The sequence below is a fragment of the Micromonospora sp. NPDC005710 genome (genome assembly GCF_040630995.1).
GTDB lineage: Bacteria > Actinomycetota > Actinomycetes > Mycobacteriales > Micromonosporaceae > Micromonospora.
The window spans coordinates 112,254-168,100 of the sequence record NZ_JBEXYP010000006.1 but is presented as its reverse complement, the minus strand read 5'-3'; the positions used below and the strand labels follow the sequence as shown (position 1 = coordinate 168,100).

The 55,847-nt window shown below is 70.3% G+C and carries 56 protein-coding genes and 1 tRNA gene (1 of these 57 only partly in view); 39 read left to right on the top strand and 18 right to left on the bottom strand.

The window, feature by feature from the left end:
* The 3 genes from ABZ406_RS10750 to ABZ406_RS10740 all read left to right on the top strand — a co-directional run.
* Positions 1-1,732, top strand: partial view of a multicopper oxidase family protein gene (locus ABZ406_RS10750; RefSeq protein WP_357758613.1) — the 3' portion only. It extends 344 nt beyond the left edge of the window; the window shows 1,732 of its 2,076 coding nt (coding positions 345-2,076); the start codon falls outside the window, past its left edge; its stop codon occupies positions 1,730-1,732.
* Between the two features lie 88 nt (positions 1,733-1,820).
* A complete protein-coding gene (locus ABZ406_RS10745) occupies positions 1,821-2,942 on the top strand; it encodes a ScyD/ScyE family protein (protein ID WP_357758611.1) in 1,122 nt (373 codons plus the stop codon).
* Positions 2,943-3,070: 128 nt separating this feature from the next.
* The gene (locus ABZ406_RS10740; RefSeq protein WP_357758608.1) at positions 3,071-3,769 is read left to right on the top strand and encodes a response regulator transcription factor; all 699 of its coding nucleotides are present in this window, start codon (positions 3,071-3,073) and stop codon (positions 3,767-3,769) included.
* Positions 3,770-3,900: 131 nt separating this feature from the next.
* Here ABZ406_RS10740 and metK read toward each other — a convergent pair whose 3' ends face one another.
* Positions 3,901-5,088, bottom strand: a complete 1,188-nt coding sequence (gene metK, locus ABZ406_RS10735; protein ID WP_357758605.1) for a methionine adenosyltransferase — start codon at positions 5,086-5,088, stop codon at positions 3,901-3,903.
* A gap of 211 nt (positions 5,089-5,299) precedes the next feature.
* On the opposite strand from metK, the gene ABZ406_RS10730 reads away from it, so the two are divergent.
* The 18 genes from ABZ406_RS10730 to ABZ406_RS10645 all read left to right on the top strand — a co-directional run bounded on the left by ABZ406_RS10730 (position 5,300) and on the right by ABZ406_RS10645 (position 23,541).
* Positions 5,300-6,109: an AfsR/SARP family transcriptional regulator gene (locus ABZ406_RS10730; protein ID WP_357758602.1), complete on the top strand. Its 810-nt coding sequence runs from the start codon at positions 5,300-5,302 to the stop codon at positions 6,107-6,109.
* An 81-nt stretch (positions 6,110-6,190) separates the two neighbouring features.
* A complete protein-coding gene (locus ABZ406_RS10725; protein WP_357758599.1) occupies positions 6,191-7,453 on the top strand; it encodes a beta-ketoacyl-[acyl-carrier-protein] synthase family protein in 1,263 nt (420 codons plus the stop codon).
* The gene (locus ABZ406_RS10720; protein ID WP_357758596.1) at positions 7,450-8,670 is read left to right on the top strand and encodes a ketosynthase chain-length factor; all 1,221 of its coding nucleotides are present in this window, start codon (positions 7,450-7,452) and stop codon (positions 8,668-8,670) included. Before ABZ406_RS10725 ends, ABZ406_RS10720 begins: the two co-directional genes overlap by 4 nt.
* Complete coding sequence (locus ABZ406_RS10715; RefSeq protein WP_357758592.1) at positions 8,667-9,725, top strand: methyltransferase; 1,059 nt, start codon at positions 8,667-8,669, stop codon at positions 9,723-9,725. The genes ABZ406_RS10720 and ABZ406_RS10715 overlap by 4 nt, the downstream gene beginning before the upstream one ends.
* Positions 9,726-9,740: 15 nt before the next feature.
* A complete protein-coding gene (locus ABZ406_RS10710) occupies positions 9,741-10,067 on the top strand; it encodes an antibiotic biosynthesis monooxygenase family protein (RefSeq protein WP_130406888.1) in 327 nt (108 codons plus the stop codon).
* The gene (locus tag ABZ406_RS10705) at positions 10,060-11,682 is read left to right on the top strand and encodes an FAD-dependent oxidoreductase (RefSeq protein ID WP_357758589.1); all 1,623 of its coding nucleotides are present in this window, start codon (positions 10,060-10,062) and stop codon (positions 11,680-11,682) included. The genes ABZ406_RS10710 and ABZ406_RS10705 overlap by 8 nt, the downstream gene beginning before the upstream one ends.
* A 4-nt stretch (positions 11,683-11,686) precedes the next feature.
* The gene (locus ABZ406_RS10700; protein ID WP_357758586.1) at positions 11,687-12,028 is read left to right on the top strand and encodes a TcmI family type II polyketide cyclase; all 342 of its coding nucleotides are present in this window, start codon (positions 11,687-11,689) and stop codon (positions 12,026-12,028) included.
* Positions 12,025-13,032 carry a methyltransferase gene (locus ABZ406_RS10695; RefSeq protein ID WP_357758584.1) on the top strand — a complete coding sequence of 336 codons (1,008 nt, stop codon included), beginning with the start codon at positions 12,025-12,027 and terminating at the stop codon, positions 13,030-13,032. Before ABZ406_RS10700 ends, ABZ406_RS10695 begins: the two co-directional genes overlap by 4 nt.
* Positions 13,033-13,034: 2 nt before the next feature.
* Positions 13,035-13,496 (top strand): cupin domain-containing protein, encoded by a 462-nt coding sequence (locus tag ABZ406_RS10690; protein WP_357758581.1) that lies wholly within the window; start codon positions 13,035-13,037, stop codon positions 13,494-13,496.
* Entirely contained in the window at positions 13,493-13,750 is a 258-nt protein-coding gene (locus ABZ406_RS10685) for a phosphopantetheine-binding protein (RefSeq protein WP_357758579.1), read from the top strand. The genes ABZ406_RS10690 and ABZ406_RS10685 overlap by 4 nt, the downstream gene beginning before the upstream one ends.
* Before the next feature lie 3 nt (positions 13,751-13,753).
* Complete coding sequence (locus ABZ406_RS10680) at positions 13,754-14,224, top strand: SRPBCC family protein (RefSeq protein ID WP_357758576.1); 471 nt, start codon at positions 13,754-13,756, stop codon at positions 14,222-14,224.
* A complete protein-coding gene (locus ABZ406_RS10675; RefSeq protein ID WP_357758573.1) occupies positions 14,221-15,882 on the top strand; it encodes an acetyl-CoA carboxylase carboxyltransferase subunit alpha in 1,662 nt (553 codons plus the stop codon). Before ABZ406_RS10680 ends, ABZ406_RS10675 begins: the two co-directional genes overlap by 4 nt.
* Positions 15,869-16,309 (top strand): biotin/lipoyl-containing protein, encoded by a 441-nt coding sequence (locus tag ABZ406_RS10670; protein WP_357758570.1) that lies wholly within the window; start codon positions 15,869-15,871, stop codon positions 16,307-16,309. Before ABZ406_RS10675 ends, ABZ406_RS10670 begins: the two co-directional genes overlap by 14 nt.
* A gap of 2 nt (positions 16,310-16,311) precedes the next feature.
* Positions 16,312-17,697: an acetyl-CoA carboxylase biotin carboxylase subunit gene (locus ABZ406_RS10665; protein ID WP_357758567.1), complete on the top strand. Its 1,386-nt coding sequence runs from the start codon at positions 16,312-16,314 to the stop codon at positions 17,695-17,697.
* A gap of 82 nt (positions 17,698-17,779) precedes the next feature.
* Entirely contained in the window at positions 17,780-19,315 is a 1,536-nt protein-coding gene (locus ABZ406_RS10660) for a peroxidase family protein (protein WP_357758565.1), read from the top strand.
* Positions 19,316-19,420: 105 nt separating this feature from the next.
* A complete protein-coding gene (gene ahcY / locus ABZ406_RS10655; protein ID WP_357758562.1) occupies positions 19,421-20,866 on the top strand; it encodes an adenosylhomocysteinase in 1,446 nt (481 codons plus the stop codon).
* Between the two features lie 15 nt (positions 20,867-20,881).
* Positions 20,882-21,859 (top strand): carbohydrate kinase family protein, encoded by a 978-nt coding sequence (locus ABZ406_RS10650; protein ID WP_357758559.1) that lies wholly within the window; start codon positions 20,882-20,884, stop codon positions 21,857-21,859.
* A 278-nt stretch (positions 21,860-22,137) separates the two neighbouring features.
* Entirely contained in the window at positions 22,138-23,541 is a 1,404-nt protein-coding gene (locus tag ABZ406_RS10645) for a glycoside hydrolase family 6 protein (protein ID WP_357758556.1), read from the top strand.
* Positions 23,542-23,630: 89 nt separating this feature from the next.
* Here ABZ406_RS10645 and ABZ406_RS10640 read toward each other — a convergent pair whose 3' ends face one another.
* Entirely contained in the window at positions 23,631-24,872 is a 1,242-nt protein-coding gene (locus ABZ406_RS10640) for an MFS transporter (protein ID WP_357758553.1), read from the bottom strand.
* 208 nt (positions 24,873-25,080) lie between these two features.
* Between ABZ406_RS10640 and ABZ406_RS10635 the strand changes: the two genes are divergently transcribed.
* The 4 genes from ABZ406_RS10635 to ABZ406_RS10620 all read left to right on the top strand — a co-directional run bounded on the left by ABZ406_RS10635 (position 25,081) and on the right by ABZ406_RS10620 (position 27,709).
* Positions 25,081-25,731 carry a CGNR zinc finger domain-containing protein gene (locus ABZ406_RS10635; protein ID WP_357758551.1) on the top strand — a complete coding sequence of 217 codons (651 nt, stop codon included), beginning with the start codon at positions 25,081-25,083 and terminating at the stop codon, positions 25,729-25,731.
* A gap of 304 nt (positions 25,732-26,035) precedes the next feature.
* Entirely contained in the window at positions 26,036-26,572 is a 537-nt protein-coding gene (locus tag ABZ406_RS10630; protein ID WP_357758548.1) for a hypothetical protein, read from the top strand.
* A gap of 121 nt (positions 26,573-26,693) precedes the next feature.
* Positions 26,694-27,212, top strand: coding sequence for a SigE family RNA polymerase sigma factor (locus ABZ406_RS10625; RefSeq protein WP_357758545.1), 519 nt, complete (start codon positions 26,694-26,696; stop codon positions 27,210-27,212).
* Positions 27,212-27,709, top strand: coding sequence for a hypothetical protein (locus tag ABZ406_RS10620; protein WP_357758542.1), 498 nt, complete (start codon positions 27,212-27,214; stop codon positions 27,707-27,709). The genes ABZ406_RS10625 and ABZ406_RS10620 overlap by 1 nt, the downstream gene beginning before the upstream one ends.
* 65 nt (positions 27,710-27,774) lie before the next feature.
* Here ABZ406_RS10620 and ABZ406_RS10615 read toward each other — a convergent pair whose 3' ends face one another.
* Positions 27,775-28,314 carry an RNA 2'-phosphotransferase gene (locus ABZ406_RS10615; protein ID WP_357758539.1) on the bottom strand — a complete coding sequence of 180 codons (540 nt, stop codon included), beginning with the start codon at positions 28,312-28,314 and terminating at the stop codon, positions 27,775-27,777.
* Positions 28,315-28,554: 240 nt separating this feature from the next.
* Here ABZ406_RS10615 and ABZ406_RS10610 point away from each other — a divergent pair, with 240 nt between their 5' ends.
* On the top strand, positions 28,555-28,701 hold the full coding sequence (locus ABZ406_RS10610; RefSeq protein WP_357758537.1) for a hypothetical protein: 147 nt from the start codon (positions 28,555-28,557) through the stop codon (positions 28,699-28,701).
* 253 nt (positions 28,702-28,954) lie between these two features.
* Here ABZ406_RS10610 and ABZ406_RS10605 read toward each other — a convergent pair whose 3' ends face one another.
* Complete coding sequence (locus tag ABZ406_RS10605) at positions 28,955-29,602, bottom strand: nucleotidyl transferase AbiEii/AbiGii toxin family protein (protein ID WP_357758535.1); 648 nt, start codon at positions 29,600-29,602, stop codon at positions 28,955-28,957.
* 2 nt (positions 29,603-29,604) lie between these two features.
* A complete protein-coding gene (locus ABZ406_RS10600) occupies positions 29,605-30,171 on the bottom strand; it encodes a hypothetical protein (RefSeq protein WP_357758532.1) in 567 nt (188 codons plus the stop codon).
* Between the two features lie 571 nt (positions 30,172-30,742).
* Here ABZ406_RS10600 and ABZ406_RS10595 point away from each other — a divergent pair.
* Positions 30,743-30,818, top strand: a tRNA-Arg gene (locus tag ABZ406_RS10595).
* Positions 30,819-30,832: 14 nt separating this feature from the next.
* On the opposite strand, the gene ABZ406_RS10590 is transcribed toward ABZ406_RS10595, so the two are convergent.
* The 3 genes from ABZ406_RS10590 to ABZ406_RS10580 form a co-directional block, all read right to left on the bottom strand.
* Entirely contained in the window at positions 30,833-32,149 is a 1,317-nt protein-coding gene (locus tag ABZ406_RS10590) for a M23 family metallopeptidase (protein ID WP_357758529.1), read from the bottom strand.
* 84 nt (positions 32,150-32,233) lie between these two features.
* Positions 32,234-32,833: an ATP-dependent Clp protease proteolytic subunit gene (locus tag ABZ406_RS10585; protein WP_357758526.1), complete on the bottom strand. Its 600-nt coding sequence runs from the start codon at positions 32,831-32,833 to the stop codon at positions 32,234-32,236.
* Positions 32,834-32,969: 136 nt separating this feature from the next.
* Positions 32,970-33,467, bottom strand: coding sequence for a helix-turn-helix transcriptional regulator (locus ABZ406_RS10580; RefSeq protein WP_357758523.1), 498 nt, complete (start codon positions 33,465-33,467; stop codon positions 32,970-32,972).
* A 177-nt stretch (positions 33,468-33,644) separates the two neighbouring features.
* Between ABZ406_RS10580 and ABZ406_RS10575 the strand changes: the two genes are divergently transcribed.
* A complete protein-coding gene (locus ABZ406_RS10575) occupies positions 33,645-34,658 on the top strand; it encodes a potassium channel family protein (RefSeq protein ID WP_357758520.1) in 1,014 nt (337 codons plus the stop codon).
* 73 nt (positions 34,659-34,731) lie between these two features.
* Here the strand turns inward: ABZ406_RS10575 and ABZ406_RS10570 are convergent, their stop codons facing one another.
* Positions 34,732-35,211 carry a MarR family winged helix-turn-helix transcriptional regulator gene (locus tag ABZ406_RS10570; protein WP_357758518.1) on the bottom strand — a complete coding sequence of 160 codons (480 nt, stop codon included), beginning with the start codon at positions 35,209-35,211 and terminating at the stop codon, positions 34,732-34,734.
* A gap of 82 nt (positions 35,212-35,293) precedes the next feature.
* Between ABZ406_RS10570 and ABZ406_RS10565 the strand changes: the two genes are divergently transcribed.
* On the top strand, positions 35,294-35,938 hold the full coding sequence (locus tag ABZ406_RS10565) for an NAD(P)H-dependent oxidoreductase (RefSeq protein ID WP_357758515.1): 645 nt from the start codon (positions 35,294-35,296) through the stop codon (positions 35,936-35,938).
* A gap of 67 nt (positions 35,939-36,005) precedes the next feature.
* Here ABZ406_RS10565 and ABZ406_RS10560 read toward each other — a convergent pair whose 3' ends face one another.
* The 3 genes from ABZ406_RS10560 to ABZ406_RS10550 form a co-directional block, all read right to left on the bottom strand.
* Positions 36,006-37,040 carry a 2-oxoacid:ferredoxin oxidoreductase subunit beta gene (locus ABZ406_RS10560; RefSeq protein ID WP_357758512.1) on the bottom strand — a complete coding sequence of 345 codons (1,035 nt, stop codon included), beginning with the start codon at positions 37,038-37,040 and terminating at the stop codon, positions 36,006-36,008.
* Positions 37,033-38,880 carry a 2-oxoacid:acceptor oxidoreductase subunit alpha gene (locus tag ABZ406_RS10555; RefSeq protein ID WP_357758510.1) on the bottom strand — a complete coding sequence of 616 codons (1,848 nt, stop codon included), beginning with the start codon at positions 38,878-38,880 and terminating at the stop codon, positions 37,033-37,035. Before ABZ406_RS10555 ends, ABZ406_RS10560 begins: the two co-directional genes overlap by 8 nt.
* Before the next feature lie 280 nt (positions 38,881-39,160).
* Positions 39,161-40,645 carry a hypothetical protein gene (locus tag ABZ406_RS10550; RefSeq protein WP_357758507.1) on the bottom strand — a complete coding sequence of 495 codons (1,485 nt, stop codon included), beginning with the start codon at positions 40,643-40,645 and terminating at the stop codon, positions 39,161-39,163.
* A gap of 129 nt (positions 40,646-40,774) precedes the next feature.
* Here ABZ406_RS10550 and ndhC point away from each other — a divergent pair, with 129 nt between their 5' ends.
* Entirely contained in the window at positions 40,775-41,152 is a 378-nt protein-coding gene (gene ndhC / locus ABZ406_RS10545; RefSeq protein WP_091394827.1) for an NADH-quinone oxidoreductase subunit A, read from the top strand.
* Between the two features lie 67 nt (positions 41,153-41,219).
* On the opposite strand, the gene folP is transcribed toward ndhC, so the two are convergent.
* Positions 41,220-42,089, bottom strand: a complete 870-nt coding sequence (folP, locus tag ABZ406_RS10540; RefSeq protein WP_357758503.1) for a dihydropteroate synthase — start codon at positions 42,087-42,089, stop codon at positions 41,220-41,222.
* 156 nt (positions 42,090-42,245) lie between these two features.
* On the opposite strand from folP, the gene ABZ406_RS10535 reads away from it, so the two are divergent.
* The 7 genes from ABZ406_RS10535 (at position 42,246) to ABZ406_RS10505 (ending at position 48,602) form a co-directional block, all read left to right on the top strand.
* Positions 42,246-42,881 carry a DivIVA domain-containing protein gene (locus ABZ406_RS10535; protein ID WP_357758500.1) on the top strand — a complete coding sequence of 212 codons (636 nt, stop codon included), beginning with the start codon at positions 42,246-42,248 and terminating at the stop codon, positions 42,879-42,881.
* A complete protein-coding gene (locus tag ABZ406_RS10530; RefSeq protein ID WP_357758498.1) occupies positions 42,878-43,375 on the top strand; it encodes an SRPBCC family protein in 498 nt (165 codons plus the stop codon). The genes ABZ406_RS10535 and ABZ406_RS10530 overlap by 4 nt, the downstream gene beginning before the upstream one ends.
* A 52-nt stretch (positions 43,376-43,427) precedes the next feature.
* Positions 43,428-44,009: a DNA-3-methyladenine glycosylase I gene (locus ABZ406_RS10525; RefSeq protein WP_357758495.1), complete on the top strand. Its 582-nt coding sequence runs from the start codon at positions 43,428-43,430 to the stop codon at positions 44,007-44,009.
* Between the two features lie 13 nt (positions 44,010-44,022).
* Positions 44,023-44,646, top strand: a complete 624-nt coding sequence (locus tag ABZ406_RS10520) for a hypothetical protein (protein ID WP_357758492.1) — start codon at positions 44,023-44,025, stop codon at positions 44,644-44,646.
* Between the two features lie 184 nt (positions 44,647-44,830).
* On the top strand, positions 44,831-45,895 hold the full coding sequence (locus tag ABZ406_RS10515) for a pectinesterase family protein (RefSeq protein WP_357758490.1): 1,065 nt from the start codon (positions 44,831-44,833) through the stop codon (positions 45,893-45,895).
* Positions 45,892-47,337, top strand: a complete 1,446-nt coding sequence (locus ABZ406_RS10510) for a cellulose binding domain-containing protein (protein WP_357758487.1) — start codon at positions 45,892-45,894, stop codon at positions 47,335-47,337. The genes ABZ406_RS10515 and ABZ406_RS10510 overlap by 4 nt, the downstream gene beginning before the upstream one ends.
* A gap of 35 nt (positions 47,338-47,372) precedes the next feature.
* Complete coding sequence (locus tag ABZ406_RS10505; protein ID WP_357758484.1) at positions 47,373-48,602, top strand: cellulose binding domain-containing protein; 1,230 nt, start codon at positions 47,373-47,375, stop codon at positions 48,600-48,602.
* Between the two features lie 118 nt (positions 48,603-48,720).
* On the opposite strand, the gene ABZ406_RS10500 is transcribed toward ABZ406_RS10505, so the two are convergent.
* From ABZ406_RS10500 to ABZ406_RS10485, 4 genes are read right to left on the bottom strand one after another with little or no spacing between them, the layout of a single operon-like run.
* Positions 48,721-49,962: a DUF1501 domain-containing protein gene (locus ABZ406_RS10500; protein ID WP_357758481.1), complete on the bottom strand. Its 1,242-nt coding sequence runs from the start codon at positions 49,960-49,962 to the stop codon at positions 48,721-48,723.
* A gap of 14 nt (positions 49,963-49,976) precedes the next feature.
* Positions 49,977-51,275, bottom strand: coding sequence for a DUF1800 domain-containing protein (locus ABZ406_RS10495; protein WP_357758478.1), 1,299 nt, complete (start codon positions 51,273-51,275; stop codon positions 49,977-49,979).
* 59 nt (positions 51,276-51,334) lie between these two features.
* A complete protein-coding gene (locus tag ABZ406_RS10490; RefSeq protein WP_357758476.1) occupies positions 51,335-52,126 on the bottom strand; it encodes an enoyl-CoA hydratase-related protein in 792 nt (263 codons plus the stop codon).
* Between the two features lie 4 nt (positions 52,127-52,130).
* Positions 52,131-52,949, bottom strand: a complete 819-nt coding sequence (locus tag ABZ406_RS10485; protein WP_357758473.1) for a PaaX family transcriptional regulator C-terminal domain-containing protein — start codon at positions 52,947-52,949, stop codon at positions 52,131-52,133.
* A gap of 190 nt (positions 52,950-53,139) precedes the next feature.
* Between ABZ406_RS10485 and ABZ406_RS10480 the strand changes: the two genes are divergently transcribed.
* Entirely contained in the window at positions 53,140-53,307 is a 168-nt protein-coding gene (locus tag ABZ406_RS10480) for a DUF3117 domain-containing protein (RefSeq protein ID WP_007455245.1), read from the top strand.
* Positions 53,308-53,453: 146 nt separating this feature from the next.
* Positions 53,454-54,929 (top strand): leucyl aminopeptidase family protein, encoded by a 1,476-nt coding sequence (locus ABZ406_RS10475; RefSeq protein ID WP_357758470.1) that lies wholly within the window; start codon positions 53,454-53,456, stop codon positions 54,927-54,929.
* A gap of 8 nt (positions 54,930-54,937) precedes the next feature.
* On the opposite strand, the gene ABZ406_RS10470 is transcribed toward ABZ406_RS10475, so the two are convergent.
* The gene (locus ABZ406_RS10470; RefSeq protein WP_357758998.1) at positions 54,938-55,588 is read right to left on the bottom strand and encodes an O-methyltransferase; all 651 of its coding nucleotides are present in this window, start codon (positions 55,586-55,588) and stop codon (positions 54,938-54,940) included.
* Positions 55,589-55,847: the final 259 nt, after the last annotated feature.

Sequence of the window (55,847 nt, the reverse complement as noted above, 5' to 3'; positions counted from 1 at the left end):
GACGCGCTCCGCCGCCGCAAGCCCCCGATTCGTCGTGCCGGTCCAGGTGACGGCCGTGGCGACGGTCGTTGGCGTCTACTTCGCGTACGTGTCCCGACCGGTCCCGTCCTACCTCGACGACATCGCGACCCACGCCGCGCCGATCCTCCTGTCGGTGGCGGTGCTGTGGTTCTGGCAGGCGCAACGCCTGCGGGCCGTCAACTCGAGCGACTTCGTGCGCCGTGGCCGTCGTGCCAGGGCCCTCCGCGCCACCTCGCAGGCGGCCGTCGCGGTGCTCGTCCTCGCCGCCGGTCTCACCTACGTGGCCCGGAGCAGCAGGCTGCCCGACCGGATGAGCATGACGTCCCACGACAACGTCGACTACGGCGGCGGCCCCTCGATCGGTCACGGCGGTCACGGCGGCACCTCGGTCGACGACCTGCGTGGCCCGCAGACCGGCAAGCCGGACAAGGCCTTCACGCTGACCGCGAAGAACGCCACGGTACGTCTCTCGTCGGGCGCCGAGATCAAGGCCCTGACGTACAACGGAGAGTCGCCCGGCCCGGAGCTGCGGGTCCGGGAGGGCGACCTCGTCGAGGTGACGTTGCACAACGAGATCCCCGACGAGAACGTGACGATCCACTGGCACGGCCTCGACGTGCCCAACGGTGAGGACGGCGTGGCCGGCGCCACGCAGAACGCGGTGGAGCCGGGCGGCACCTTCACCTACCGGTTCGTCGCCGAACAGGTCGGCACCTTCTGGTACCACACCCACCAGAACCCGCTGGAGGCCATTCGGAGGGGCCTGTTCGGCGCGCTGATCGTCGAGCCGCGTGACGGCCCACCACCCGGTGAGCGGGACTTCGTCGTGCAGGCCCACGAGTGGCGTACGCCTGACGACAACCTCGTCTCCTTCGGCACCAGCGACACGCTGCAACGCCAGGAGGTCGCCCCGGGGACGCCGGTGCGGCTGCGCCTGATCAACACCGACAACAACCCGGCCGGCGACAGCCGTCCGCGTTCCCTGACCGTCAACGGCACTCCCGTGCAGGTAGCGGCGATCGACGGGGTCGACGTCAACGGCCCGACCCCGCTGACCAACCCGCGTTTCGGTCTGGCGACCGGTGGACGCCACGACGTGACGTTCACGATGCCGGCGAATGCGGTACGCCTCACCGACCTGGCCAACCGCGACGGCGGGCTGGTGCTGGCGCCACCGGGGGACACCTCGACGCCGAAGATCATCGACGACGGTGACCAGTTCGACCCGCTCTCGTACGGCTCCGGCGGCACCAGGCCCTTCGACGCCGGCTCGTCGTACGACCGCTCGTTCACCCAACTCCTCGACGACCGGCTGTCCTTCTACAACGGTGGTCTCCACCTGGTGCCGATCATCAACGGGCACAGCTTCCCCAAGACGCCAACGCTCATGGTCCGGACGGGCGACGTGGTCAAGGTGCGGATCGTCAACCGCAGCCACCAGAACCACCCGATGCATCTGCACGGCCATCACGCGTTGGTGCTGTCCCGCAACGGGGTCCGTGCGACCGGGTCGCCGTGGTGGATCGACAGCCTCGACGTGATTCCCGGCCAGATCTACGAGATCGGCTTCACGGCGGACAATCCGGGGCTGTGGATGGACCACTGTCACAACCTCGACCACGCGGCCAACGGCATGGTGATGCATCTCGCCTACGAGGGCGTGACGTCCCCCTATGAGCTGGGGCGCGGCACCCCCAACCAGCCGGAGTAGCCGGGCCTGTCGAGTGTCCCTCCACCGGGCCTCGAGGCAACGCCGGCAGCGTCGTTGGCATCCGTACCCCTCTTGCTGAGGAGAACCCATGCTCGACGCGATGCGACGAACGTTGTCGCTGGCCGTGCCGCTGGTACTGGTGGCCGGCATTGCCGCCCCCGCCACAGCGGCCACCTCGACCACCGGGCGACTGACAGTCGTCGCCCGCAACCTCGACAACCCGCGCGGTGTCGCCATCGACCGGGCCGGCACCGTCCACGTCGCCGAGGCCGGGCTCGGCGGCGACGACGTGTGCATTCCTGGCACGTTCGGTACGAACCTCTGTTACGGCTCCACCGGTGCGGTCACGGCGGTCCGGCACGGCTGGCAGAAGCGGGTCGTGACGGGCCTGCCGTCGCTGCGCAGCACCGGCGCCGGCTTCTCCGTGTACGGCGCTCACGACCTGGCCTTCGATCGCCAGGGCAAGCTGCTGGTGGCGATGGGTTACAGCACCGCCCCGGTCTCGCGTGACCTGCTCGGTGCGGCTGGGGCCACGATGGGGACGATCCTGCGGGTCGAGGGGAAGCATCGTTGGTCGGTCGTCGGTGACCTCTCCGCCTTCGAGGGCGAGAACAACCCCGACGGTGTGATTCCGGAGAGTCAGCCGTACGCCGTCGTCGCGGACGGGCGGGACGTCTACGCGCTCGACGCGGCAGCCAACGACGTGCTCCGGATCGATCGTCGTGGCGTGGTCACGGCCGAGCACGTCTGGCCGCAGGAGCAGGTGCCGGCGCCGCCGGAGTGGGGCCTGCCGCCCGGCTCGACGACGCCCATCCAGTTCGTGCCGGTCACCATCACCAGGGGGCCGGACGGTGCCCTCTACATCGGCCAGCTGACCGGGCACCCCTTCCCGAACGGCGGCGCCCGGGTGTGGCGGCTGGTGCCGGGGCAGGAGCCGACGATCTTCGCGACCGGCTTCACCAACATCATCGACATCGCTTTCGACAAGCGAGGCCGACTGGTCGTGCTGGAGATCGCGAAGAACGGGCTGAGCTCGGGGGATTCCACCGGCGCGTTGATCCGGGTGGAGCGCGACGGTAGCCACCGGGAGCTGGCGAGCACCGGCCTGGACTCCCCGATGTCGTTCGCCATCGCCAAGGACGGCAGCTTCTACATCGCCAACAAGGGCCTCGGCATCGGCGAGTTGGTCCGTCTGTCCACACGAGACTGACAGAATCGCGCGGCGATCGTGGCGTTCTTCGTGTCGGGAGGACGCCACGATGCTGTGGTGGCACACGGTCGCGATACGGTGCCAATCGGTGTGCACGCTGGCGGCGGGGATGGGGTCTGGGGGTTAGGTTGACGCGGTCCGACGGCGGGTCTCCCGCCGGCGCCACCACCATCCTCATAGTCGACGACCACGCTCTCGTCCGCGAGGGGTTGCGCTGGGTGCTCGAGGTCCACGCCGACCTCGACGTGGTCGACGAGGCGGGCGATTCGGCCACCGCGGTCGCCAAGGCGGCGTCGGAGCGCCCGGACGTGGTGCTGCTCGACGTCGAGATTCCGGGAGACGACCCGGTGGTCACGGTGCGGCGCATCCGTGAGGTGTCGCCCGACAGTGCTGTCGTCATCCTCAGCATGTACGACAGCCCCGACCTGCTGCGCCGCCTGATCGCCGCCGGGGTGCGCGCCTACCTGCTCAAGAGCGTGGGTCGTGCGGAGTTGGTCGCCGCGATCCGCAAGGCGCGGGACGGCACCGGCTCGGTGCTGCTCTCCGTCTCCGGCCAGAGCCTGGTGCAGGTGCAGAACGCGGAGTCCGCCATCCTGTCTCCGGTCGAGCTGGAGATCCTTCAGCTCGCGGCCGAGGCGATGACGAACGCCCAGATCGCGCGCCGGGTCGACCTGACCGAGGCCACAGTGAAGAGCCACCTGCGTCGCATCTTCGCGAAGCTCGGCGCGGTCTCCCGCATCGACGCGGTGAACAAGGCGGTGGCAGCGTCACTGGTGACGCTGCCACACGACCGGTTGGTGCCCCGCCCTCGCCGCCCGCCGCCCTAGGGCGTGTGTCGAAGCCCCTGGCCGGCCTGCGGCGGGCCCAGACGACGGCCGGCCTTGCCGAACCGCCGCCTGGACTCCGCCTCGGCTTGACCGAGGACCTCGACACACGCCCTAGTGGCAGCGGACGTCGCTCAACAGGCAGCCTTGAGGTCGGCGGCACGGTCGGTGCGTTCCCAGGTCAGGTCCGGGAGTTCACGGCCGAAGTGGCCGTAGGCCGCCGTCTGCTGGTAGATCGGGCGCAGCAGGTCCAGGTCGCGGATGATCGCCGCCGGGCGCAGGTCGAAGACCTCCGCGATGGCCTTCTCGATCCGGTCGAGCGGCACCGTCTCGGTGCCGAACGTCTCCACGAAGAGGCTCACCGGGTGGGCCTTTCCGATCGCGTAGGCCACCTGCGCCTCGCACCGTTCCGCCAGGCCCGCGGCGACCACGTTCTTCGCCACCCACCGCATCGCGTACGCCGCCGACCGGTCGACCTTCGACGGGTCCTTGCCGGAGAAGGCGCCGCCACCGTGCCGGGCGTACCCGCCGTACGTGTCGACGATGATCTTTCGCCCGGTCAGGCCCGCGTCGCCCATCGGGCCGCCGATCTCGAACCGGCCCGTCGGGTTGACCAGCAGCCGGTAGCCCTCGGTGTCGAGGTCGAGCGCCTCCAACTCCGGCGTGATCACGTGGCGACGGATGTCGGGGGCGAGTAGTTCGTCGAGGGAGATGTGCGCGGCGTGCTGCGTGGAGACCACCACCGTGTCGAGCCGGACCGGGCGGAGGCCGTCGTACTCGACCGTGACCTGGGTCTTGCCGTCCGGCCGCAGGTAGGGCACCGTGCCGTCCTTGCGGACGGCGGCCAGGCGGCGGGCCAGCCGATGGGCCAGCGCGATCGGCAGCGGCATCAGCTCCGGCGTCTCCGAGCAGGCGAAGCCGAACATCATGCCCTGGTCACCGGCGCCCTGGGCGTCGAGCCCGCCGCCGGACGAGCCGTCGCGCAGCTCGATCGCCGTGTCGACGCCCTGCGCGATGTCCGGCGACTGGGCGCCGATCGAGATACTGACGCCGCAGGAGGCGCCGTCGAAGCCTTTGTTCGACGAGTCGTACCCGATGCCCAGCACCGTGTCCCGCACGATGCGCGGGATGTCGGCGTAGGCCTGGGTGGTGACCTCGCCCGCGACGTGGACCTGCCCGGTGGTGATCAGGCTCTCGACGGCGACCCGGCTGTGCGGGTCCTGCGTCAGTAGTGCGTCGAGGATCCCGTCGCTGATCTGATCGGCGATCTTGTCGGGATGACCTTCGGTGACCGACTCGGAGGTGAAGAGGCGGCGCGACATGTCTGACTCCTAACCCAGGGGGCGTGGGGGCCCGGCGAGTCTCCCCGCACCCGGTGGAGGTCGCCTGGAGGGATCATCGAGCGATCAAAGGGGTATCCGCCGTACAACTTTCGACACACATCGATCCTCGGAAGAACCCACGATGTAGCTACCTGCGGTCGTTCCGACACGCCCCGCTCCTCCCTAGCTTGAGAACGTCTCGACGAGTGCTATGGGGAATGGGGGGACCACTGTGGTCAGGTACGAGATTCTCGGGTCGCTGGAAGTGATCCACGAGGGCCGGATCTGCACGCCGACGCCGCCGAAGGTGCGGACCGTACTGGCGCTGCTGGTGATGCGGGCCAACCGGGTCGTTCTGGTCGACTCGATAATCCGGGAACTGTGGGGTGACGATCCGGCGCGCAGCGCCGTCACCACTGTGCAGACCTACATCTACCACCTGCGCAAGCTGTTCGCGAAGGAGGGCATCGAGACCTCGGAGCGGACCGTGCTGGAGAGCCGTGCGCGCGGCTACCTGCTGCGGGTGGAGCCGGGCCAGCTCGACGCCGAGGTGTTCGAGGCGATGCTCGACCAGGGTCGTTCGCACATCGAGTCGGACCGGCCCGAGGAGGGCGCTGAGGTGCTGCGCCGGGCACTGGCCATGTGGACGGGGCCGGTGGGCGCCAACGTGACGTTCGGGCCGGCGTTGGAGGCCCACGCGATCCACCTGCAGGAGCAGTGGATCCGGGCGCTGGAACTGCGCATCCAGGCCGACATCACGCTCGGCCGTCACCGCGAGCTGATCGGCGAGCTGCGCTATCTCGTGGGCACGTACCCGCTCAACGAGTGGTTCCACCGCCAGCTCATCGTGGCGCTCAGCCGCTCCGGGCGGCGCGGCGAGGCGTTGCAGGCCTACCACCACCTGCGCCGGGTGCTCAGTGAGGAGTTGGGCCTGGACCCTTCGCCTGACCTCCAGCGGCTCCAGCGGGAGGTGCTGGCCGCCGGCGGGCCACTGCGCCCGGGGCTCGCCAGGGCCTCGTGACAGGCCCTCGACCGACGCTCCACCGCCGTTCGACCGGCCGTCCCTAGCTTTCACACGGACATCGCGGCCAGGAGGTCTTCCATGACGAGCACATCCGACCGTCGGGTGGTCATCACCGGGATTGGCGTCATCGCCCCCGGTGGACTGGGCACCAAGGCGTTCTGGGAACTGTTGACCGCTGGCCGGACGGCCACTCGCACCCTGTCGTTCTTCGATGCCACGCCCTTCCGGTCCCGGGTGGCGGCAGAGGCCGACTTCGACCCGGTGGTCGAGGGGCTGTCGCCGCAGGAGGTCCGCCGGATGGACCGGGCGGCCCAGATGGCGGTGGTCTGCACCCGGGAGGCGCTGGCCGACAGCGGCTTCGAGGTCGCCGACCCGACCCGCGTCGGCGTCAGCGTCGGCACGGCCGTCGGTGCCACGATGAGCCTCGAAGAGGAGTACGTCGTGGTCAGCGACGGCGGGCGGAAGTGGTTGACCGACCACCGGTACGCCACCCCGCACCTCTACGACTATCTGGTGCCGAGCTCGTTCGCCCGTGAGGTGGCTTGGTCGGTCGGGGCGGAAGGTCCGGCGACGGTGGTCTCCACCGGCTGCACGTCGGGTCTCGACTCGGTCGGCCACGCCCGGGAGCTGATCCGGGAGGGTTCGGCGGACGTGATGATCGCCGGCGCGACCGACGCCCCGATCTCGCCGATCACGGTGGCCTGCTTCGACGCGATCAAGGCGACCACGGCTCGGAACGACGATCCGACGCACGCGTCGCGGCCGTTCGACAACAGCCGCGACGGGTTCGTCCTCGGCGAGGGTTCGGCGATGTTCGTCCTCGAAGAGCTCGAGCACGCGCGTCGGCGGGGTGCGCAGATCTACGCCGAGTTGGTGGGGTTCGCCTCGCGCTCCAACGCGTTCCACATGACCGGCCTGCGGCCGGACGGGCGGGAGATGGCCGAGGCGATCCGGGTCGCGCTCGCCGACGCCCGTCTGCCCGGCGACGCCGTCGACTACATCAACGCGCACGGCTCGGGTACGAAGCAGAACGACCGGCACGAGACAGCGGCGTTCAAGCGGAGTCTCGGCGACCACGCGTACCGCACCCCGGTCAGCTCGATCAAGTCGATGATCGGCCACTCGCTCGGCGCGATCGGCTCGATCGAGATCGCGGCGTCGGCCCTGGCCATCAAGCACGGGGTGGTGCCGCCGACAGCCAACCTGCACGAGCGTGACCCGGAGTGCGACCTCGACTACGTGCCGCTCACCGCCCGCGAGCAGCAGACCGACGTGGTGTTGAGCGTGGGCAGCGGGTTCGGCGGTTTCCAGAGCGCGATGCTCCTGGCGCGTGTGGCATGACCACTGTCGTCACCGGGGTCGGTGTCGCCGCGCCCAACGGGTTGGGCCGCGACGCCTTCTGGGCGGCCACCGTGGCCGGGGTGGGTGGCATCGGCCCGATCAGCCGTTTCGACCCCTCGGGCTACCCGGCCCAGTTGGCCGGCGAGGTTCCCGGATACGAGGCGGCCGAGCACATCCCGAGCCGGTTGATGGCACAGACCGACCACATGACCCGGTTGTCGCTGACGGCGGCGCAGTGGGCCCTCGCGGATGCGGCGGTCGACCCGTCGGAGCTGCCCGAGTTCGGCATGGGTGTCGTCACGGCCAGCGCGTCGGGCGGCTTCGAGTTCGGCCACCGTGAGCTGGAGAAGCTCTGGAGCAAGGGCTCCGAGCACGTCAGCGCGTACCAGTCGTTCGCCTGGTTCTACGCCGTCAACACCGGTCAGATCTCGATCCGGCACGGCATGCGGGGGCCGACCGGGGTGCTCGTCACCGAGCAGGCGGGCGGGCTCGACGCGGTGGCGCAGGCCCGACGCCAGGTGCGCAAGGGCGTGCAGCTCGTGATGACCGGCGGTGTCGACGCGTCGCTCTGCCCGTGGGGCTGGACGGCCCAGCTCGCCAACGGCCTGCTCAGCACGGGCCGCGATCCGGCCACGGCGTTCCTGCCGTTCGACGCCAACGCGTCGGGCTACGTGCCGGGCGAGGGCGGGGCGATCCTCGTGTTGGAGGACGAACACGCCGCCGCCCGACGCGGGGCCGCCGCCTACGGGGTGATCGCCGGATACGGCGCGACATTCGATCCGCGGCCCGGTTCCGGACGCCCGCCCGGCCTGCGTCGGGCCGCCGAGATGGCCCTCGCCGACGCCGGTCTCACCCCGGCCGACATCGACGTCGTCTTCGCCGACGGCGCCGGGGTCGCGGAGCTCGACCGCGTCGAGGCCGAGGCGATCACCGCCGTCTTCGGGCCCAGCGGGGTGCCGGTGACCGCACCGAAGACGATGACCGGTCGGCTCTACTCGGGCGGTGCGGCGCTCGACCTCGTCTCCGCGCTGCTGTCGATCAGACACGGCGTCATCCCGCCCACCACAAACATCCGCCAGCCGGCCGAGGGCCTGCACCTCGACCTGGTGCGCGACGTCGCGCGGGAGACACCCGTACGCGCGGCACTCGTGCTCGCCAGGGGCTACGGCGGGTTCAACGCGGCCATGGTCGTGACCGACGAAAGGAATGGACGATGACCGACGCCAGCCTCGCCGCCGTCGCGAACTTCGACGAGCAGCAGGCACTTGACCTGCGTGAACGGCAGATCGCGGTGCTGGGAAGCGCCAAACAGATCGCCCACGTCATCTACGTGGTCACCGAGCTCGGCGTCGCCGACCTGCTCGTCGACGGGCCGGTGCCGGTCGCCCAGTTGGCGGCGGCGACCGAGTCGCACGAGGACGCGCTGCGGCGGATCCTCCGCGCCGCCTCGGCGGTCGGCATCTTCGACGAGCAGGAGGACGGGTCGTTCGCGCTGACGCCGCTCGGCGAGGGGCTGACGTCCGCCCGGATCGGCGGCCTGCGGCCGATGGTGCAGTTCAGCGGCGCCGACTTCAACCGCCTCCCGTACGCGGAGATCCTGCACAGCGTCCGCACCGGCGAGCCGGCCTTCAACAAGGTCTTCGGCATGGGCTTCTACGACTACCTCCAGGCCCACCCGGAGGCCAACAGGTTCTTCGAGGGCTTCATGGCCCACTGGAGCCGGCGGCTCGCCGACCGGTTCGCGGCGGAGTTGGCGCCGGAACGGTTCGGCCGGATCGCCGACATCGGCGGCAGCAACGGCTACTTCCTGGCCAAGATGCTCCAGCGTCACCCCGAGGGCACCGGTGTCCTCTTCGACCTGCCCGAGGTGGTGGCCGACGCCGAACCGCTGCTCAAGGAGCACGGTGTCACCGAGCGGGTCGAGGTGCGCGGCGGCGACTTCTTCACCGACGAACTCCCGGCCGGCGCCGACGCGTACATCCTGAAGTCGATCGTCCACAACTGGCCGGACGACACGATCGTCACGCTGCTGCGTCGGATCCGCGCGGCGATCGGCGACGCCGACTCCCGCCTCATCGCGATCGACCAGATCGTGCCGCCGCGCAACCAGTGGGACCACGCCAAGATCATCGACATCGACATGCTCGTGCTCTTCGGCGGCAAGGAGCGCGACCTCCGCGAGTGGCAGGCGCTGTTCACCGCGTCCGGTTTCGAGCTGGTCAACACCCCCGCGGCCCGCGGCTGGGCCCTGCTCGAAGCGCGTCCGATCTAGGAAAGGAAGTCCTTAATGGCACACATCGGCATCGACCAGCCGGTCGTGACGATGGTCAACGTCTTCACCGTCGAGCCGGCCAACCAGCAGAAGCTCGTCGACATCCTGATCGAGGCGACCGACGCGGTGATGTCCAAGGTCGACGGGTTCGTGTCGGCGAACATCCACGCCAGCCTCGACGGAACCCGGGTCGTCAACTACGCGCAGTGGAAGAGCGAAGAGCACTTCACCGCGATGCTCAAGAACCCCGAGGTCCACCCCCACTTCGGCGAGGTACGCGCGATCGCCACGCCGGAACGCCACCTCTACAAAGTCGTCTACACGGAGGACGCTCATGTCTGACGGAAGCACCGACGTCCTGATCGTCGGCGGCGGCCCGGTCGGCCTGTCGACCGCGCTCTTCCTGGCCCGCAAGGGGATCCGGCCGATCCTCGTCGAACGGCGGCCCCGGCTGTCGACGATCCCCCGCGCCACCGGTCTGCACGCCCGAACTGTGGAGATCTTCCGCACCGTCGGCCTGGAGCCGGCCGTGCAGCAGGCCGGCATGAAGATCGTCGGGCCGGGCGCCGAACTCGACCTCGTCCGCGCCGGCCGCGCCACGCCACTCGTCATGCTCGGCGCCCAGTCGTTGGCCGACCTGCACAAGTCGTTCGTCATGGAGGCGCACGACGTCGCCTACGACACGTTCACGCCGAGCTGGCCCATCTGGTGCGGCCAGGACCACTACGAGCCGTTGCTCTACGACGCCGCCGTCGAGGCGGGCGCGGAGATCCGCTTCCAGAACGAGCTGACCGGGCTGACCCAGGACGAGGACGGGGTCACCGCCACCGTCAACGACAACGGCACCACCCGCACGATCCGGGCGCGCTACGTCGTCGCGGCCGACGGGGTGAAGAGCCCCGTCCGCGAACTGCTCCAGATCGGCAACCGCAGCAACGGCGTCGCCGGGAACTTCGTCAGCATCATCTTCCGCGCGAAGGTCGACCTGCCCGACACGGCACCCCGGTTCACGCTCATCTACCTGATGAACCAGCTGGCCCAGGGTCTGCTGCTCTTCATCGAGCCGGGGCGGTGGATGTTCGGCGTCAACTACTACCCCGAGCGGGGGCAGTCACCTGCCGACTTCACCCCGGAACGCTGCGTCGAGCTGGCCCGGATCGCCGCCGGCGACCCCGAGCTGGAGGTCGAGGTCGAGTCGGCCCAGCCCTGGGACGCGCGGCACATGGTCGCCGACGCGTACCAGCAGGGGCGGGTCTTCCTCGCCGGCGACGCCTGCCACGCCCACCCACCGGCCGGCGGTTTCGGCGTCAACGCCGGCATCCAGGACGCCCACAACCTGGCGTGGAAGCTCGCCGACGTGCTCCAGGGGCACGCCGACGAGAGCCTGCTCGAGTCGTACGAGGCCGAGCGTCGTCCGGTCGGTGCCGCGACCGCCGACCAGGCGTGGATGCTCTTCCGCACCCGGGGTCAGCTCGCCGACGAGGACAAGGCCGCCTATCGGGACTTCGTCATCGTGACGATGGGCTACCGGTACACCTCGAACGCGATCGTCGGCGTACCCGCCGACACCGAGCTGCTGCCCCGCGAGCTGACCTTCACCGGCCAGACCGGATCGCGTGCCCCGCACGGCTGGGTCGACCACGACGGCAGCCGCGTCTCCACCATCGACGTGCTGACCGAGGGCTGGACGTTTGCCACGGCACCCGGCGACGACGCCTGGCTGGCGGCGGCCGCGGCCGTCTCGGCGGAGACCGGGCTCCCGATCACGGCGTTGACCGCCGGCCCCGACGGTGACCTCGCCGACGACGGTTCGTGGCTCGCGAGCTGCGGTGTCGGCCCCGGCGGTGCGCTTCTGGTACGCCCCGACGGCATCGTCGCCTGGCGCAGCGCCGGCCCGGTCGACGACCAGGCGCAGACCCTGAGCGCCGCCCTGGCCACGATCCTGCGGGGAGCGTGAACGAATGTCCTACCGCGCCCTCATGGTCATGCGGATGGCCCCCGGCCACGCCGACGCGGTCGCCGAACTCTTCGCCGAGCACGACAAGGGCGACATGCCCCACGTCGTCGGCATCTCGCGGCGCACCCTCTTCCAGTACCAGGACCTCTACATGCATTTGCTCGAGGCCGACACCGACGTCTTCGACAAACTCCTCGCGGCCCGAGCCCGCGCGGACTTCCAGGAGGTCAACCGGCGCCTCTCGGCCTACCTGCAGCGCTACGCACCGGACAGCATGACCGAGTTGCAGGACTCGAAGGCCACGCCCTTCTACACCTGGAGCCCCGAGACAGGGAGCATCACGTGACGCTGACCCGCCGCGACATCAACGACATGATGCAGGCATACAAGAAGACCAGCCTGCTGCGTACCGCTGTCGAGCTGGGCGTCTTCGACGCCCTCGCCGCCGGCCCGGCCACGGCCGGCGGGCTCGCTCCGAAGCTCGGCATCCACCCGCGAGGCGCCCGCATCCTGCTCGACGCGCTCACCGCGATCCGCCTCACCGACCGGACCGGCGAGCACTTCTCGCTCACCCCGGCGGCCGCCGACCATCTGGTCAGCACCCGTCCCGACTACCTGGGCGGAATGGTCAAGGTGATGTCGAGCGACTGGGAGTGGGACGCGTTGCGCGACCTCAGCGCCGCCGTGCGGGCCGGCGGCACGGTGCTCGACGTGCACGCCGAGACCCCGGAGTACACCTACTGGGAGGACTTCGCCGCGTACGCGACGAAGGTCGCCCAGCCGACCGCCGAGGTGATGGCCGAGGCGCTCGCGCCGTGGACGAAGGAGCGCGCCGAGCTCGACATCCTCGACGTCGCCTGCGGGCACGGTGTCTACGGCTACACCCTCGCGCAGCACAACCCGCAGGCGGCGGTGACCTCGCTGGACTGGCCCAACGTGCTCGCCGTGACGGAGAAGCACGCCGAGCGGCTCGGCGTGCGCGAGCGGGCGTCGTTCCTGCCCGGTGACATGTTCACCACCGATCTGGGCGGGCCCTACGACGTCGCACTGCTCACGAACGTCACCCACCACTTCTCCGAGGAACGGGTGCACGAGCTGGTGAAACGGCTCGGCTCCGTGGTCAAGCCGGGGGGACGGCTGGTCATCGTCGGCTTCACCACCGGCGACGAGTCGCCGGCACTGGACCCGGCGCCGTACCTCTTCTCGGTGTTGATGTTGGTCTGGACCTTCGAGGGGGAGTCGCACTCGGTGGCCGCCTACAACCGGGCCCTCGCCGCGGCCGGCTTCGGCCCGGCCACCGTCCACCCGACGGACCTGCCGTTCCGAGTGCTCGTCGCAGAGAAGGGATGACCATGCATCGGCAACCGATCGTGAAGGTCGCCGCCACCGATGTGCCCGGCATCAACCGTATCGGCGGCGAGGTACGGATCCTGCTCAGCCCGAAGACCGTCGACGCGACAGAGGGCTTCATGGGCACCGTCCGCCTGGAGCCGGGCGAGTTCCTGGCCGAGCAGTACAACCCGTACTCGGACAAGTTCTGTTATCTGGTGCGCGGTGAGGTCGTGATCCGGGTCGACGGCGCGGAGGTCAAGCTCGCGGCCGACGAAGCTCTCATGGTCCGTCGCGGCCAGCGGCACCGCATCGTCAACGTCGGTGGTGAGAGCGCCCTGATCGTGTTCCAGATCAGCCCGCTCGCGCCGCGCCCCGAACTGGGTCACGTCGACACCGAGGAGGTGCCGCACCCCGAGTCGCCGGTGCCGCTGGTCGGCGGCGTCCGCGACGGGTGGCAGCGGCCGACGGGAGGAAAGTCATGAGCCAGCTGACCCTCGACGATCTGCGTCGGATCCTGGAGACCAGCTCCGGCGTGGTCGAGCAGACCAACTGGGCCGATCCGGCGACGCTCGACGCGCCGTTCGACGACCTCGGCTACGACTCGCTCGCGCTGCTGGAGTTGGCGGCGCGAGTGCAGCAGGAGTACGAGGTGCGCATCCCCGACGACGCCGTGTCGATCATGAAGACGCCACGGCTCGCCGTCGACTACGTCAACCAACGACTCGCGGATCGGTGACCCATGGCCGGACACACTGACAACGCGGTCGTCATCAACGCACCGCTCGACCTCGTCTGGGACCTGACGAACGACATCCCCAACTGGCCCTCCCTGTTCAGCGAGTACGCCAGCACGGAGGTGCTCTCGACCTCCGCCGACGGGGCCGTCGTCTTCCGCCTGACCATGCACCCCGACCCGGCCGGCCGGGTCTGGAGCTGGGTCTCCGAGCGGGTGCCCGACCGCGCCGACCGGGTGGTACGCGCACGGCGGCTGGAGACCGGCGCCTTCAAGTACATGAACCTGTTCTGGGAGTACACCGAGCTGCCGGACGGTGGGGTGCGGATGCGGTGGGTACAGGACTTCGAGATGCGGCCGGGCGGGCACGCCGACGACGAGGGCATGACCGCCCACCTCAACCGGACCACCCGTGAGCAGCAGGCACGCATCCGGGAGATCGTGGAGAAGGCCGCAGCCGAACGCGGGCAGTCGTGACCGCCACCGTCAACACGCCCGTCGGTAAGAGCTGGTTGGTCTGTCCGGGCTGCCGGGCGTTGCTGTACCAGCGCCGGGTCGAGCGCAACCTGGGCGTCTGCCCGGAGTGCGACCACCACGACCAGGTCACCGCACACCAGCGGATCGAGCAGCTCTTCGATCCGGAATCGGTCGAGGAGCTGCCCCCGGTGGGTGCCTTCGGCGATCCGCTCGGGTTCGTCGACACCAAGCCGTATCCGCAGCGGATCGAGGCCGCCCGCCGGCGCACCGGCCTGGACGAGGCGGTGGTCTGCGTCCGGGGCACTGTCGAGGGGCAGCCGCTGATCGCGGCTGTCATGGACTTCCGGTTCCTCGGCGGCAGCCTCGGCGTGGGCGTCGGCGAGCGGATCACCCGGGCGGCCGAGGTGGCGCTCGGGACCCGTACGCCGCTGCTGATCGTCAGCGCCTCCGGCGGTGCCCGGATGCAGGAGGGCGTGCTGTCGCTCATGCAGATGGCCAAGACGAGCGCCGCGCTCGGGGCCCTCGACGAGGCCGGGGTGTTGACGATCTCGCTGGTCAGCGACCCGACCTACGGTGGTGTCGCGGCCTCGTTCGCGACGCTGTGCGACGTCATTCTCGCCGAGCCGGGCGCGCGCCTCGGCTTCGCGGGGCCGAGGGTCATCCAGCAGACACTGCGTCAGCCGCTGCCAGCCGGCTTCCAGACCGCTGAATACCTCTTCGCCCGTGGCATGCTCGACGACCTGGTGTCCCGGTCGAACCTGCGAACGACAATCGGCCGGCTGCTGGCCTTCGCGGGGGCCGAGCGGTCCGCTCCGGACCCTTATGGGGTACGGGCGACAGCGCCCCCCGAGTCGGCGGACCCGTGGGCCGTCGTGGCGCTGTCCCGCGATCTCGGCCGACCCTCCACGCTGGACTACATCGGTCACTTCGTGGACGGTTTCGTGGAGCTGCACGGCGACCGGCTCGCTGGTGACTGCCCGGCGATCGTGGGCGGCGTCGGCCTGATCGACGGGCGACCCGCTGTGGTGATCGGCCACCAGAAGGGCCACACCGTCGCCGAGGTGGCGAGCCGCAACTTCGGCATGGCCACTCCGGCCGGCTATCGCAAGGCGGCCCGGCTGATGCGCCTGGCCGAGAAGCTCGGCACACCGATCGTGACGCTCATCGACACGCCCGGCGCCTACCACGGCATCTCGGCGGAGGAGAACGGGCAGGCCCTGGCCATCGCCGACAGCATCCGGCTGATGGCCGGGCTGACGGTTCCGGTCGTCGCGGTCGTGACCGGCGAGGGTGGCAGCGGGGGGGCGCTCGCCCTCGGCGTCGGCAACACGGTGCTGATGCTCGCCAACGCCACGTACTCGGTGATCAGCCCGGAGGGCTGCGCCGCGATCCTCTGGAACGACTCCGGTCGGGCCGACGAGGCCGCCGCGCAGCTCAAGCTTCAGGCCGGTGACCTGCTGGCGCTCGGCGTCGTCGACGGAGTGGTACCCGAGCCGCCCGGCGGGGCGCCGGCCGATCCCGGAGCGACCGCGTCGGCCGTACACCGGGCCGTCGTCGACGCGTTTGCGGAGTTGGCCGGTCTCAACCGCGAGGAGGTGCGGGCCCATCGCCGGGCCCGCTTCCGACAGATCGGAGGTGTGACGCATGTCGGAGGGTGACGCCGACCCGCTGGACGCCGCGGTCCGCAGTCTCGCGCGGCTGATCGGATCGACACCAGGTCCGGTCCGCCGTGCCCGGCTCCAGCACGGCGACCTGGTGGTCGAGGTGGAGTGGCCGGAGGGCCCGCCCGGGGTGGCGGCGGTTGTCCCGGCGGTCCCGCTCGTGGAGGCCGACGCCGGCCTGCACTACGTGTGCGCGCCGATGGTCGCGACGCTCTACCTCGCGCCGTCGCCCGGGGCCGACCCGTTCGTTCGGGAGGGCGACCAGGTAGTGCCCGGTCAGCAGGTCGCGATCCTCGAAGCGATGAAGATGATGATCCCCGTCGAAGCCGACCGCGCGGGCGAGGTCGTGAAGGTTCTGGTGCCCAACGCGACCCCGGTCGAGTACGGCGAACGGTTGATCGCCTTAGCTGTTTCGGAGGGCTGACAGTGTTCGAGTCGGTGCTGATCGCCAACCGGGGCGAGATCGCGGTCCGGATCGCCCGGACCTGCCGGGAGATGGGGTTGCGTACCGTTGCCGTCTACTCGACTGTCGACCGCGATTCGGCGGTGGTGCGAATGGCCGACGAAGCCGTCCAGATCGGGCCGGGTCCGAGCCGGCGCAGCTACCTGAGCGCCCCGGCCATCATCGAGGCGGCCCGCCGCACCGGGGCCGACGCGATCCATCCGGGCTACGGGTTCCTCTCCGAGGATCCTGACTTCGCGGAGATCTGTGAGGCCGACGGGATCACGTTCATCGGGCCGCCGCCCGCCGTGATGGCCGCGCTGGGCGACAAGGCCCGGACGCGCGGCATCATGGCGGGCCTCGGCCTGCCGGTGCTGCCCGGCACCACCGACGCCGTCGAGTCGGCGGCCCGCGCCCGCGCGGTCGCCGAGGAGATCGGCTTCCCGCTGATCATCAAGGCGGTCGCCGGTGGCGGTGGCCGGGGGGTACGGGTGGTCCGTGATCCGGCCTCGTTCCTGGGCGAGTTCGCCTCCGCGCGGGCCGAGGCGCAGCTGCTCTTCGGTGACAACCGGGTCTACATCGAGCGTTTCCTCGAGTCGGCCCGTCACGTCGAGGTGCAGGTGCTCACCGACCGCTACGGCAACGGCATCCACCTGGGCGAGCGTGACTGCTCGGTGCAGCGGCGCCACCAGAAGCTGATCGAGGAGTCACCCGCGCCCGGGTTGCCGCAACACATGGTCGACCGGATGACCGCTGCCGCTGTCACCGGCGCGCTCGGCGTCGGCTACGTGGGCGCGGGTACCTTCGAGTTCCTGGTCGGCGGTGGGGACGACTTCCACCTCATGGAGGTCAACTGTCGGCTCCAGGTCGAGCACCCGGTCTCCGAGCTGGTGACCGGTGTCGATCTGGTGCGGCAACAGATCCTCGTCGCGGCCGGCGAACGGCTCGCGCTCACCCAGGCCGACGTGACGCCGCGCGGCACGGCGATCGAGTGTCGCGTCAACGTCGAGGACCCGGCGCGCGGCTTCGTACCGACGCCGGGTGAGCTGACCCGCTTCGACCTGCCCGCCGGTCCGTTCGTCCGGGTCGACACACACGGGTACGCCGGATACCGGGTCCCGGCCGACTACGACTCGCTGCTCGCGAAGGTGGTCGTCTGGGCGCCCGACCGTCCCCAGGCCCTGGCCCGGATGGCCCGTGCGCTCGACGAGTGCGCCGTCGAAGGGCCAGGTGTGGCCACCACCCGGGACTTCCTCCGGTCGACGCTCGACCACCCGCTGTTCCGCGCCGCGAAACACGACACGTCGCTCGTCGACACCATGCTCACCGGCCTCCAGCCGGACACCACCGAAGCTCCAGGGCGCCACTAATCGAAGGGTTCACACTGCTGCCGGTTCGCGGGTTTACGGCCCGTGCGTCCACGCGGGCGCCTGCGGACGGAAGGTGGCCGACATGGCAATCGACAACGCTTCTCGAGGTGTCAGCCGACGGCGATTATTGGCCGGAGTCGGCGCGGGGGCGCTCGTGGCCGGCACCGGGGGAGTCCTGCTCGACGCGGCGCCGGCGGCGGCCGCGTTCTCCAACCGGTTCGGTCGGATGTTCCCGTCGCTGCCGGCGTTCGGGTCCGCCACGACCCAGATGCGGAACGCGCTCATCGACCTGTCCCGCGTCGGCGGCCCGATGGACGCCCGCGACCCGCTCAGCGTCGGCGCGGAGGCGCTCGCCGACCTGCAGCAGCACAGCATCAACAACCCCGACAACTTCTCCATCCCGCAGGGCATGACGTACTTCGGGCAGTTCGTCGACCACGACCTGGCCTTCGAGACGACGGCGCCGCTGGGTACGCCTGTCGACCCGACCACTGTGCCCAACCCGCGGACGCCGGCCCTCGACCTCGACTCGCTGTACGGCGGCGGGCCGACCGGGAACCCGGAGCTGTACAACTCGGCCGATCCCGCCAAACTCAAGATCGAGTCGGGCGGGCGCTTCGAGGACCTGCCGCGAAACTCCAGTGGCAGGGCGATCGTCTTCGACGTCCGCAACGACGAGAACCTACCGATCTCGCAGATCACGGCGGCGTTCATCCTCTTCCACAACCGGGTGGTCGACCTGGTACGCGCGCAGGGCACCCCGGCGTCGCAGGTCTTCGGTGCCGCCCGGCAACTCGTCACCTGGCACTACCAGTGGATCGTGCTCAACGAGTTCCTGCCGCTGATCGCCGGCCCGGGCACCGTCTTCACGGTGCTCAACGGGGGCCGCCGCTTCTACAAGCCGGAGCCGAACGCCACGTTCATCCCGGTCGAGTTCACCGCGGCGGCGTTCCGCTTCGGCCACAGCCAGCCACGACCGGCGTACCTGGTCAACCGGACCGGCGACGGCGGCGACGAGTTCTACGCCATGCTCTTCGACTCGGCGCTGAGCGGCGCCGACCCGGCCGACCTGCGTGGCGGAAAGCGGGCCGCCCGCCGCTACCTCGACTACCAGTTCTGGTTCCAGTTCTTCGACGGCCAGGTGCGGTGGAGCAAGTGGATCGACGTCCGCAACTCGACGCCGCTGTTCGGCTTCCCGTTGCCCCCGCCGCCGTCCGGCTCGCCGTCGGCCAACCTGCTCGGACGTGACCTGCTCCGTCAGCTCACGTTCGGTATCCCGTCGGGCCAGCGGATCGCCTCCCACATCGGGGCGCCCGCCCTCAGCAGCTTCAACTTCCCGGAGCTCAGTGGGTACGGCCTCGGCCTGGACTCCAACACCCCGCTCTTCTACTACATCCTCAAGGAGGCGCAACTCCAGGCCGGCGGCGGCTCACTGGGCGCGGTGGGCGGGCGGATCGTCGCGGAGGTGCTCATCGGCATCGCCCAGCTCGACCCGGCGAGCTATCTGAAGGTGCAGCCCAACTGGCGGCCGACGCTGCCCGCCCGCTTCTCGGGCCAGTTCACGATGGCCGACCTGCTCACGTACGCCCGGGTCGACCCGGCCAGCCGCAACTCCTGACGGCGCCTGCTCTGCACCCGGGCCCCGGCGGCCCGGTGTGCAGAGCAAGTGCGCGGTTGAAGCGGACTCCATCGGTTCTCGACACTGGTGGGGGAGGGTGCGGATATGACTGGCAACTTCAGCGATTTCAAGGTGGCGGATCTGTCGTTGGCGGCCTTCGGGCGTAAGGAGATCGAGCTGGCCGAGCATGAGATGCCGGGTCTGATGTCGATCCGGAGGGAGTATGCCTCGCGGCAGCCGTTGAAGGGTGCGCGGATCACCGGCTCGCTGCACATGACCATCCAGACGGCCGTGTTGATCGAGACGCTGGTGGCGCTCGGCGCGCAGGTCCGGTGGGCGTCCTGCAACATCTTCTCCACCCAGGACCACGCGGCGGCGGCGATCGCGGTCGGCCCGGACGGCACCCCGGACGCCCCGGCCGGTGTCCCGGTCTACGCCTGGAAGGGCGAGTCCCTCGACGAGTACTGGTGGTGCACCCAGCAGGTGCTGCTCTGGCCGGACGGGCAGGGCCCGAACATGATCCTCGACGATGGTGGCGACGCCACGCTGCTGGTGCACAAGGGTGCCGAGTTCGAGGCCATCGGCGCGGTTCCGTCGCCGGAGAGCGCCGACTCGGAGGAGTACGAGGTCATCCTCGGGGTGCTGACCCGGTCCCTGCAAGAGGACGACCGCCGCTGGACGCGGATCGCCGCCGGGATCAAGGGGGTGACCGAGGAGACCACGACCGGGGTGCACCGACTGTACGAGATGCAGCAGGCGGGGCACCTGCTGTTCCCGGCGATCAACGTGAACGACTCGGTGACCAAGAGCAAGTTCGACAACAAGTACGGCTGCCGGCACTCGCTCATCGACGGGATCAACCGGGCCACCGATGTGCTGATCGGCGGGAAGGTCGCCGTCGTGTTCGGCTACGGCGACGTCGGCAAGGGCTGCGCGGAGAGTCTGCGTGGTCAGGGGGCGCGGGTCATCGTCACCGAGGTGGACCCGATCTGTGCTCTCCAGGCGGCGATGGACGGCTACCAGGTCGCGACAATCGACGACGTTGTCGAGACCGCCGACATCTTCGTGACCGCCACGGGCTGCTTCAGCGTGATCACCAACGAGCACATGGCGCGGATGAAGCACCAGGCGATCGTGGGAAACATCGGCCACTTCGACAACGAGATCGACATGGCGGGTCTCGCGAAACGCGCAGACGTCGAGCGGATCACTGTGAAGCCGCAGGTGGACGAGTGGCGCTTCGCGGACGGCCACTCGATCATCGTTCTGTCCGAGGGTCGGCTGTTGAACCTGGGCAACGCCACCGGGCACCCGAGCTTCGTGATGTCGAACAGCTTCGCCAACCAGACGATCGCGCAGATCGAGCTGTTCACCGACACCGACCAGTACCCGATCGGTGTCCACACCCTTCCGAAGCACCTGGACGAGAAGGTCGCCCGACTTCACCTTTCGGCGCTGGGTGTCCGCCTCAGCGAACTGACCAAGGAGCAAGCCAACTACCTCGGCGTCCCGGTCGAAGGGCCCTACAAGCCCGACCACTACCGCTACTGAGAGGGCCCGCCCCGCATGATCGCCGTATCTGGCTCGATCGCGACCGACCATCTGATGCGCTTCCCGGGGCGGTTCGCCGAGCAACTCATCGCCGGCAGCCTCGACACCGTCTCGCTCTCGTTCCTCGTCGACGACCTTGTCGTCCGTCGCGGCGGGGTCGCGGCCAACATCGCCTTCGGGCTCGCCCAACTCGGGCACCGGCCGGTGCTGCTCGGCGCGGTCGGCGGCGACTTCGGTGACTACCGCAGCTGGCTGGAGCGGCACGGGGTCGACTGCTCGGAGGTGCAGGTCAGCTCCATCGCACACACCGCCCGGTTCATCTGCACCACGGACACCGACCTCTGCCAGATCGCGTCGTTCTACCCCGGTGCGATGGGCGAGCCCGACCGGATCAGCCTCGACGGTGTCGCCGCGCGGTCTGGTGGCCTCGGGCTCGTCATCGTCGCCGCGGAGAACCCGGACACCATGCTCGCCCGGGCTGCCGCCTGCCGCCGACTGGGCCTGCCCTTCGCCGCCGACCCGTCACAACAGCTGGCCCGGATGTCGGCGGCCGACATCGAGGCGATGATCAACGGCGCTCACTACCTGTTGACCAACGAGTACGAGGCGGCGTTGCTGGAGTCGAAGACCGGGCTGAGCGAGGACGACATCCTGCGCCGCGTGGGCGTCCGGGTGGTGACCCTGGGCGCCAACGGGGTACGGATCACCGGGCGCGACGGCGACTTCCTGGTGCCGGCGGCTCGGGTGGGCGGCATCGTCGACCCGACTGGTGTCGGGGACGGCTTCCGGGCCGGCTTCTTCGCCGCGCTCGCCGCGGACCTGCCCATCGAGCGTGCGGCTCAGGTGGGCTGCGTCCTGGCGGCGCACGTGCTGGAGGTCGAAGGCCCGCAGGAATACACGATCGAGTCGGACACTTTCGAGCGCCGCATCGCCGAGTCCTACGGCCCTGACGTCGCTGTGGACGTACGCGCGCTGGGGCTGGCCCGGGTCTGATCGGGCCGACCGGGGGACGAGCCGCTGTCCCGGCGGCGGCCCGTCCTCTCGCCGAGCGGGAACGTCGGGTGCGGCGGCGGGCATTCGGCGGTCATTCGAGAAGAGCTGAACGTCAGCCTCGACGACTCGTGACTTTCTGCCAGTGGTAACCCCCGAACGGGGGTGTTCCAACACATCGATAGATGTTCACGTCTTGGCAGCGGTGCGCGCCTCCGCTACCGTCATGGGAACGCTCCCATGGACTTGGACACATCGTTGTGATCTGGAGGCAACACGTCGTGGCTATCCTCTCCCCCCTGCGCCGCAGAACGGCGGCCATCAGCGTGGCCGCCGTCGCGGGCGCCACCGCCGTCGGCGTCTGCCTCGCCGTCGGCAGCGCCTCCGCCGGCACGCTGTCCGGGTCGCTCTACCGCGACCCGAGTTCGGCGGTCGTCCGCTGGGTCGCCGCCAACCCCGGCGACTCGCGCGCTGCGGTCATCCGCGACAAGATCGCAAGCCAGCCGCAGGCCCGCTGGTTCGCCAACTTCAACCCCTCGACGGTGCAGTCCGAGGCGTCCGCGTTCATCGGCGCCGCCAACGCGGCGCAGCAGATCCCGGTGCTCGCCGTCTACGAGATCCCCAACCGGGACTGCGGAGGGGCCAGCGCCGGTGGGGCCCCGGACCTCAACCAGTACCAGACGTGGGTGACCAACTTTTCCAGGGGACTGGGCAACCAGACCGTCATCATCGTCCTGGAAACCGACTCGCTCGCCCTGCTGACGTGCCTGAGCAGCGCCGAGATCAACGCGCGCAACCAGGCGATCTCGACTGCCACCCGGACCATCAAGTCGGCCAACCCCAACGCCAAGGTGTACCTCGACGGGGGCCACTCCACCTGGAACAGCGCGGGTGAGACGGCAAACCGGCTCCGGGCGGCCGGCGTGCAGTACGCCGACGGCTTCTTCAGCAACGTGTCGAACTACAACTCCACCTCGAGCGAGGCGAACTTCGGTCGGGCGGTCATCTCCGCTCTCAACGGCATGGGGATCTCGGGCAAGCGCCAGGTCATCGACACCAGCCGCAACGGGGGTGCCAGCGGGGACTGGTGCGGCGACGACAACACCGACCGTCGCATCGGGCAGTACCCGACGACCAACACCGGCGATGCCAACATCGACGCGTACCTGTGGGTGAAGCCCCCGGGGGAGGCGGACGGATGCCGCTTCACGGCCGGTTCGTTCCAGCCCGACCTGGCGTTCAGCCTGGCCAACGGTGCGCCCAACCCGCCCACCACCACCCCGCCGACGACTCCGCCGCCGACCACCACACCGCCGACCACCACACCGCCGACCACGACCCCGCCGACGACCACGCCGCCGAACACCACGCCGCCGAACACCACGCCGCCGGCCGGTGACGGCTGCTACGCGTCGATCGCTGTCAACCAGTGGGCTGGCGGTTTCACCGCGAGCGTGACGGTCACCGCCGGCAAGTCGGACATCAACGGCTGGACAGTTACCGTCGCGCTGCCCGGCGGTGCGGTCACCAGCGCGTGGAACGCGCAGGTCAGCGGCACCAGTGGGACCGTTGGGTTCACCAACATGAGTTACAACGGACGGGTCCTCGGCCGCCAGTCGACGAACTTCGGCTTCCAGGGCACCGGCGCCGGCCCAGGTGTGTCGGCCGACTGCGTGACCAACTGACCCCAACCGATGCGGCGGGCCCGGCGCGGAGGACCACTCTCCGCGCCGGGCCCGCTTCCGTTCCTGCGGTACGAGCCGGGTTGCGGCGGCTAGCTGCGCACGCTGGTGGCCGGCAACTCCTCGGCATCGCGTCCGTTGGTCGGTCGCACCTGCCACGTGCTGCGGTCACGTGGGCGACCTCCCTTCTTGCGGGACAGTTCGTGGCCGGCGAGCACCGCGACAGCCGCAGCCGTCAGCAGGCCGGCGAACAGCGGGATGACGCGCACACCGGCCGTCGCCAGCAGGCCCGCGCCGACGAACGATCCGGCCGCGAGGCCGAAGTTGAAGGCGACGCTGAGACCTGCTGACGCCAGGTCGGTGGTCGACGGGGCCACCTGCATGACGCGGTGCTGGATTGCCGCGATCAGCGAACTGAACGACATCCCCGCGACGGCCAGCAACGGGATCGTCCACACCTTGCTCCCGCCAACCCCGTAGAGGCCGAGCATCGCGGCGGTGAGGAGCCCGAGGAGAACCAGCACCACACCGAGCGGAAACCGGTCCAGGACCCGGCCGACCACCCAGGTGCCGGCGACGCCGAAGGAGCCCTGGACGAACAGCAGCAGGCCGAGAGACGCGGCGGCGAACCCGCTGACGTCGAGGAGGAAGACGGTCATGTAGGTGAACGCGCCCATGGCGCCGGTGACCGCGAGAATGGTGGCGACGAGAAGCACGACGAAGCGGTGTCGGTCCGGCAGTGGCCCTACGTCGCCCGCACTGCTGGTCGGTGTAACGCTCGGCAGGAGCAGGCCGACCGCGACGCAGGTGACGAAGCCGAAGACGGCCATCGCGACGAAGGCGGCCCGCCACCCGGCCTGCCCGCCCAACCACGTGCTCAGCGGCACGCCCAGGACCGGGCCGAGGGCGTTGCCGATCGACAGTCGCGCCACGATGCGGCCACGGACGTTCGCAGGGAACATCGAGATCGCCACCGGAAACACCACCGCCCAGAAGACACCGTTCGTGGTCGCGGACACCACTCGGGCGGCGAGCAGCACCTCGTAGGAGGTCGCGAAGGCCGACACCGCCGTCGCCACCGCGAACACGCCGAGGGCGCCGGCGAGTAGCGGGCGTCGGGGCACTCGCCGGGTGACCCCTGTCAGCGGGAGCGCCACGACCATGACCACCACGGCGTACCCGGTCACCAGCAGACCGGCCGCGGACCTGGAGCGTCCCAGGTCCGGCGCGATGAGCGTGAGCAGCCCGATCGGCAGCACCTCGGTGGTGACGTAACAGAAAGTGGCCGCGGACAACGCGGTGAGGGCATAGACCGCGCGTCGATCGTGCGCCATTGGCTACCTCCCAGTTCCAGGACGAGGTGTGGCGGGCAGCCGTCACGCCTGCGGTGCCGCGATTCCAGCTAACGGGGTTTAGACGGTAGCATAGGCAACCACGCATTCCTTGCCATCGACGTGCCAGGACGCTGCATCGGGGCGGTAGGTGCAGGACGTGGGCGTCGGGCATAACCTCCTACGACGGATTGGGTAGTAGCATTTCCGTATGTCTCTCGACGTGTGCGAGCTACCGATGGTCGGCGGGCATCCGGCACTCGATCTGGTCAACACACTGGAGCGAGGCGGCGGGTTGCCGCACGACTTCCTGTCCGACAGCTCCGCGGTGCTGCGCTGGTCGGTCCGGGCGGGCGTGATCAGCGACGCCGAGGCCGACCAGGTGGGCCAGGCGTGGCGCGACGAGCCTGCGGCGGCCCAGGCGGGACTGGCCGCCGTGCGGGACATCCGTGAGGGTCTCCATCTCGTCCTGCTCGCGACGATCACCGATGCCGACGGTGGTGTGGCGGGCGACCCCGTCGCGGCCGGCGCCGCCCTTGTCGCACTGCATCAGCGCTGGTCCGGCGCGGCCGCCCGAGCGCGACTGGTGCTCGACTCGTCCCGGGTGCGGCTGGCCTACGGCACGGTGCCGGCCATGGTGGTGTCCGATCGGATCGCCGAGTCCGCCCTCGACGTCATGCTGACGGCCGACCCCACCCGGGTACGTCGCTGCCCGGTGCTCGAAGGTGGCTGTGGTTGGCTGTTCCTCGATCAGAGCCGCAACGGCTCCCGCCGCTGGTGCCGCATGGCTGACTGCGGCAACGCCGTGAAGGCGCGACGGCTCACCGAGCGTCGCCGCGCAGCCCGACCCTCCCGCTCGTAGCCTCGCCCAAAAATCTTGTAAAAGTAATTCCGGTTGGCGGCAACCTTCAGCCGATGGATCGCATGTACCCAGGTGTAAGCGACGATCGCCACGATCCATAGGGGCCCGCACAATGTCTGCACGTCACCTCCTGCTGCTGCCCGTTGCCACCGTCCTAATTGGACTGTCCGCCTGCGACTCCTCCGATCCGGCGGGTCCCAGCCCGACCCCGTCCGCTCCGACGTCGGCCGCTGCGGCCCCCGGCACCCCCAGCGCGTCGCCCGCCGCGGCTGTCCCGGCGGCCGGGGCTGCCGAATGCCCCACGGTGACGACTCTCCAGACGCTTGTCGAGCTGCCGAAGGGGTGGTCGCTCACCACCGTGAAGTGTGTGAAGGACTGGGCGGCGGCCGATCCGCAGGGCCCGACCGCTGCTGACGGGGTCTACCTGTTCCGCTACGTCGCCGGCACGGGCTGGAAGTACTACGACCAGGGCAGCGGATGGGACTGCAAGGACCTCGGCCTCAGCGAGCCGGCGCCGTTCTGCATCTCGGACCCGTCGACCGCGACGAAGCCCGCCACCAAGCCGGCCGCCAAGCCGACAACCAAGCCGGCCACCAGCGCCAAGTGCCCTTCCGCGAAGACCCTCGCGGGCCTGGTGGAGCTTCCGAAGGGCTGGAGCTTCGGCAGTGTCCAGTGTGTGAAGGACTGGGCGGGGGCCGACCCGCAGGGCCCGAGCGCGGGCGACGGCGTCTACCTGTTTCACTACGTGGCCGGCACCGGCTGGAAGTACTACGGCGACGGCAGCGGCTACGACTGCAAGGATCTCGGCCTCAACGAGCCGGCGCCGTTCTGCATCTCCTGATTGGGTGACCGCCGTCGCTTGCTGTGGCGCACGCCAGATAAGGTGTGCGCCACAGTCAACCGGCCGCATCGACGCCGCCGCTGCCTGAGGGACTTAGGGTGCGTGGGGGGACGAGCGGGGCATGGCGGAGTCCATCGACGATCTTTTCTGCGAGTTCGTTCGGACCCGATCGCCGGCACTACTCCGGACGGCGTACCTGCTGACCGGTGACCGGCACCTCGCGGAGGACCTGGTGCAGGATGCGCTGGCCCGTACTCACCGGGGACGGCGGCGGCTGGACGATCCCGGGCACTTCGAGGCGTACACCCGCAAAGCCATGTACCACCAGCACGTGAGCTGGTGGCGGCGCCGCAAGGTCGCCGAGTCCCTGCCCGGGGAGTTGGCCGACGTGGCTCAGCCCGGCAGTGACCATGCTCGTCGTACCGACCTCAAGCTTGCGCTGCACCAGGCTCTCGCCCAACTCACCCAGCGGCAACGGGCCGTGCTGGTGGTGCGGTTCTTCGAGGACCGCAGCGAGGCCGAGGCCGCGAACCTGCTGCAGTGCTCGGTAGGCACGATCAAGAGTCAGACCAGCAAGGCACTGGCCCGCATGCGGCAGATTGCGCCGGAATTGCTCTCGGCCGTGATGGAGGAGGCCTGATGACCGACAACCTCGGGCCGCTGCGTCAGGCCATGTCCGAACTGAGCGAGTACGGCGGCAGCGCCGACATGTACGAGCGCACCCTGCGCAGGTCACGACAGGTGCAACGACGGCAGGTGGTAACCACCAGCGCCGCTGCTGTGGCGCTGGTGTTCGCCATCGGCGGTACTGTCGCGTTCGCGACCCGCAACCAGGCCGCACCACCGATGCCACCCGCGTCCGCCTCGACCAGTGCCGGACCTCAGAATCCGACCTGTCCGTCGACGAAGGACCTCGGGGCTCTGGTTGAGCTGCCGACCGGCTGGTCGTTCGCCTCCCGGCCGGTGGAGTGCGTCGAGACGTGGGCTGCTGCCGACGTGCAGCGTGCGGACGCCAGCAGTGTCATCTACCTGTTCCACTACACGGCCGGCACGGGCTGGCGATTCCAGGACCAGGGCAACGGTTGGGACTGCAAGGCCCTCGGCCTGACCCAGCCGGCGTCGTTCTGCACCTCCTGATAGGCGCGCGCCACCGCAGATCGAACGCCTCAGGCCCGCAGATCGGACATCGCCGAGGCCGGGGCTCAGTCGAGTAGATAGTTGGCCGGGACCGCGTCGGTAAGCCAGACGCCGTTGGCGCTGCGGTGAAACACGTGCCCGGCGGCTGCCATCGCCGCCGCGTCGATGGTGAGGATCACGACCCGACCGGCCCGCCGGGCGCCGACCCGGTGGGCGGTCTCGGTGTCGGCGGAGAGATGGACGTGGTGCCGGCCCCCGCGGTGCAGACCGGTGGCCCGGATCGACTCGAGCGCACCGGCGCCGGTGCCGTGATAGAGCCGGTCCGGTGGGGTCGCTGGGGGCAGCCCGAGGTCCACCGGGACCGAGTGCCCCTGGTTGGCCCGGATCCGCAGCACCCCGTCGGTGCCGCGCTCGACAGCGAACCGCTGCTTGTCGTTGTCGGCGACCACCGCGTCCAGGTCGGCCCGCTCGATCCGGAGCGCGGCGAGCAGAGCGTCGACGGGAGTCCAACCAGCCGGGTCGAGCACCAGGCCGGCCTTGCCGGGATCGTGCCGGAGTGCCTTCGACAACCGCTTGCTCAACTTGACCAGACGCTCGCGTTCCACGCTGGCATTGTGGTCGATCCCCGTCGCCCCGTCACCACCAATTGCCGCGAACTGGAGGGTGTCCGCGTCTGCGTCCGAATGAGGGCGCCAGATCGGTGATCAAGGTTGCGGTCCGGTGTCGACCTCCAGATCGTCGTTTCAACTGACCGGATCGGTGGGTACGGTCCCGGCCGGCTGATCATCCGATCGACGGAGACGTCTCGTCAGCCGCCACGAACTTCCCTGATTGAGGAGCTTTCCATGTCGGTTCAGGCATTTCTCTACGTCGTCGCCGTCATCCTGATCGTGCTCGCCGCGCTGCCGCTGCCCACCCGGGGTGTCTCGCTCGCCCTGCTGGGTGCTGCAGTCGCGCTGCTCGCCTACGCCTGGCCGGTGATCACCAACTGACCTGTCGGTGCCGGGACGTCGGCGGTGCGTTCGCTGGCCGACAGCCAGCGTACGGAAGCGCTGCCGGCGTCCGGCCGAACTGCGGCACACCTCGCCGCAATCTCGGTCGAGAGCACCCCGACATCGACCAGCCCGCGACGTCCCGTTGCGTGCCGGTCGCTTCACGGGCGCGCTGCGATCGCTTGCCGAAGATCAGCGGGAACGTTGTGCGTCCTGCGGGTGCAGATTGACATTGCCGCGAGTCGGGAGCGAGTCATCCATCCTCGTCGTCGAGCAGATCGCGGCGCCACTCCGCGAATCGGCTTCGGAGATCGTTCAGCGCTGGGCCGGTGACGCCGTACTGGGTGAAGTCGTCGGCATCGAGATGGGTGGCTTGTCCGAGAGCGTCGGCGAAGATGCGCCGGTTGAAACCACGGTCGGCGCGCTGCGCGAGGGCGAGGAGGGCGTCGCGGGTGTAGCGGCCGGATCGAAGGGTGGCGTCGATGTCGATGAAGTCCCGGGCGAACGCTCGCCCGTAGAGTGCGCCCATCTTGTTCGCGACCGCGTCGTCGGGGTGGAGTACCGGTCCGATCGCCATGAGGATCGGTTCGTTGGCACGCCAGTCCACACCGAGTTCGACCTTGGAAATCCGCACGCCGTCGGTGACGGACAGCCGGGCGAAGGTGTCGTACTGGCGCTCGGTCTCGACGGTGAGGCCGTCGTCTCGATAGGCGTGCACCACGGCGGTGACCGCGGCGGTGAACTCGTCGCGGCGGTCCCAGGCGGTGAACAGGTCGATGTCCTCACTGAGCCGCTCGACGAGCCCGGCGGCCTGGACCGCGTAACCGCCAGCCAGCGCGAAGCCGTATTGATCGGCGGCCCCGAGCCCAGTACGGGCGAGGCGTTCGTGGAAGGGGTCCACCGCTATGCCGCGTCGCGGCGGGTCGCGGCGAGTTCGGGAAAGGCATCCTCCCAGCGCTGGCGGAGCTGGGGCGGCAGCCAGAGGGTGGGCCAGAGCCGCCCGAGGAGGACCGCATCGAGCCAGGTGTTCAGATCCTCGACCGTGCTGGCTTCGGTGAGTACCACCTTGTACATGCTGGCCAGGCGTGCGGTCCGGTTCAGGTCGTACTCGGCGTGCCCGGACCAGTCCAGATGACGCGGAAGCGTCACCGTGCCATCGGTCGGGCCGTGCAATGCGGCGAGGGTTTCGGCCACCACGTAGGGCTTCCGATCGCCGTAGGGCTGGTAGTCCGCAGGCGGCTGGGGTGATGTCCTGCGCCGGCTGATGTTGGTCGCCCTCCGGACTTCCGGTCGGAGCGCCTGACGGATCGTCTCCCGGCTGTACCCGGTGACCCGCTGCAGATCCACCGGCCGCCAGCCGGCCGCGTGGAACGCCCGTAGCTGCTCGTCCCGTTCGGTCAACGCCTGCGCCCGCGTCGCCTCGTATCGGGCGACGACCACGTGCAGCTCATCTTCGGAGAACCGACCCATATTGTCAGCCTACTGCGCTAGGCCCAGCACGCTTGGCTTCTTGCCCCGCATCCTTGCAACCAGCGGGGTAAAGCTACTGATTCCTTCTTCGAGTGCGCAGGACCCGTCTGGCAGGTGATCTCGCGGGTCTGCCACGTCCGTCGGGCGGCCATCTTTGTCGCAGCGAGTAGGTCGATGGTCATTGCGGTGACCGCGACAGCGGCTCGCGCGTACTCGGTCCGCATGCGCGAAAGAATGTTGGTTGACGCTCCCAGCGGATGCTCCAGTATGTCGGGGCGTCCGGCGAGGCGTAGCGCGCTGACGGCGCGGTAGCGGGCGAGCCACGGTGGGTCAGACACCGAATGTCGATCTCCTCTGCTGTGTGCACGATGTGTGCTCTCCAGCGGAGGTCACCCCGGGTCGATCCGTGCCACTCCAGGCCATTCGGAGTTAATGATCATGGTTGCCGGCCCGCCGCGTGTGGTCACCGTGTGCTCGTCGGTCGAGCCGGTTCGTCAATCCAAGGCAGGTCAACGTGGGTCACTCCCTGCCAACGCGGGTCGACCCGCAGGTCGCTAGACTGGGCTCTCGCGCCCCCGTAGCTCAGGGGATAGAGCATCGGTTTCCTAAACCGTGTGTCGCAGGTTCGAATCCTGCCGGGGGCACCAGGTCGGAAGGCCAGTCAGACGGCGTAGATGTGCTTGACCCCGTCCAGCCCCAGAGTGGCGGCACGGGCCCCGCGGACCCCGCTGTTCAGGTTGCGCCAGCCGTTGTTGCTGGCTGCCTCGTGCACCCACCCGTCGACGACGTTGTAGATGTGCTTCACCCCGTTGACGTTCAGCGCGGCCAGTGAGGTGCCCTGCGCGCCGAAGATACCGGTCCACAGGTTGGCCCAGCCGGCGTTGCTGGCGGCCTCGTAGATCCGACCACCGTTCAGGGCGTAGAGGATCTTCGTGCCGCCCACTGTGATCGCCGCCACCGCTGAGGCGGGGACGCCGGTGTTCAGGTTCCGCCAGGCGTTCGCGCTGTGGGCTTCGTGTATGTAACCGCCGACGATGCTGTAGATGTACTTGACGCCGTTGAGCACGATCACCGAGATCGACGACGAGTCGGCGCCGCCGATGCCGGTGTTGAGGTTGCGCCAGCCGTTGTTGCTGGCGGCTTCGTGGACGTACCCGTCGACGACGTTGTAGACCAGCTTCACCCCGTCGAGGTTGATCGCGGCCAGGGCGGTGCCCTGTGCGCCGTGGATGCCGGTCCACAGGTTGGTCCAGCCGGCGTTGCTGGCGGCCTCGTGGATCCGGCCGCCGTTGAGGGTGTAGAGGATCTTCGTGGTTCCCAGGGTGATGGCTGCCGCTGCCGTGCCGGTCACCGCGCCCGCGCTGCCGGAGACCGGTAGGGCGCGCCAGCCGGCGTTGCTGGCCGCCTCGTACACCTGACGGGGTTGGTCTGCGGGGTTCTGTTGGATGTAGACGAGCGGACTGATCAGGGCGCCGGACGGGTTGATCATGTGCCAGTGCAGGTGCGGGCCTGTCGAGCTGCCCGAGCCAGGCGCTCCGGCCGCGCCGCCGGAGCGGCCGACGATCGTGCCCGCGCCCACGCTCGCGCCGTTGGCGAGCACGAACTGCGACAGGTGCAGATACTGGCTGCGGTATCCGTCCGCGTGGTGGATCGTGACGGTGTTCCCGGCCGAGCCGTTGTTCGGGATGTTCTGGATGGTTCCCGCGCCACAGGCCGGCAGCGCGGTGCCCACTCCCATCCCGAAGTCGATGCCGCCGCGCGAGCCGCGGCTGAGGTGCCCCTCCCAGGTGTCGGTGATCGGGTAGGCGCTGAACGGGTTGTAGATCGCCGGCGCGGCCTCTGCGGCCTCGGGAACCATCAGTCCACCGGCGCTGATGGCGCCCGCACCCAGCACCGCGGCGCGCAACACGGTGCGGCGACTCACCGTGGAGGTGGTCGTGTCGCCGCCGCAGCAGATGCCTTCGTGACCGTCCGTCATTCCCACTCCTTCTGCGCCCGCTGATACATCTACGGAGGCTAATGGGTGGGGACGTCTGGCGGTACCGCAGCCACCAGACGTTGATCAGAGCGTCGGCAGCTGTTCGGCTCGGGTGACCACCTGGTCGATGAGGCCGTACTCCCGGGCCTCCTCGGCGGTGAACCAACGGTCCCGGTCCCAGTCGCGCTGGATCTCGTCGAGCGTCCGTCCACTGTGCTGAGCGATCAGCTCCTGCATGGTGCGCTTCACGTGCAGCATGTTCTCCGCCTGGATGGTGATGTCCGAGGCCGTTCCGCCCATTCCGCCGGACGGCTGGTGCATCATGACCCGCGAGTGTGGCAGCGCGTAGCGCTTGCCGGCCGCGCCCGCGCAGAGCAGAAACTGCCCCATCGAGCCGGCGAACCCGAGCGCCAGCGTCGCCACGTCGTTGCGGACGTAGCGCATCGTGTCGTAGACAGCCATCCCCGCGCTCACCGACCCGCCCGGCGAGTTGATGTACAGGAAGATGTCCCGGTCGGCGTCCTCGGCCGCGAGCAGCAGGATCTGCGCGCAGATCTGGTTGGCCGACTCCTCGGTCACCTCGGTGCCGAGAAAGACGATCCGCTCTCGCAGCAACCGCTCGAACACCTGGTCACCGAAGGACGGCTGCCCGCCCACCCGCATCTGTAGGTCGTACCTGATCATGTGCCGCCGCCTTCCGCAGTGCCGGCGGGCGGTCGGGACCACCCGGTGGACCGGCCCCTCCAGCGTGCGGCGACGACGGTGGCCGGCCCAGTGATTCTGCCGCCGGCAGATCCGCCGACGGCAGAACCCTCGCGGCCTACGCGGCGGTCAGCCGCCGCAGGCCCAGCCGGGTCTGGGCGCAGTCAGCCAGGGCTGCGGTACGCGGACCGGGGCGCGAGCCACCAGCGGAGGCGCTTTCGTCGACGCTGAGGATCGGCTCGCCCGCCACCGGCCCGCGGTGCAGGACGAAGCCGCTGACACGGGGACCCACCAGAAGGGTGGCGTTGCCGATCTCGCGCCGGGTCGCATCGACCCGCTCCAGGTGGGTGAGCGCGGCGCGCGGCGCGGCCGGGAGGCGGGGCTCGACCCGGCGCATGTCGTCGCGGGCCTCCCCGAGCAGGTCGGCGAGGCTGATGCCGAGCGCTCGACAGATCGCCGCCAGCACCTCCGACGACGCCTCCTTGCGGCCCCGCTCGACCTCGGACAGGTAGGGCACGGAGACGTCGGCCGACGCGGCCACCTCGCGCAGCGTGCGGCCCTGACGCTGGCGGTGGCGGCGCAGCACCCCGCCGATCACTCGTCGCAGTAACGACATGCGGGCCTCACTTTCGCGGTCGTCGTCGGGGACACCCTCATCATGCCCGTCCGCGGCCGTTCGGGCCGACCCGTCCGGGCCGCGCCGCCGGTTGTCCGCCGCGACCCGGGCGTGCGGCCGGCGGTGCAACCGCTATGTTGTGGGCGTGCAGGCGACGGCGGGGGAGCAGGTTCGACGGTGATCCATTTTCCCGCGCAACGCCGGGGTCCTCTGAGCGCGCTGAGCCTCCGGCTCGCCGCCGCCCTGGGCCTGGTCTTCGCCGTGGTCGCCGCGGTCTATCTGGGCCGGGAAGGCTACCGCGACGTCAATGAGGACGGTCTCACCCTCCTCGACTGCTTCTACTACGCGGTGGTGTCGCTCTCGACCACGGGTTACGGGGACATCACCCCGGCCGCGCCGTCGGCCCGGCTGGTGAACGTCCTCTTCATCACCCCGGCCCGGGTGATCTTCCTTATCATCCTGGTTGGTACCACCCTGGAAGTTCTGACCGAGCAGTACCGGACCGGCCGTCGCCTGTCGCGGTGGAGGAGAGCCGTGAAGGACCACGTCATCATCTGCGGCTACGGCACCAAGGGGCGCAGCGCTGTCTCCGCCCTGATGGAGAACGGTCTGGACCGTTCGCGGATCGTGGTCGTCGAGCGCAGCGCAGCCGCCCTGCGGCAGGCCACCTCCGCCGGTCTCGTGGCGATCGAGGGCTCGGCGACCCGCTCGTCGGTGCTGAACGAGGCACACGTCAAGACCGCCAAGGCCGTGATCATCGCGACCGACAGTGACGATGCGTCGGTGCTGGTGGCGCTGACGGTTCGACAGCTCACCGCCGGGCAGGTCCGCATCATCGCAGCGGCACGGGAGGCGGAGAACGCCCCGCTTCTCAAGCAGAGCGGCGCGCACCACGTGATCGTCTCCTCGGCCACGGCGGGCCGGCTGCTCGGCCTGTCCACGTCGGCGCCACCGCTCATCGACGTGGTGGAGGATCTGCTCACTCCCGGGCAGGGCATGGCGTTGGCGATGCGTTCCGCGGAGCGGGACGAGGTCGGGCGTTCGCCGCGCGAGCTGGAGTCGTTGGTGATCGCCCTGGTGCGGCGGGGCAAGGTGGTCACCCTGGCCGACCGGGCCGGCGCGGTGATCGAGACCGGCGACATGCTGGTGCACGTCCGCGACGACCGCCCCCAGTCGGCCACCACCGCCTGACCGGTCCGCCCCCGTGAACGGGTGTGACCGCTGGTGGGAATGGGGTCGCTGAGGTCCCTGCGGTGGCGCTGGGTCAGCAGGTGTCGTCGGTGACGCAGACCGCCTCGGTGCAGTTGACCGACGTGCCGCTGGAGGCCCGGCTCAGCAGCTCGTAGAGCGTCTCCCGCTCGGCGGGATCCAGTGCGCCGAGCACCTCGTCCTCCGCGCCGGCGAGGGCGCACTCGGCCTCACTGAGGCGTTTTGCCCCATCTTCGGTGAGTTCAACGACGTGGCGGCGGCGATCCTCGGGGGAGCGCCGCCGCTCGATCAACTGCTTCGTTTCGAGGTCGTTGAGGAGCCCGACGATATTGGTGCTGTCCATCTCCAGGATGGTGGCGAGCGCCTGTTGGCCGGTGCCGCCTCCGGCACGCAACACGGTGAGCGCGACCAGATGCCGGGGCCGCAGCCCCAGGGGCGCCAGCACCGACTCCGATCGCAGTCGCATCCGCCGGGCCAGATGGTCCAGGAGTGCGCCCGAGCGGTGCGCCGAGGAGTCGAGCGGCTGCGCGGACATGTGACCCAGTCTACCGACCCAGGGGAACATCGGCCTGCTATAAATAGTTGGTGCTGCACAGACGATTCCTGAAGGAGGAATAATGCACCTGCTGCATATTGACTCGAGCATCCGCGGTGACTGGTCGATCAGCCGACGGCTCACCGCCCGCGCTGTCGACACCTGGCGTGCAGCCCACCCGAACGGCACGGTGACCTACCGGGACCTCGGCGCCGAGCCGCTGCCGCACCTGGACGCGGACGGCGGCCTGGCCCGGATGACACCACCGGACCAGCACAGCCCGGCGCAGCGCGACTCCTGGCAGCTCAGTGAGCGGCTGGTCGACGAGGTGAAGCAGGCCGACGTGGTGCTGCTCGGCCTTCCGCTCTACAACTTCGGCGCACCCAGCAGCGTCAAGTCCTGGGTCGACCACCTGATCGTCCCCGGGCTGGCGTACGACCCGACGACGCAGGAGGGCCTGCTCGGTGGCCGCGAGTTCGTGGTCCTGACCACCCGAGGTGGCGGCTACGGCGAGGGCACCCCGCGCCACGGCTGGGACCACGCGGAGCCCTGGCTCCCGCACGGTCTGTCGATGACCGGCATGCAGCCGCGCTTCATCAGCACCGAGCTGACCCTGGCGCCGTCGGTGCCGGCGATGGCCGAGTTGATCCCGCTGCACGAGGCGAGCCTCGCGGCGACCGAGAAGGAGATCGACAACCTCTGGCTGCCGGCCACCGCCCAGCGCTGAGGCAGTTCCGGTACGACGAAGAGCGGCCGCCCCGATCGGGACGGCCGCTCTCGTCAGTGCTGACGGGTCAGATGATGGTCCAGGTGTCGCCGCTGCCCAGCAGCCCGGCGAGCTGCTGCTCGGGGGTCTCGGTGACAGTGGCCTTGGCGGCCGCGAGCTGAGCCTGCACCACGCTGTCGTAGGACGGTCGGTCCACCGAGCGGAACACCCCGATCGGGGTGTTGCGCAGGTCCAGACCGGGCAGTCGGGACAGCGCGAAGGCGTACGCCGGGTCGGCGACGGTCGCGTCGTGCACGACGACCTCCTCCGGGCGGACCGAGCTGGTCTCCCGGACCTCCAGGCCGAAGCCGCCCGGCGGGTGCACCACGCAGAACTGCCCGTCCGCGCCGAAGGTGATCGGCTGCCCGTGCTCCAGGCGGATCAGGTAGTCGTCCCGGGTGGACGGGTCCTTGAGCTGTTCGAATGCCCCGTCGTTGAAGATGTTGCAGTTCTGGTAGATCTCCACGAAGGCCGAGCCCTCGTGCTCCGCCGCCGCCCGCAGCACTGACTGAAGGTGCTTGCGGTCGGAGTCGATGGTCCGGCCGACGAAGCTGGCCTCCGCGCCGAGGGCGAGCGAGAGCGGGTTGAACGGGGCGTCCGCCGAGCCGGCCGGGGTCGACTTGGTGACCTTGCCGACCTCGGAGGTCGGAGAATACTGGCCCTTGGTCAGACCGTAGATCCGGTTGTTGAACAGCAGGATCTTGAGGTTGACGTTGCGCCGCAGCGCGTGGATCAGGTGGTTGCCACCGATGGAGAGCGCGTCGCCGTCGCCGGTCACCACCCAGACCGACAGGTCCGGCCGGGACACCGACAGGCCGGTCGCGATCGCCGGGGCCCGACCGTGGATCGAGTGCATCCCGTACGTGTTCATGTAGTACGGGAAGCGGGACGAGCAGCCGATCCCGGAGACGAAGACGGTGCGCTCCCGGGGGATGTTCAGCTCCGGCATGAACTGCTGGATGGCCGCCAGGATCGCGTAGTCACCGCAACCGGGGCACCAGCGCACCTCCTGGTCGGACTTGAAGTCCTTCGCGGTGAGCTTGACGGCGACGGGCTCAGACATTCTTCAGCACCTCTTCCAGCGTCGTCTCCAGCTCGGCGGCAGTGAACGGAAGACCGCGGACCTGGTTGTAGCTGATCGCGTCGACCAGGTAGCGGGCCCGGATGACGTGGGCGAGCTGGCCCAGGTTCATCTCCGGGATGACCACCTTGTCGTACGACCGCAGCACCTCACCGAGGTTGGCCGGCATCGGTGCCAGGTGCCGCAGGTGCGCCTGAGCGATGGACAGACCGCGTTGGCGTACGCCGCGGCACGCCGCGCCGATCGGCCCGTACGTGGAGCCCCAGCCGAGCACCAGGACCCGAGCGTCGCCGTCCGGGTCCTCCACCTCGATGTCGGGCACCGGGATGGTCTCGATCCGGGCGGCTCGGGTGCGCACCATGAAGTCGTGGTTGGCCGGGTCGTAGGAGATGTCCCCGGTCTTGTCGGCCTTCTCCAGACCGCCGATCCGGTGCTCCAGGCCCGCCGTGCCGGGGATCGCCCACGGCCGGGCCAGGGTCTCCGGATCACGCAGGTAGGGCAGGAAGGTGGTGCCGTCCTCGGCGTTGGGCTTGGTAGCGAACTCGACCCGCAGGTCGGGCAGCGACTCCACGTCGGGCAGCAGCCACGGCTCGGAGCCGTTGGCGACGTAGTTGTCCGACAGCAGGATCACCGGGGTGCGGTAGGTGAGCGCGATCCGGGCCGCCTCCAGTGCCGCGAAGAAGCAGTCCGACGGTGACCGGGGGGCGATCACCGCGACCGGCGCCTCGCCGTGCCGGCCGTAGAGCGCCATGTTGAGGTCGGCCTGCTCGGTCTTGGTCGGCATGCCCGTCGACGGGCCGGCGCGCTGCACGTCCACGATCACCAGCGGCAGCTCCAGCGCCACCGCGAGCGAGATCGTCTCGCTCTTGAGGGCCACGCCGGGGCCGCTGGTGGTGGTCACACCCAGCGCGCCGCCGTAGGAGGCGCCCAGTGCGGCGCCGACGGCGGCGATCTCGTCCTCGGCCTGCACGGTGAGCACACCGAAGCGCTTGTGCTTGCTCAGCTCGTGCAGGATGTCCGACGCGGGCGTGATCGGGTACGCCCCGAGGAAGACCGGCAGCCCGGAGCGGACCCCGGCGGCGACCAGACCCAGCGAGAGCGCCGCGTTGCCGGTGATGTTGCGGTACGTGCCCGGCTTCATCTTGGCCGGCTTGACCTCGTAGCGGACCCCGAAGTCCTCGGTGGTCTCGCCGAAGTTCCAACCCGCCTTGAACGCGGCGACGTTCGCGGCGACCAGCTCCGGTCGCTTCGCGAACTTGCGCTCCAGGAAGCGCAGCGTCGACTCGTACGGCCGGGAGTACATCCAGGAGAGCAGGCCGAGCGCGAACATGTTCTTCGAGCGCTCGGCATCCTTCTTGGACACCTGGTGAGCGGCGAGCGCGCCGACTGTCATCGAGGTGAGCGCCACCGGGTGCACGACGTAGCCGGCCAGCGAGTCGTCGTCGAGCGGGCTGCTCTGGTAGCCGACCTTGGCGAGGTTGCGCTTGGTGAACTCGTCGGTGTTGACGATGATGTCCGCGCCGCGCGGCAGATCGGCCAGGTTGGCCTTGAGGGCCGCCGGGTTCATCGCCACGAGCACGTTCGGCGCGTCACCCGGCGTGAGGATGTCGTAGTCGGCGAAGTGCACCTGGAAGCTCGACACGCCGGGCAGGGTGCCGGCGGGAGCGCGGATCTCGGCGGGGAAGTTTGGCAGCGTGGAGATGTCGTTGCCGAGCTGCGCCGTCTCCGAGGTGAACCGGTCGCCGGTCAGCTGCATGCCGTCGCCGGAGTCACCGGCGAACCGGATGACCACCCGGTCGAGTTGACGGATCTGCTTGGTCACTGTGCCACCTTCGTTCGCGACTGCGGGGCTTGCCCGGCCACGGAACCTCCTCGACGCAACGCTTCACCGCACCGCCCCAGGCTGGTCCGGCCGCTGTCGTTCCTCACCTGAGAGCCTACGTCTAAGGGAGCCCTAACCATCCCGGGAGGTCCGCCGACTGGGACCTGATGGGGGCGCGAAATGCACGTCTTTGCGGTGTTACGCACCGCCCGCCGTAATTCAGATCACCACCGGGCAGCCGACGACCCCGGCCGCTGGTGCGCCCGGGGTCGTCAGTCGATCAATCGGCGGGACGGGTCGCCGGCTCGGGCGGCGGGCCGCCGAACCGGCGGCGCAGGGAGGTCATGGCAAGCGTGAGAGCCAGCACCACGAGCAGCGTGGAGACGGCGATCAGACTGACCGCGGTGCGCTGCACCGACGTCAGCCCGCGGTCTCGGCTCGTGGCACCGGCCGGGAGTACGCCCTGCGACCCGGTCGGTGCGGGCGGGGAGACCACCGGCGTGGCCAGCGCGGCGGCCGCGGTGATCCGGAAGCTCATCTGCACCCGACGGGTCGGGCCGCTGCGCGGATCGAGTTGGCCGATCACGGCACCGGACAACGGTGCCTCCCGCTGCGCCTCCGACGTCGCCTCCACGGGCAGTTGCACCTCGGCGGTCGTACCCGCCAGCACCAGGCCGGCGTCACAGCGGGTGCGGGTCGGGTTGACCGCCACGCAGCCGAGCGGTGGGGTCGGCACCGTCACCCCGGCCGGCAGGACGACCTCGACCCGGCCGGCGGCGTCCACCTTGCCGGTGTTGCCCAGCCGGAGCGTGAGGATGCTCGGGCCGCCGCTGATGTCGAAGGCCACCTCGTCGGCGGCGAGCGTGATCCCGGGCACCGGCGGCCCGGGTGGGAAGAGCACAGCGAAGCCCTGGTCGTCGGCGGCCTCCCCGGGCACTCCCGACGCGTTCGCGACGACCTGGACGGAGCCGCTGAGCGGCATCTGCTTCCATGCCGTCCCGGCGACGCGCAGGTGCAGCACGGTACTGAACCGGACGCCCGCCTCGGCGGTCCAGGCCCCGCAGCGGTACGCCCCTCCACCCGTCGGGGTGCAGCCCTTCGTGCCGGCGTCGGTGAGCCCGGCGGGCAGCGTGTACGAGAGTTGGATCTGTTCCCCGGTCGTGCCGGTGTTGTGCACTGTGACCTGGAGGGTGGCAGTGGTGCTCGCGGTGTTCCAGTACGCCTCGGTGAGGGTGACGTCTCCGGTGGTGACCTGCACGCCCAGCGGGTTCTGCGGCGGCGCCGGCGAACCCGGCGCGGGCGGGCGGACCGGCGGGGCCGGGGGTGTCGACGGGGCCGGGGCCGGGGGTGCGGTCGGCGGCCCCGGAGGGCCCGGGGTGGGCGGTCGGGTGGTGCCACCCGGCGCGGGCGCGATCGTGGTCGGTGGGGGCGGAAGCTCCGGGGCGGTGGTCACCGGCGCGGGTGGCGTCGTCTCCGGCGGCGGGGCGCTGGTCTCCGGCGCGGGTTCGGTCGGCCCCGGTTCACCGCCCGGCACCTCGGTCGGGCTGGGCTCCTCCGCCGGCGTGGTCGGGGGTTCTTCCTCCCCGGGTTCGTTCACCGGTTCGCCGGAGGCCACTACCGGGTCCGCGTCCGGTACGGCCGCGCTGGCCCAGGCCGGTCCCACGGCGAGTGCCGTGAGCAGGCCGAGCGCGAGCGCGGTCGCCAGCAGGGGCGTGGAACGCCGCCCCTCCGCCCGGTTACCGGGCGATGCCTTCACGCGGGCCATCTGTCCTCCGGTGACATGGGTGGGTGTCCAATGTTCGGTAACACTTGCCCCTGCGCACTAGTCCCATCTGGAAACAAATTCGTAACGTGTTTGGGACGGCCGATCGGGGCGGGCGGTAGGCTGCCGACTGTGAACGGATACCTGGGCTCGTACGCGACGCTCGGGCTCCTGCTGCTCGCCAGCGTTCTCTTCTTTGTTACGGCGTTCTCGGCCAACCGGGTGTTACGCCCGGCACGTCCGGCCGACCCGCCCGGCAAGCGGGCCAGCTACGAGTGCGGGCTCGACCCGGTCGGTGCCGACTGGGCGCAGATGCAGATCCGTTACTACGTGTACGCCTACCTGTACGTCCTGTTCGCGGTCGAGGCGGTGTTCCTCTTCCCCTGGGCGGTGGTCTTCGACCGGCCGGGCTTCGGCCTGGTGACTGTGGTGGAGATGGCGGTGTTCGTGGCGGTGCTCGCGCTCGGCATTCTCTACGCCTGGCGTAGGAACATCCTCCGCTGGACCTGAGTGTCACGGCCTCCGGCGATCGTGTCGGTCGGCCCGGCCGTTCGCGGCCGATCACGGCGACAACCGGTCAGGCCAGGCCCCTTCGGGTCGCCGTGGGCGGGCGGTCGCCGCGGATCGAGGCCACCAGATCCAGGACCCGTCGGGTCGGGCCGACCTGGTGGGCCCGGAAGACCCGGGCACCCAACCAGGCCGAGACGGCCGTCGCGGCGAGCGTCCCCTCCAGGCGTTCGGCCACCGGCAGCCCCAACGTCTCACCGATGAAGTCCTTGTTGGAGAGCGCCACCAGCACCGGCCAGCCGGTCGCGGTCAGCTCGTCCAGTCGGCGGGTGATCTCCAGCGAGTGCCTGGTGTTCTTGCCGAAGTCGTGAGCCGGGTCGATGAGGATGCCGTCGCTGCGTACCCCCGCCGCCACCGCGCGCTCGGCGAGCCCGGTCACCGTCGCCACGACGTCGGCGACCACGTCGGTGAAGGCGGCCCGGTGCGGCCTGGTCCGCGGGGTGAGGCCGCCGGCGTGTGAACAGACCACGCCGGCGCCGGTCTGCGCGGCCACCCGGACCAGCGCCGGGTCGGCACCCGACCAGGTGTCGTTGAGCAGGTCGGCGCCCGCCGCCACAGCCTCCGTCGCCACCTCGGCACGCCAGGTGTCGATGGAGATCACCACCTCCGGAAACGCAGCCCGGACGGCGGCGATGGTGTCGACGGTGCGCCGGATCTCCTCGGCGACGTCCACGTCCGCACCGGGGCCGGCCTTCACCCCGCCGATGTCGATGATGGCCGCGCCCTCGTCCACCGCCCGCTCCACGGCGCGCAGAGCGCTGTCCGCGGCGTAGGTGGCCCCGCGGTCGAAGAACGAGTCGGGCGTGCGGTTGATGATCGCCATCACCACCAGCTCGCCCGGGGCGAACGTCCGCCCACCCAGCCGAAGCGCCCCGGCCATGCCCGCCTCCTGGAAGTTCGCGCCGTCGCCGCCGCGCCAGCCCGACCCGACGCTAGTCGGTCGCCCCGCACCGATTCCGGGCGGGCGTCGGCGCCGATCGTGATCGGGGCGGGTGGCGGGGTCGCTCCGGGCCGGCCGCCGTGCCACGATCAGTACATGGGTCAGCTTCTCCTCCTCCTGGTCGTGGCGTTGACCGTCGCGGCGGTGGTTTTCGGCGTGACGGTGCTGGTCAGCGGTCGTGATCCCGGGCTGGTGCCGGTCGAGCCGGATTCGCAGGCCGTGGCGTTGCCGGGCACCCGCCCGTTGCGCGAATCCGACGTGGGGGCGGTCCGTTTCGACACCGCGCTTCGCGGGTACCGGATGGACCAGGTCGATCAGGCGTTGCGCCGTGCCGCCTACGACATCGGCTACAAGTCCGAGCTGATCGGCGTACTGGAGTCGGAGGTCATCGCGTTGCGTGAGGGGCGCACCGACGACGCGGACGTGCTGCGCGAAGCCCGCGAACAGTCGACGAACAAGGTCATGACCGCGGACACGGCCGAGCAGGGCGAGGCGGTCGAGTCGGGCAGTGCGGTGGAGCCGGGTAAGGACGCGCCGTTCACCGGCGAGGCGGGCTCGGCCCCGGTCGGCTCGACGACCCCCGACCCGCTGCCCGCCGCCACCTCGTCCCCGGCGGATTCCGACGGGGTGGCCCCGGCCACCGCCCCGGCCACGGACGAGTCGGCCGATCGTGAGCAGACCGCCGACGGCACCGAGCAGCGCGACGCGGTGGTTCGGTCGGAGTCGGCATGACCGACCCGGAGGGCGCCGACGATCTTCGGGAGGCGGCCCGACCCGGTGCCGGTGAGGTGACCGCCACGGTGATCGTCGACGCCCCCGCGGAGCGGGTCTTCGCGGCGTTGCTCGCCTGGGAACGTCAGTCCGACTGGATCCCGTTCACCAGTGTCCGGGTGGTCGAGGGCGACGGGCGCGAGGGCAGCCGGATCGAGGCGGTCACCGCGCTCGGCCGGGCCACACTGCGCGACGAGATGCGTGTGGTCCGCGTCGACGAGCCGTACGAGATCGGCGTGGTGCACCACGGCCAGCTTCTGCGCGGCCCGGGCGTGCTGCGCTGCACCCAGCTCGGCCGGGACCGGACCCAGGTCGTCTGGCACGAGTGGTTCCACCTGCCGGGCGGCTGGGCGGGTCGACTGGCGTGGCCGGTGCTCTGGCCCGGCTCCAAGCTCGGCCTCACCCAGGCGCTGAAGAGGTTCGCCCGTCTGGTCGAGCAGGGCCGGCTGCCCTGACCGGGCGGCCGGAGGCAATGGGGTGTCGGACCGATGCCCTAGCGTGTACGACGTGACTGACCTGGTGATCGGCGCCGATGGGCTGGCTCGCTGCGCCTGGGGGTCGAGCACCCCCGACTACGCCATCTACCACGACACCGAGTGGGGGCGGCCGCTGCGCGGCGACGACGCGCTCTACGAGCGGATGACGCTGGAGGCGTTCCAGTCCGGGTTGTCCTGGCTGACCATCCTGCGCAAGCGTCCGGCGTTCCGGCTGGCGTTCGACGAGTTCCACATCCCGACCGTCGCCAACTACGACGACGGCGACGTGACCCGGTTGCTCGCCGACGCCGGCATCGTCCGCAACCGGGCCAAGATCGAGGCGGCGATCGCCAACGCCCGCGCCGCACTGGAGCTGCCCGAGGGCCTGTCCGCGCTGCTCTGGTCCTTCGCGCCGGAGCCCCGGCCTGTTCGCCCCGCCTCGTTCGCCGAGCTCGCGCCGATCACCCCCGAGTCGACGGCGATGGCCAAGGCACTCAAGAAGCGCGGCTTCCGGTTCGTCGGCCCGACCACCGCGTACGCGCTGATGCAGGCCACCGGGATGGTCGACGATCACATCGTCGGCTGTCACGTCACAGCTGCACCGGTGGCGTGATGAGATGGCAGACATGACGACCGAGACCGCGCACCGGGCCGGCTCGGCCGGCAACGCCGACGGGGTGGGTGCCTGGGCGGTGCTGCTGCCCGCCGAGCGGTACGAGGCCGAGCGGCTCGTGCACCACGACACGTTGGAGCTGACCGGGCTGACCGACGTCACACGGCCCGGCCCGGGCGACCAGGTGGCCGTGCTCGTCGACGCCCCGCCACGGCTGGTGGCGCTCGGCCGGGTCAGCACACCGAGTCGACGCCACCGGGAAGACCCGGACGACCCACAGTCCCCGACCGAGCCGGCGGCGCTCGTCGTCGCGTACACCCGACGGGCCTTCGACGAGCCGGTGCCGGCCGACCTGCTGACGCTCGACGGGCCGGTCACCGCACTCGACCCGGCGGCCTTCCGGGCGCTGGCCGACCAGCTCGGCCCGCCCCCGGCGCGGCGCACCTGGCTGGTCAGCCTCGACCTGCCGATCGAGGCCGGCACGCCCGCCGAGGCGGTTCGGGTCTTCTGGTCCTACGTGCAGGAGTTGGGCCCGCGTGAGCTGCCCGCCTTCGTCTCCCCGGCCGGTGACGAGCTGGCCATGCAGGCGTTCGTGCTGGGCGAGCAGGCCAACCAGGACCCGGAAGAGGACGACTAGCACCAACGCCCTGGTGCCCCTCCGTGCACCCGGACCGGGTCGCCCCACTCTCAGCTGAGCGGTGGCTGACCGCCGTGGCCGTCGCCTTTCCATTTGTGTTCGTCGATGTTAACGTTAACTTAACTTCGTCGTCTGCCGGTCGGCACAATCCTCGGCGAAGGCCCGGTGGGATCGGAGAACGCTGATGGCCACATCCGGCAGGACTCTTCGGGTGCACTCGCTCGCGGCGACGGTGGTGACGGTGTGCGCTCTCGCCGCCACAGTCTCGATGGCTTCTGCCGCGTCCGCCTCCGCGACCATCACCGTGGCCGCCGACGGCAGCGGCGACTACACGACCGTGCAGGCGGCGATCGACAGTGTCGCGGCGAACAACGGCGTTCCGGTCACCATCACCATCAAACCCGGCACCTACCGCGGCGTCGTCACCATCCCCGCCAACAAGCCCTACCTCACGTTGGCCGGCGCCGGCGGCTCCGCCGCCCAGGTGGTGATCGTCGAAGGGCGCGCGGCCGGCCACACCAAGCCCGGTGGCGGTACGTACGGCACGTCCGGCAGTGCCTCGGTCTTCGTCAACGCCAACGACACCACGATCAGAAATCTGACCATGTCGAACGACTTCAACGAAGCCGCCAACACCCTCGACGCCGAGCAGGCCGTCGCCGTCAACACCTCCGGCGACCGGGTGCAGTTCGACAACGTCCGAGTCCTCGGCAACCAGGACACCCTGCTGGTCAACGCACCGAGCGTCAGTTCGGTCCGACGCCTCTACGTCCGTAACTCCTACGTAGAGGGTGACGTCGACTTCATCTTCGGGCGGGGCACGATGGTCTTCCAGAACGGCACCGTGCACTCGCTCACCCGGGGCTCGTCGTCGAACAACGGCTACATCACCGCTGCGGCCACCGACATCAACAACAAGTTCGGCTTCCTGTTCTGGGGCACCACGCTGACCAGCAACGCTCCCGCAAGGACCGTCTATCTGGGCCGGCCCTGGCACCCCAGCGGCGACGTCAACGCCCGTGGTCAGGTCCTCTACCGGGGCGCCGCGATGGGCGCGCATGTCCGCACCGACCCCTGGACCGACATGTCCGGCTTCTCGTGGAAGACCGCCCGCTTCGCTGAGTACGGCAGCACCGGGGCCGGCGCGGTCATCAACGCCAACCGGCCCCAGATGAGCGCCTCCACCGCCACCCAGTACACCCCCACCGCCTACCTGGCGGGTAACGACGGCTGGAACCCCATCCGATGACGAAGATCCGTTCCCTCGACGACGGTCACCGTCTCGTGCGCGCGCACACCCTTCTGAACGCATTGGCAAAGGCGCGTACCGCGGCCCTCATCGCGGTGGCCGCCGGGGTGCTCGCCGCAGGTCTGCCGGTCCTCAGCGCCGAAGCCGCGGTCGGTGACGGCACACCGGCCGACTCGAACATCAGCTTCGTGGGCCGGTGGAACAAGACGAACGCCTCGGCCTACGTGCCCTACTGGGCCGGTGCGTACGTGCGGGTCGGGTTCACCGGCAGGACGGTGAAGCTCAGGCAGCGCAACACCATCCAGCTGTGGGCCAGCATCGACGGTAGGGCGTTCACATCATTCACCGGCTCCGGCACGATCAACCTGACGCCGACCGCGCTGGCGGCCGGCAACCACACGTTGATCGTCAGCTACCGGCAGGTGGCCGGCTCCTACACCGGTGACGCGGTCTTCCAGGGGCTGATCCTGGAGTCGGGCGCGCGCACGTTCATGCCGCCGGCCCGCCCCAAGCTTGTCGAGTTCATCGGTGACTCGATCACCGCAGGCGCCACGAGCAGTCAGCTTGCCGTGACGGACTACGGCTTCAAGGTCGGTGAGACGCTCGGCTACGACCACACCCAGATCGCGATCGGTGGCATGTGTCTGGCTGAGACGACCGATGGATGCTGGGCCCAGACGACACGCTACTGGATGTCGTCCGGTGGCCAGGCCGGCACCGACCAGTGGGACTTCTCCCGCTACACGGCCGACGGTGTGGTGATCAACCTGGGGACCAATGACAAGAGCCACGGCGTGAGCGCCGCAGCCTTCCAGGCGACGTACACCACGTTCCTCGCGAGGATTCGCGCCAGATTTCCGAACGCGAAGCTCTTCGCCATGCGGACGTTCATCGGTCGTTATGCGGCGGAGACCGAGGCGGCGGTGCGGGCACGCAACGCCGCGGGTGACGCCGACGTGTTCTACGTGGACACCACCGGCTGGTTGCCGTCCAGCGGTCTGAGCGACTCGGTGCACCCGAACGACGCGGGCCACCAGGCCATCACCGACAGGTTGGCCCCGGTCCTCAGCGCACGACTGACCACGACCCCGGCCCCCACGACTGCGCCGACCACTCCTGCGGCCGGGGCCTGCGCGGTCACCTACCGCAAGACCGGCGACTGGGGTACGGGTGCCCAGTTCGACGTGACAATCGGCAACACCTCCACCGTCCCGGTCGACGGTTGGTCACTGACCTGGTCCCTGCCAGGCAGCCAGCGCATCACGCAGTCCTGGAACTCGACAGTCACCCAGACCGGCGCTGCGGCCACGGCGGCGAACGCCCCCTGGAACGCGGTCATTCCGGCCGCCGGTTCGACAAGCTTCGGGTTTGTCACCGACAGCCCGCTCGACGCAGCGACCGGTTTCGCCCTCAACGGCTCCCCGTGCGCCCTCGTCACGTGATGGCGAGCGTCTCCGACCAAGGTAGGAGTAGCCCGATGAAGCTTCGCCGATCGCGTCTCGTGGTCCTGGCGGCAACGGTCCTGACCGTCGCGGCCAGTGGGCTCGGCATCGCCACCGCCCAGGCCGCCACTCCGGCCTGCGGTGTCGAGTACCGGGTCACCAGCCAGTGGACCGGCGGGTTCGGAGCCGATGTCGTCGTCACGAACCTCGGTGACGCGGTGACCAACTGGGCCGTGGGTTGGAGCCTCGCCCCCGGGCAGGGCGTGACGCAGGCGTGGAACGCCGCCGTCACGGTCACCGGCACGGCGGTGACCGCCACCAACGTGAGCTACAACGGTGCCGTCGGCTCTGGCGCATCGGTCAGCTTCGGCTTCACCGGCTCGTGGAGCGGCAGCAACCCGGTGCCGTCGTCGTTCTCGTTCAACGGCACCACCTGTGCCGGCCCACCGGCAGCGACCCCCACCGCACAGACGCCGACGCCGACGCCGACGTCAACGCCCTGCCCCGACCCGAGCACGCCGACGCCGACCCCTTCCACGTCGCCGGCACCCGCCCCGATCAGGGTGTGGATGGCCGGCGACTCCACGATGATGAATGCCAGTTCCTGTCCCATCGGCTGGGGCAGCCAGTTCGCGTCCTACGTCACGTCGGACGTCACAGTGCAGAACAGTGCCGTCGGCGGTCGCAGCATCCAGACGTGGCTGTACGAGGGCAATGTGACCTCCACCAAGAACTCGGCCGGCGAGTGCACGCTCAGCTCGACTGCCTACAGCGCCCGGTGGTCGGCGATGCTGAACACCAACAGCGGCTTCAAGACCGGTGACTATCTGATCATCCAGTTCGGCATCAACGACGGTGACTCGGCCTGCCCACGACACGTTGGCACCAACCGCTTCAAGGACCTGCTCAGCGTCATGGCGACGGCTGCCAAGGCCAGAGGCGTGAAGCCGATCTTCGTCACCCCGGTCGCGGCAATCACCTGTAGCGGCAGCACCGCCGTCGGCAATCGCGGTTTCGTCGCCGAGACGACGACTGCGGCCGCCGCGAACGGCGTACCAGTCATCGACCTGCACGCGAAGAGCGTGGCGCTCTACAACACGCTCAGGTTGTGCCCGAACGACGGTAACTACTCGACGGGCGCGGTCGGTGCGTTCTTCTGCAACGACCACACCCACTTCGAGGCCGCCGGCGCCAGACAGATCGCCGGCCTGATCGCCACCGCCCTCAGGGCGCAGAGCATCCCGCTCGCCGCCTACCTGAAGTGACAGCCGTCCCTCCGGCGGCGTGTACGACCGGATGCTGAGCGGCCCGGGCGGGCAACGTGCCCGTCCGGACCGCCGCCCGGACTCCGCCTCGGCTCGACCGAGGACTTCGACACAGGCCCTAGAACAGCTTGTCCACGCGCCCCCGCCAGTCGGCGAGGACCGGGCCCGGGTCGGTGTCCAGCACCCGCTCCAGCAGCGTGGCGTAGACGTCCCGGAAGTCGGTGGTGTATTTCAGGTCGCCGTCGTCGAGGTCGGTGAGGCTCGGTGGTGCGCCGTGCCAGCCACCCCGGACGCCCTCGCCGAGCAGCAGCACGTCCGAGGCGGTGCCGTGGTCGGTGCCGTCCGAGGCGTTGGCCCGTACTCGACGGCCGAACTCGGAGTAGACCGCCACCACCACCTTCCGGCCCGCCTCGGTGCGGCTCATCCGGTCGGTGAACGCGGTCAACGCCCGGTCCAGCTGACCCAGCAGCACCGCCTGCAACTGCTTCTCGTCGGCGTGCGTGTCGAAGCCGCCGAGCGACACCGAGAAGGCCCGGGTGGACACTCCCGCCTCGACGCACTGCGCGACGAGGTCGAGCTGCGCGTCGAGCGGGGTGCGCGCCCCACCGGTGGCCGTCGCGGGGGCCTGCTCGCCGTCCGGCTCCGCCGTGTCCGGGTCGGCGGAGTCGCGTACCTGGCGGATCATCTCGTCGACCGACCGTAGGTCGGCGAAGCAGGCGGCGGCGCGACCCCGGGCCGCCGACTCGCCCGACTCGGCGGCGGCAAACGCGGTCAGCGTCTCCGCCGGCAGTCCCTTGGCGGCCTTCCGGTCCGTCACCGGCACTGCCGCACCGGCGCTGCGCGCCCCGGCCAGCAGCGGCGGCAGCGCCGGTTCGAAGGAGACCGCCAACCGGGGGTCGCCACCGGCCCGGTCCAGCCAGCGCCCGAGCCAGCCGGTGGTGCCCGGCCGATCCGGTTGCGCGGTGTGCCAGATGTCCATCGACCGGAAGTGGCTGCGGTCCGGCTTCGGGTAGCCGACTCCACGCACGATCGCCAGCCCACCGCTGGACCAGCGCTGGTGCAGGCCGGCAAGCGCCGGGTTGAGACCGAAGTCGTCGTCCAAGCGCCGCACCTCCCCGTCCGGGTACGCCAGCTCCGGGCGGGCGGCCCGGTAGGCCGGGTCGCCGTACGGGATGACCGTGTTGAGCCCGTCATTGCCCCCGTAGAGGGTGACAAGCACCAGCGTGCGGGACTGCGGGTCGCGGTCTCCGGCGGTGTCCAGCAGGTCCCGCAGGCCATACGCGCCGGCCCCGGCGGCCAGCGCACCCGCGCCGACCACCCCACTGGTCAGCAGGAACCTGCGTCGGGTCACCGTGTCCATGTCGACTCCTCCGCTCAGCTGACTGTGTATTCGGGGCTGACCAGGCCGGCGGCCAGCAGCTTGCGGGGCTCACCGGCCAGCGGGGTGAGGGCGGCGCGGGTGCGTGCCCCCCAGCCGTCGACCACGAGCAGTCGGGCCAGCGCGTCCGGTCGGCCGGCGGTGGGCGCGGCGGTCAGCCGGGCCAGCACCGCTGGTGCCGTCGCGGCGGCGAGCACACCGGCCGTCCGCAGCCGGGCCTGCAACGACGACGTGGTCAGCCAGGCCACCCCGGCCGGCCAACCGCCCACGCTCGGCGGGCGTAACGGCACCTGGTCCAGCGCGTTCAGACCGGCCAGCAGTTGCCGACGTTGCTGCTCGGGCAACGCGGACGGTCGGATGCCGAGCTGCCGCAGGGCACCGACCAGCCACTCCACCGGCTGTTTCACGAGCGTGCCCCGGGTCTGCGCGAAGGCCGGCGCGGAGAGGAGCGCACGGAGTGTCGCGATGGTGTCCGCGCCGGCCAGGCCGTCAGGTGCCGGGGTGTCGGTGCCGGCGTAGCGGAACCAGAGCCGCCCGGCCACGAACGTCGCCGCCGCCGGCTGGGCGGCCAGCAGACCGGCGTACGCCTCGGCGTCGAACCGGCCGCTCTGCCCGAGGATGCTCTTCTCGCCGGGGTCGTGCCGGCGGGCCTCGAAGCTGGCCGCACCGGTCCGCCGGTCGACCACCCAGCCGGTCAGGGCCCGCGCGCCGGCTTTCACGTCGGCCTCGCCGTATGCGCCGATGCCGAGGGTGAACAGCTCCATCAGTTCCCGGGCCAGATTCTCGTTCGGTGCCTTGCGGGTGTTCTTCTGCCCGTCCAGCCAGACGATCAGGGCGGGGTCGCGCACCATCGCGCCGACGAGTGGGCCCAGCGCCCCACGACCGTGCCGGCGCAGCGTCTCCAACTGGCCCACCATCAGCCGCGCCGACTTGACCTTCTGCGCGCTGGTAGCCCAGTGCCCGTGCCAGAAGAAGAGCAACTTCTCGGTCAGCCCGTCCTCGGCGGCCACCATCCGGTCCAGCCACCACTCGGTGACCTGCTGGAGTTGCTTGCGGCGCTCCGCGCTGGCCTTTTGCCGCTGCTCCCGGGTGGAATCCTTGGTCAGCGCGGCGTACGGGTCGGCGGGCAGCGTGGGGATCGGTGTGGCCGCCGCACCCCGGTCCGTGGCGGGCGGGGTGAGAAGCCGGTCCATTGTCGCCGCCGGCCCGGCCCGCTCGGCCGCGTCCACCTCGTCCGCGGTCGGCCCGAAGGTGGCCCGGCGCAGCAGGTGCGCCACCGCTTCACGATCACTCATACCGGCCGACGTTAGGCGGCACGTGTTCGAGGACGGTAAGGGCGGCGTCCGGATCGCGTTCAGCGTCCCTCGAAGACCGGTTTCTGCTTCGCGACGAAGGCCGACGTGGCCGCCCGGTGGTCGGCGGTGGCACCGCAGATCGACTGGGCCTGCGCCTCGGCGGAGAGAGCGTCGGCGAGGGTGCCGGCGTCGGCGATGGAGAGTTGCCGCTTGATCGCTCCGTACGCGACCGTCGGACCGGCGGCGAGGCGGGCGGCCAACTCCTGGGCGACCGGCAACACCTGCTCGTCGTCGTCGGTCAACCGGTTGAGCAGGCCCAACCGGCAGGCCTCCTCGGCGCGGACCGGCTCGGCGAGCAACAGCAGCTCCACCGCCTTGGCGTGGCCGACCAGTCGGGGCAACGTCCAGGAGGCGCCGGTGTCGGCGGCGAGCCCGATCTTGGCGAAGGCCATCAGGAAACTGGTGGTCGGACCGCCGACGCGGATGTCGGCCAGGAACGCGAGCGAGGCACCCGCCCCGGCGGCCATTCCCCGGACCGCGGCGATCACCGGCTTGGGCAGGTTGGCGAGCCGGGCGGCGATCGGGTTGTAGTGCGCCCGCACGGTGCCCAACGGGTCACTGGAGGAGTTCTCCAGGGTCGCCACGTGCTCGCGCAGGTCCTGACCGGCGCTGAACGACCCGCCGGCCCCGGCCAGGACGACGGCGCGGCAGGACCTGTCGGTCTCCAGCTCCGCCAGGGCGTCCCGCAGCGCCTCCTTGAGCGCCACGTCGAGCGCGTTCATCGCGTTCGGCCGGTTCAACGTGAGGGTGACGACAGCGTCGGTCCGGTCGACGAGCAGCGGCTCGGTCACGTGTCTAACGACCCTTCTGTCGGACGATGCGGTTGCCGGCGTCGAGGCACTGTTCGACGTACCGGTCGGCGGCCGGACGCAGGCGGGCCGCGTGCCGGTCGAAGAAACTGGCCGCGGCGGTGCCGGGCCACCGCTCGGGCAGCAGCGCCGGGGGCAGCTGCGGATCCTGGAAGAGGAACGTACGCCACGCGTGCACGAGGCGGAACCGCGTGGCGTACGCCTCCTCGTCGCTGCTGCGCACCGTGACCGCGGCGAGTAGCGGGCGCTGCTCGGCGACGAACCGCTCGTAGGCGCGGCCGATCTCGGCCAGGTCCCAGGCCCGTCGGACCACGCCCATCGCGCCGGGTGTGCCGGAGAAGTGCGCGGCGGTGAACCGCTCGAACCGGATGCCCGTCTCGGCGAGGAGCAGGTCGACGTCCTCGGCGGGGCGGGTGGCGACCCAGGTCTGCTCGTCGAGCGTCCCGTAGCCGAGGAAGCTCAGGTTGGCGGCGAGCCGCTGGCGGTCCCGTCGGGAGCCGGGGGCCTCCAGCACCAGCAGATCGAACCGGCCGTCCCAGGTGACCCGGCCGGTCCGGTAGATCCGGGCCGCTGCCTCGTCGAGTCGTCGGGCGGCTTTCGGTGTGATCGAATATCCCGGTCCGGAGACCAACCGGAGGGGCTCGAGCCAGCCCTGGCGCACCATCCGGGAGACGGCGGTGCGAACTGCTGGCGGTGCGATTCCCAGCGGCGCCAGCAGCTTGACCAGGGCAGCGACCGGTGCCCGGCCACCCCTCGGACGGAGGTGGTCGCCGTACAGGTCGAAGAGTGCCGACCGTGCCTGCATGACCGCACATTGTGACAGGCCTTCTCAAGATAAGCTAGATGCTGTTACATCAATGCTGCTCCGGTTTGGGTCCGGCGGTGTTCATCAGGGAAAATCGTTTGTTGACACCCCCGTGACCATTGCGGGTGGTCGTGACGAAGTGGCTGTGGGGCAACCCACCGACCCTGGTGTAGGTCTGAGGGGAGACAACATGGCGGCGATGAAGCCGCGGACGGGCGACGGTCCGCTGGAAGTCACCAAGGAGGGGCGGGGCATCGTCATGCGGGTCCCGCTGGAGGGCGGTGGCCGGCTCGTCGTCGAGATGACTCCCGACGAGGCCAACGCGCTCGGTGACGCACTGAAGGCAGCGGCCGGCTGAGTAAGGAGTGCTCCGGGCGGCGTGAGCCGCCCGGAACGTTCTTCAGACCCTGAGCCACCGGGATCGCCGGTGGCTCAGGGTCTTCACTGCTGCGGGTAGGCAGTTCGCTGCCGGTCCGCGACTCATTCCTGGAGGTTCGGTTCCGCGTGCTCGCCATCCGTCTGATCGCCGAGCCCGACCGGCTCGACGTCCTCGTCCTGCCCGTCCGTCCCGCCGATCCGACGGCGGAAGGTGACACCGCGGCCGAACCCGTGTCGACAGCCGTGGCGGCCCCGGACGGGACGGCCGACGAGGCGGCTGCGCTGGCATCAGCGGCCCGACTGACCGGCCGAGCCGGTGAGATCCACACCCAACTGCGTCCCGCGCGTACCCCCGGCCGGCTGCTGCTCCTCGGCGTCGGCGACGGCGACGAGGCGGCCTGGCGGACGGCCGGCGCGACAGTGGCCCGCTCCGCCGCAGCTGAGACTCATATCACCATCGCGCTGCCGGCCGAGGTGACCCTGGCCGCAGTGCGCGGGTTGACCGAGGGGCTGCTGCTCGCCCCCTACCGCTTCCGGCTCACCGAGGCCGGCGACCGACCGGCGCTCACGAGCGTCGACCTGCTGCTCGCCGACCCGACCGGGTACGAGGACACCGTCGCCACGGCCCGCACCACTGCCGCGATGACCCATCTCGCCCGGGATCTGACCAACACCCCGTCCTCGGTGAAGACCCCGCAATGGTTCGCCGACCAGGTGGCCAGCGCCGCAGCCGACCTTCCGGACCTGCGGCTGCGGGTCCGTGGCCCGGCCGAACTCACCACCGAGGGCTTCGGCGGCATCCTCGCCGTGGGCGGCGGCTCCGCCAGCGGGCCCCGGCTCGTCGAACTGGACTGGCACCCCGTCGACGCGCGCACCCACGTGGTGCTGATCGGCAAGGGCATCACCTTCGACACCGGCGGCATCTCGATCAAGCCGGTGGCGTCGATGAAGCTGATGCGCAAGGACATGGCCGGCGCGGCCGCCGTCGTCGCCGCCACACTGGGCGCCGCCGCGCTGCGGCTGCCGATCCGGATCACCACATTGGCCCCCCTCGCCGAGAACATGGTCAGCGGCTCGGCGTTCCGCCCCGGCGACGTCATCCGGCACTACGGCGGCACGACGAGCGAGACCACCAACTCCGACGCCGAGGGCCGTCTGGTCCTCGCCGACGCGCTGGCGTACGCGGCGCAGCAGCTCAAGCCGGACCTGCTGCTCGACCTGGCCACGCTCACCGGCGCGAACTCGGTGGCGCTGGGGAAGCGCACCGCCGCCCTGTACAGCGACAACGACGACCTGGCCGCCGGTGTGCTCGCCGCGGCCGAGGCGGCCGGCGAGTCGGCGTGGCGGATGCCGCTGCACACCGACTACGTCGAGTACCTGGGCAGCGAGATCGCCGACCTCTACAGCGCACCCACGCAGGGCGCCGGCTCGGTGCTGGCCGCGCTCTACCTGCGCGAGTTCACCGGCGAACTACGGGACCGCTGGCTGCACCTGGACATGTCCGCCCCGTCCTGGGCCGACGGCGACCAGGCCGAGGTCAGCCGCGGCGCCACCGGCTGGGGCGTCCGGTCGTTGCTGCGCTGGCTCGCAGACGTCAACTAGGGCCTGGGTCAGCACTTCACCGCGGCGAGCACTCCGTGGCCGACCGGAAGCAGCGCGGGGATCCAGTGCTCCGACTCCCGGAGCGCCTTGATCGTCTCGCGGACCGTCACCGTCTCCGCGTCCCGGGCGGACGGGTCGCCGATCCGGCCGCCGGCCAGCACACCGTTGAGCGCCAGCACGCCCCCCGGGCGCAACAGCCGCAGCGCCGCCTCCACACAGGCATGGAAGCCGGTCGCCTCCGCGTCCACGAAGACCAGGTCGTACGCGCCGTCGGCGAGCCGGGGCAGCACGTCGAGCGCCCGACCGGTGATGATCCGGGTACGGCCGGCCGCGAAGCCCGCCTCGGCGAAGATCCGCCGGGCGATCCGTTGGTGCTCCACTTCGACGTCGATGGTGGTGAGCACGCCGTCGGCGCGCATGCCGCGCAGCAACCAGACGCCGCTCACCCCGGTGCCGGTGCCGATCTCCACCACCGCACGGGCGTTGCCGGCGGCGGCCAGCAGCCGCAGCGCCGCCCCCGCGCCAGCGGTGACCGCGTCGAGACCCACCTCCCGGGCCAGACTGCGGGCGGTACGAAGAACGAGATCCTCGGTGACGTACGACTCGGCGAAGTGCTGGGCCTGTGACGTCGAACTGCCGGAACCGGCGACCGTGGCGATGGGGCACCTCCGGGGGCGGTGCGTGGTGCGGGGGCGGGTTGGCACTGTGAGCGTAGAGGCGACCGTCGTGGGGCGCAGCCGCGCCTCCGCCGGAAGCGATCGCCGGGGCAACCGCTGACTGTGCCGCGTCCATCCGTGCAATCCTGGAGGCGGTATCCCGTCAGCCGCGACCAGACCGGCCCGTGGCCGGGCGACGCGGCGCGGGATCCGGGGACGGACTGGGAGGCACCGACGTGACCGACGGCTGGGACTGGCGCCG

Coding starts and splice junctions, on each gene's coding strand:
- ABZ406_RS10745 (WP_357758611.1), top strand. CDS start 1,821: ATGCTCGACGCGATGCGACGAACGTTGTCGCTGGCCGTGCCGCTGGTA.
- metK (WP_357758605.1), bottom strand. CDS start 5,088: ATGTCGCGCCGCCTCTTCACCTCCGAGTCGGTCACCGAAGGTCATCCC.
- ABZ406_RS10730 (WP_357758602.1), top strand. CDS start 5,300: ATGGGGAATGGGGGGACCACTGTGGTCAGGTACGAGATTCTCGGGTCG.
- ABZ406_RS10725 (WP_357758599.1), top strand. CDS start 6,191: ATGACGAGCACATCCGACCGTCGGGTGGTCATCACCGGGATTGGCGTC.
- ABZ406_RS10720 (WP_357758596.1), top strand. CDS start 7,450: ATGACCACTGTCGTCACCGGGGTCGGTGTCGCCGCGCCCAACGGGTTG.
- ABZ406_RS10715 (WP_357758592.1), top strand. CDS start 8,667: ATGACCGACGCCAGCCTCGCCGCCGTCGCGAACTTCGACGAGCAGCAG.
- ABZ406_RS10710 (WP_130406888.1), top strand. CDS start 9,741: ATGGCACACATCGGCATCGACCAGCCGGTCGTGACGATGGTCAACGTC.
- ABZ406_RS10705 (WP_357758589.1), top strand. CDS start 10,060: ATGTCTGACGGAAGCACCGACGTCCTGATCGTCGGCGGCGGCCCGGTC.
- ABZ406_RS10700 (WP_357758586.1), top strand. CDS start 11,687: ATGTCCTACCGCGCCCTCATGGTCATGCGGATGGCCCCCGGCCACGCC.
- ABZ406_RS10690 (WP_357758581.1), top strand. CDS start 13,035: ATGCATCGGCAACCGATCGTGAAGGTCGCCGCCACCGATGTGCCCGGC.
- ABZ406_RS10685 (WP_357758579.1), top strand. CDS start 13,493: ATGAGCCAGCTGACCCTCGACGATCTGCGTCGGATCCTGGAGACCAGC.
- ABZ406_RS10680 (WP_357758576.1), top strand. CDS start 13,754: ATGGCCGGACACACTGACAACGCGGTCGTCATCAACGCACCGCTCGAC.
- ABZ406_RS10670 (WP_357758570.1), top strand. CDS start 15,869: ATGTCGGAGGGTGACGCCGACCCGCTGGACGCCGCGGTCCGCAGTCTC.
- ABZ406_RS10660 (WP_357758565.1), top strand. CDS start 17,780: ATGGCAATCGACAACGCTTCTCGAGGTGTCAGCCGACGGCGATTATTG.
- ahcY (WP_357758562.1), top strand. CDS start 19,421: ATGACTGGCAACTTCAGCGATTTCAAGGTGGCGGATCTGTCGTTGGCG.
- ABZ406_RS10650 (WP_357758559.1), top strand. CDS start 20,882: ATGATCGCCGTATCTGGCTCGATCGCGACCGACCATCTGATGCGCTTC.
- ABZ406_RS10640 (WP_357758553.1), bottom strand. CDS start 24,872: ATGGCGCACGATCGACGCGCGGTCTATGCCCTCACCGCGTTGTCCGCG.
- ABZ406_RS10635 (WP_357758551.1), top strand. CDS start 25,081: ATGTCTCTCGACGTGTGCGAGCTACCGATGGTCGGCGGGCATCCGGCA.
- ABZ406_RS10625 (WP_357758545.1), top strand. CDS start 26,694: ATGGCGGAGTCCATCGACGATCTTTTCTGCGAGTTCGTTCGGACCCGA.
- ABZ406_RS10620 (WP_357758542.1), top strand. CDS start 27,212: ATGACCGACAACCTCGGGCCGCTGCGTCAGGCCATGTCCGAACTGAGC.
- ABZ406_RS10610 (WP_357758537.1), top strand. CDS start 28,555: ATGTCGGTTCAGGCATTTCTCTACGTCGTCGCCGTCATCCTGATCGTG.
- ABZ406_RS10600 (WP_357758532.1), bottom strand. CDS start 30,171: ATGGGTCGGTTCTCCGAAGATGAGCTGCACGTGGTCGTCGCCCGATAC.
- ABZ406_RS10590 (WP_357758529.1), bottom strand. CDS start 32,149: ATGACGGACGGTCACGAAGGCATCTGCTGCGGCGGCGACACGACCACC.
- ABZ406_RS10585 (WP_357758526.1), bottom strand. CDS start 32,833: ATGATCAGGTACGACCTACAGATGCGGGTGGGCGGGCAGCCGTCCTTC.
- ABZ406_RS10580 (WP_357758523.1), bottom strand. CDS start 33,467: ATGTCGTTACTGCGACGAGTGATCGGCGGGGTGCTGCGCCGCCACCGC.
- ABZ406_RS10570 (WP_357758518.1), bottom strand. CDS start 35,211: ATGTCCGCGCAGCCGCTCGACTCCTCGGCGCACCGCTCGGGCGCACTC.
- ABZ406_RS10565 (WP_357758515.1), top strand. CDS start 35,294: ATGCACCTGCTGCATATTGACTCGAGCATCCGCGGTGACTGGTCGATC.
- ABZ406_RS10560 (WP_357758512.1), bottom strand. CDS start 37,040: ATGTCTGAGCCCGTCGCCGTCAAGCTCACCGCGAAGGACTTCAAGTCC.
- ABZ406_RS10550 (WP_357758507.1), bottom strand. CDS start 40,645: ATGGCCCGCGTGAAGGCATCGCCCGGTAACCGGGCGGAGGGGCGGCGT.
- folP (WP_357758503.1), bottom strand. CDS start 42,089: ATGGCCGGGGCGCTTCGGCTGGGTGGGCGGACGTTCGCCCCGGGCGAG.
- ABZ406_RS10535 (WP_357758500.1), top strand. CDS start 42,246: ATGGGTCAGCTTCTCCTCCTCCTGGTCGTGGCGTTGACCGTCGCGGCG.
- ABZ406_RS10530 (WP_357758498.1), top strand. CDS start 42,878: ATGACCGACCCGGAGGGCGCCGACGATCTTCGGGAGGCGGCCCGACCC.
- ABZ406_RS10520 (WP_357758492.1), top strand. CDS start 44,023: ATGACGACCGAGACCGCGCACCGGGCCGGCTCGGCCGGCAACGCCGAC.
- ABZ406_RS10515 (WP_357758490.1), top strand. CDS start 44,831: ATGGCCACATCCGGCAGGACTCTTCGGGTGCACTCGCTCGCGGCGACG.
- ABZ406_RS10510 (WP_357758487.1), top strand. CDS start 45,892: ATGACGAAGATCCGTTCCCTCGACGACGGTCACCGTCTCGTGCGCGCG.
- ABZ406_RS10505 (WP_357758484.1), top strand. CDS start 47,373: ATGAAGCTTCGCCGATCGCGTCTCGTGGTCCTGGCGGCAACGGTCCTG.
- ABZ406_RS10500 (WP_357758481.1), bottom strand. CDS start 49,962: ATGGACACGGTGACCCGACGCAGGTTCCTGCTGACCAGTGGGGTGGTC.
- ABZ406_RS10495 (WP_357758478.1), bottom strand. CDS start 51,275: ATGAGTGATCGTGAAGCGGTGGCGCACCTGCTGCGCCGGGCCACCTTC.
- ABZ406_RS10485 (WP_357758473.1), bottom strand. CDS start 52,949: ATGCAGGCACGGTCGGCACTCTTCGACCTGTACGGCGACCACCTCCGT.
- ABZ406_RS10480 (WP_007455245.1), top strand. CDS start 53,140: ATGGCGGCGATGAAGCCGCGGACGGGCGACGGTCCGCTGGAAGTCACC.